The organism is Bradyrhizobium campsiandrae (assembly GCF_014529705.1).
Classification (GTDB): domain Bacteria; phylum Pseudomonadota; class Alphaproteobacteria; order Rhizobiales; family Xanthobacteraceae; genus Bradyrhizobium; species Bradyrhizobium campsiandrae.
The window spans coordinates 1-57,157 of the sequence record NZ_JAANIH010000046.1 but is presented as its reverse complement, the minus strand read 5'-3'; the positions used below and the strand labels follow the sequence as shown (position 1 = coordinate 57,157).

Annotated in this window: 49 protein-coding genes and 1 tRNA gene (1 of these 50 cut by a window edge); 15 read left to right on the top strand and 35 right to left on the bottom strand. The window is 63.9% G+C overall.

What is annotated here, in order from left to right:
* Positions 1-278: the end of a methionine ABC transporter permease gene (locus G8O24_RS28815; RefSeq protein WP_188105280.1), read on the top strand. Its footprint begins 388 nt before the window's first position; only the last 278 of its 666 coding nucleotides appear in the window; its start codon lies beyond the left edge, outside the window; it ends in the stop codon at positions 276-278.
* A 29-nt stretch (positions 279-307) separates the two neighbouring features.
* Entirely contained in the window at positions 308-1,081 is a 774-nt protein-coding gene (locus G8O24_RS28810) for a MetQ/NlpA family ABC transporter substrate-binding protein (RefSeq protein WP_188105278.1), read from the top strand.
* Positions 1,082-1,110: 29 nt separating this feature from the next.
* On the opposite strand, the gene G8O24_RS28805 is transcribed toward G8O24_RS28810, so the two are convergent.
* Complete coding sequence (locus G8O24_RS28805) at positions 1,111-2,094, bottom strand: helix-turn-helix domain-containing protein (protein WP_188105276.1); 984 nt, start codon at positions 2,092-2,094, stop codon at positions 1,111-1,113.
* 161 nt (positions 2,095-2,255) lie between these two features.
* On the opposite strand from G8O24_RS28805, the gene G8O24_RS28800 reads away from it, so the two are divergent.
* The gene (locus tag G8O24_RS28800; RefSeq protein WP_188105274.1) at positions 2,256-3,452 is read left to right on the top strand and encodes a serine hydrolase domain-containing protein; all 1,197 of its coding nucleotides are present in this window, start codon (positions 2,256-2,258) and stop codon (positions 3,450-3,452) included.
* Between the two features lie 15 nt (positions 3,453-3,467).
* Positions 3,468-5,453: a primary-amine oxidase gene (locus tag G8O24_RS28795; RefSeq protein WP_188105273.1), complete on the top strand. Its 1,986-nt coding sequence runs from the start codon at positions 3,468-3,470 to the stop codon at positions 5,451-5,453.
* On the opposite strand, the gene G8O24_RS28790 is transcribed toward G8O24_RS28795, so the two are convergent.
* Positions 5,450-6,022, bottom strand: coding sequence for a helix-turn-helix domain-containing protein (locus tag G8O24_RS28790; protein ID WP_188105270.1), 573 nt, complete (start codon positions 6,020-6,022; stop codon positions 5,450-5,452). The genes G8O24_RS28795 and G8O24_RS28790 overlap by 4 nt on opposite strands.
* 204 nt (positions 6,023-6,226) lie before the next feature.
* On the opposite strand from G8O24_RS28790, the gene G8O24_RS28785 reads away from it, so the two are divergent.
* Positions 6,227-7,057: a hypothetical protein gene (locus G8O24_RS28785; protein ID WP_188105269.1), complete on the top strand. Its 831-nt coding sequence runs from the start codon at positions 6,227-6,229 to the stop codon at positions 7,055-7,057.
* Here the strand turns inward: G8O24_RS28785 and G8O24_RS28780 are convergent.
* Both G8O24_RS28780 and G8O24_RS28775 read right to left on the bottom strand, forming a co-directional pair.
* Positions 7,054-7,221, bottom strand: a complete 168-nt coding sequence (locus G8O24_RS28780; protein ID WP_188105267.1) for a hypothetical protein — start codon at positions 7,219-7,221, stop codon at positions 7,054-7,056. The genes G8O24_RS28785 and G8O24_RS28780 overlap by 4 nt on opposite strands.
* Before the next feature lie 23 nt (positions 7,222-7,244).
* Positions 7,245-7,460, bottom strand: a complete 216-nt coding sequence (locus tag G8O24_RS28775; protein ID WP_188105265.1) for a hypothetical protein — start codon at positions 7,458-7,460, stop codon at positions 7,245-7,247.
* 256 nt (positions 7,461-7,716) lie between these two features.
* Here G8O24_RS28775 and ftsH point away from each other — a divergent pair, with 256 nt between their 5' ends.
* From ftsH to G8O24_RS28750, 5 genes are all read left to right on the top strand, one after another.
* A complete protein-coding gene (gene ftsH, locus G8O24_RS28770) occupies positions 7,717-9,543 on the top strand; it encodes an ATP-dependent zinc metalloprotease FtsH (RefSeq protein WP_191093354.1) in 1,827 nt (608 codons plus the stop codon).
* A gap of 317 nt (positions 9,544-9,860) precedes the next feature.
* A complete protein-coding gene (locus G8O24_RS28765) occupies positions 9,861-11,687 on the top strand; it encodes a tannase/feruloyl esterase family alpha/beta hydrolase (protein WP_188105261.1) in 1,827 nt (608 codons plus the stop codon).
* Positions 11,688-12,177: 490 nt separating this feature from the next.
* A complete protein-coding gene (locus G8O24_RS28760) occupies positions 12,178-13,197 on the top strand; it encodes a TRAP transporter substrate-binding protein (protein ID WP_188105259.1) in 1,020 nt (339 codons plus the stop codon).
* A gap of 15 nt (positions 13,198-13,212) precedes the next feature.
* Positions 13,213-15,102, top strand: a complete 1,890-nt coding sequence (locus G8O24_RS28755) for a TRAP transporter large permease (RefSeq protein ID WP_188105257.1) — start codon at positions 13,213-13,215, stop codon at positions 15,100-15,102.
* 24 nt (positions 15,103-15,126) lie between these two features.
* Positions 15,127-16,779, top strand: coding sequence for an acyl-CoA synthetase (locus tag G8O24_RS28750; protein ID WP_188105255.1), 1,653 nt, complete (start codon positions 15,127-15,129; stop codon positions 16,777-16,779).
* A gap of 136 nt (positions 16,780-16,915) precedes the next feature.
* Here the strand turns inward: G8O24_RS28750 and G8O24_RS28745 are convergent, their stop codons facing one another.
* The 7 genes from G8O24_RS28745 to G8O24_RS28715 all read right to left on the bottom strand — a co-directional run bounded on the left by G8O24_RS28745 (position 16,916) and on the right by G8O24_RS28715 (position 26,200).
* Positions 16,916-17,713 (bottom strand): MBL fold metallo-hydrolase, encoded by a 798-nt coding sequence (locus G8O24_RS28745; protein ID WP_188105253.1) that lies wholly within the window; start codon positions 17,711-17,713, stop codon positions 16,916-16,918.
* Between the two features lie 13 nt (positions 17,714-17,726).
* The gene (locus tag G8O24_RS28740) at positions 17,727-18,503 is read right to left on the bottom strand and encodes a TatD family hydrolase (protein ID WP_188105252.1); all 777 of its coding nucleotides are present in this window, start codon (positions 18,501-18,503) and stop codon (positions 17,727-17,729) included.
* A 156-nt stretch (positions 18,504-18,659) separates the two neighbouring features.
* Positions 18,660-20,876, bottom strand: coding sequence for a hybrid sensor histidine kinase/response regulator (locus G8O24_RS28735; RefSeq protein ID WP_188105250.1), 2,217 nt, complete (start codon positions 20,874-20,876; stop codon positions 18,660-18,662).
* A gap of 258 nt (positions 20,877-21,134) precedes the next feature.
* On the bottom strand, positions 21,135-23,096 hold the full coding sequence (gene metG, locus G8O24_RS28730; RefSeq protein ID WP_188105248.1) for a methionine--tRNA ligase: 1,962 nt from the start codon (positions 23,094-23,096) through the stop codon (positions 21,135-21,137).
* A gap of 109 nt (positions 23,097-23,205) precedes the next feature.
* On the bottom strand, positions 23,206-24,252 hold the full coding sequence (locus G8O24_RS28725) for a DNA polymerase III subunit delta' (protein ID WP_188105246.1): 1,047 nt from the start codon (positions 24,250-24,252) through the stop codon (positions 23,206-23,208).
* A complete protein-coding gene (gene tmk / locus G8O24_RS28720) occupies positions 24,249-24,935 on the bottom strand; it encodes a dTMP kinase (protein ID WP_188105244.1) in 687 nt (228 codons plus the stop codon). Before tmk ends, G8O24_RS28725 begins: the two co-directional genes overlap by 4 nt.
* Before the next feature lie 2 nt (positions 24,936-24,937).
* A complete protein-coding gene (locus G8O24_RS28715; protein ID WP_188105243.1) occupies positions 24,938-26,200 on the bottom strand; it encodes a D-alanyl-D-alanine carboxypeptidase family protein in 1,263 nt (420 codons plus the stop codon).
* A gap of 153 nt (positions 26,201-26,353) precedes the next feature.
* Between G8O24_RS28715 and G8O24_RS28710 the strand changes: the two genes are divergently transcribed.
* The gene (locus G8O24_RS28710) at positions 26,354-27,310 is read left to right on the top strand and encodes an alpha/beta fold hydrolase (RefSeq protein ID WP_188105241.1); all 957 of its coding nucleotides are present in this window, start codon (positions 26,354-26,356) and stop codon (positions 27,308-27,310) included.
* On the opposite strand, the gene G8O24_RS28705 is transcribed toward G8O24_RS28710, so the two are convergent.
* From G8O24_RS28705 to G8O24_RS28690, 4 genes are all read right to left on the bottom strand, one after another.
* Positions 27,288-27,827: a GNAT family N-acetyltransferase gene (locus tag G8O24_RS28705; protein ID WP_244646037.1), complete on the bottom strand. Its 540-nt coding sequence runs from the start codon at positions 27,825-27,827 to the stop codon at positions 27,288-27,290. The two genes, G8O24_RS28710 and G8O24_RS28705, sit on opposite strands and share 23 nt — an antisense overlap.
* A gap of 20 nt (positions 27,828-27,847) precedes the next feature.
* Entirely contained in the window at positions 27,848-28,390 is a 543-nt protein-coding gene (locus G8O24_RS28700; RefSeq protein WP_188105239.1) for a phage tail protein, read from the bottom strand.
* Positions 28,391-28,436: 46 nt separating this feature from the next.
* Positions 28,437-28,964, bottom strand: coding sequence for a phage tail protein (locus G8O24_RS28695; protein ID WP_188105237.1), 528 nt, complete (start codon positions 28,962-28,964; stop codon positions 28,437-28,439).
* Positions 28,965-29,070: 106 nt separating this feature from the next.
* Positions 29,071-29,610, bottom strand: coding sequence for a phage tail protein (locus tag G8O24_RS28690; RefSeq protein ID WP_188105235.1), 540 nt, complete (start codon positions 29,608-29,610; stop codon positions 29,071-29,073).
* Between the two features lie 578 nt (positions 29,611-30,188).
* Between G8O24_RS28690 and G8O24_RS28685 the strand changes: the two genes are divergently transcribed.
* Positions 30,189-34,646 (top strand): beta strand repeat-containing protein, encoded by a 4,458-nt coding sequence (locus G8O24_RS28685; RefSeq protein WP_244646036.1) that lies wholly within the window; start codon positions 30,189-30,191, stop codon positions 34,644-34,646.
* A 56-nt stretch (positions 34,647-34,702) separates the two neighbouring features.
* On the opposite strand, the gene G8O24_RS28680 is transcribed toward G8O24_RS28685, so the two are convergent.
* Positions 34,703-35,623: a septal ring lytic transglycosylase RlpA family protein gene (locus tag G8O24_RS28680; RefSeq protein ID WP_188105232.1), complete on the bottom strand. Its 921-nt coding sequence runs from the start codon at positions 35,621-35,623 to the stop codon at positions 34,703-34,705.
* Between the two features lie 797 nt (positions 35,624-36,420).
* On the opposite strand from G8O24_RS28680, the gene G8O24_RS45230 reads away from it, so the two are divergent.
* Positions 36,421-36,549, top strand: coding sequence for a hypothetical protein (locus G8O24_RS45230; RefSeq protein WP_283815593.1), 129 nt, complete (start codon positions 36,421-36,423; stop codon positions 36,547-36,549).
* A gap of 28 nt (positions 36,550-36,577) precedes the next feature.
* Here G8O24_RS45230 and G8O24_RS28675 read toward each other — a convergent pair whose 3' ends face one another.
* On the bottom strand, positions 36,578-36,874 hold the full coding sequence (locus G8O24_RS28675) for a hypothetical protein (protein ID WP_188105230.1): 297 nt from the start codon (positions 36,872-36,874) through the stop codon (positions 36,578-36,580).
* 149 nt (positions 36,875-37,023) lie between these two features.
* Here G8O24_RS28675 and G8O24_RS28670 point away from each other — a divergent pair, with 149 nt between their 5' ends.
* Complete coding sequence (locus G8O24_RS28670; RefSeq protein WP_188105228.1) at positions 37,024-37,602, top strand: TIGR00645 family protein; 579 nt, start codon at positions 37,024-37,026, stop codon at positions 37,600-37,602.
* A 15-nt stretch (positions 37,603-37,617) separates the two neighbouring features.
* Here the strand turns inward: G8O24_RS28670 and G8O24_RS28665 are convergent, their stop codons facing one another.
* From G8O24_RS28665 to G8O24_RS28635, 7 genes are all read right to left on the bottom strand, one after another.
* A complete protein-coding gene (locus G8O24_RS28665; protein WP_188105226.1) occupies positions 37,618-37,950 on the bottom strand; it encodes a DUF1476 domain-containing protein in 333 nt (110 codons plus the stop codon).
* 206 nt (positions 37,951-38,156) lie between these two features.
* Positions 38,157-38,348 (bottom strand): hypothetical protein, encoded by a 192-nt coding sequence (locus G8O24_RS28660; RefSeq protein WP_188105224.1) that lies wholly within the window; start codon positions 38,346-38,348, stop codon positions 38,157-38,159.
* Between the two features lie 322 nt (positions 38,349-38,670).
* Entirely contained in the window at positions 38,671-39,177 is a 507-nt protein-coding gene (locus G8O24_RS28655) for an SCO family protein (RefSeq protein ID WP_244646035.1), read from the bottom strand.
* Positions 39,178-39,285: 108 nt separating this feature from the next.
* Positions 39,286-40,395, bottom strand: coding sequence for an MBL fold metallo-hydrolase (locus G8O24_RS28650; RefSeq protein ID WP_188105220.1), 1,110 nt, complete (start codon positions 40,393-40,395; stop codon positions 39,286-39,288).
* Positions 40,396-40,827: 432 nt separating this feature from the next.
* A complete protein-coding gene (locus G8O24_RS28645; RefSeq protein ID WP_188149104.1) occupies positions 40,828-41,919 on the bottom strand; it encodes a glycosyltransferase in 1,092 nt (363 codons plus the stop codon).
* Positions 41,920-42,173: 254 nt separating this feature from the next.
* Positions 42,174-42,809, bottom strand: coding sequence for a TetR/AcrR family transcriptional regulator (locus G8O24_RS28640; protein WP_188105217.1), 636 nt, complete (start codon positions 42,807-42,809; stop codon positions 42,174-42,176).
* 93 nt (positions 42,810-42,902) lie between these two features.
* On the bottom strand, positions 42,903-43,826 hold the full coding sequence (locus G8O24_RS28635) for a hypothetical protein (RefSeq protein WP_188105216.1): 924 nt from the start codon (positions 43,824-43,826) through the stop codon (positions 42,903-42,905).
* A gap of 720 nt (positions 43,827-44,546) precedes the next feature.
* Here G8O24_RS28635 and G8O24_RS28630 point away from each other — a divergent pair.
* Entirely contained in the window at positions 44,547-45,365 is an 819-nt protein-coding gene (locus G8O24_RS28630) for a c-type cytochrome (RefSeq protein WP_244646034.1), read from the top strand.
* Positions 45,366-45,497: 132 nt separating this feature from the next.
* Here the strand turns inward: G8O24_RS28630 and darG are convergent, their stop codons facing one another.
* From darG to G8O24_RS28575, 11 genes are all read right to left on the bottom strand, one after another.
* Positions 45,498-46,589, bottom strand: a complete 1,092-nt coding sequence (gene darG / locus G8O24_RS28625) for a type II toxin-antitoxin system antitoxin DNA ADP-ribosyl glycohydrolase DarG (protein WP_188105212.1) — start codon at positions 46,587-46,589, stop codon at positions 45,498-45,500.
* 1 nt (position 46,590) lies between these two features.
* Positions 46,591-47,229 carry a type II toxin-antitoxin system toxin DNA ADP-ribosyl transferase DarT gene (gene darT, locus G8O24_RS28620; RefSeq protein ID WP_188105210.1) on the bottom strand — a complete coding sequence of 213 codons (639 nt, stop codon included), beginning with the start codon at positions 47,227-47,229 and terminating at the stop codon, positions 46,591-46,593.
* A 399-nt stretch (positions 47,230-47,628) separates the two neighbouring features.
* A tRNA-Ser gene (locus tag G8O24_RS28615) sits at positions 47,629-47,718 on the bottom strand.
* A gap of 347 nt (positions 47,719-48,065) precedes the next feature.
* Positions 48,066-48,389: a hypothetical protein gene (locus G8O24_RS28610; protein ID WP_188105304.1), complete on the bottom strand. Its 324-nt coding sequence runs from the start codon at positions 48,387-48,389 to the stop codon at positions 48,066-48,068.
* Positions 48,390-48,613: 224 nt separating this feature from the next.
* On the bottom strand, positions 48,614-50,464 hold the full coding sequence (gene ilvD / locus G8O24_RS28605) for a dihydroxy-acid dehydratase (RefSeq protein ID WP_188105208.1): 1,851 nt from the start codon (positions 50,462-50,464) through the stop codon (positions 48,614-48,616).
* A 157-nt stretch (positions 50,465-50,621) separates the two neighbouring features.
* On the bottom strand, positions 50,622-51,497 hold the full coding sequence (locus tag G8O24_RS28600) for an ABC transporter permease (RefSeq protein WP_188105206.1): 876 nt from the start codon (positions 51,495-51,497) through the stop codon (positions 50,622-50,624).
* Positions 51,494-52,423: an ABC transporter permease gene (locus G8O24_RS28595; protein ID WP_188105205.1), complete on the bottom strand. Its 930-nt coding sequence runs from the start codon at positions 52,421-52,423 to the stop codon at positions 51,494-51,496. Before G8O24_RS28595 ends, G8O24_RS28600 begins: the two co-directional genes overlap by 4 nt.
* Positions 52,423-53,415 (bottom strand): ABC transporter ATP-binding protein, encoded by a 993-nt coding sequence (locus G8O24_RS28590; RefSeq protein WP_188105204.1) that lies wholly within the window; start codon positions 53,413-53,415, stop codon positions 52,423-52,425. Before G8O24_RS28590 ends, G8O24_RS28595 begins: the two co-directional genes overlap by 1 nt.
* Entirely contained in the window at positions 53,412-54,395 is a 984-nt protein-coding gene (locus G8O24_RS28585; protein ID WP_188105202.1) for an ABC transporter ATP-binding protein, read from the bottom strand. Before G8O24_RS28585 ends, G8O24_RS28590 begins: the two co-directional genes overlap by 4 nt.
* A 1-nt stretch (position 54,396) precedes the next feature.
* Positions 54,397-56,034, bottom strand: coding sequence for an ABC transporter substrate-binding protein (locus G8O24_RS28580; protein ID WP_188105201.1), 1,638 nt, complete (start codon positions 56,032-56,034; stop codon positions 54,397-54,399).
* A 28-nt stretch (positions 56,035-56,062) separates the two neighbouring features.
* The gene (locus G8O24_RS28575; RefSeq protein ID WP_188105199.1) at positions 56,063-56,878 is read right to left on the bottom strand and encodes a sugar phosphate isomerase/epimerase family protein; all 816 of its coding nucleotides are present in this window, start codon (positions 56,876-56,878) and stop codon (positions 56,063-56,065) included.
* Positions 56,879-57,157 lie beyond the last annotated feature (279 nt).

Here is a 57,157-nt window from a genome sequence, read left to right as displayed (position 1 = left end):
CGCTCCAGATCGTGTTCAAGGTGCTGATCCCCGAAGCGCTGCCCGGCCTGTTGCTGGCGCTGACGCTCGCAGTCGTCAGCCTGCTCGGCTACTCCGCCATGGTCGGCGCGGTCGGCGGCGGGGGCCTGGGCGATCTCGGCATCCGCTACGGCTACCAGCGCTTCATGCCGGAGATGATGCTGGCCGTCGTGGTCGTGTTGATCGCGCTGGTGCAGCTCGTGCAGAGCGCGGGCGACTATCTGGCGCGCCGGGTCAATCGCCGGCTGCGGCATCGCTGATCCCAATCGTTTCGAAACGGAGACTATTCATGCGTTTTCTCGCAACCCTTGCGGCTGCAGCCTTGTTTGCGACAACGGCGACCGCCGAGACCATTCGCGTCGGCGTCACCGCCGGTCCGCATGCCGAAGTCCTCGACGTCGTGAAGAAGGTCGGCGCCGAGCGCGGCCTCGACATCAAGGTGGTCGAGTTCACTGATTATGTGATTCCGAACCAGGCGCTGGCACTGAAGGACCTGGAGGCCAATTCGTTCCAGCACGAGCCTTACTTGAAGAACCAGATCGCCAAGACCGGCTGGAAGATCGTCAAGGTCGCCAACACCATCGGCTCGCCGCAGGGCGTCTATTCACAGAAATACAAGAAACTGGCTGATTTGCCGGAAGGCGCCCGCGTCGCCATCGCCAACGATCCATCCAACGGCGCCCGGGGCCTGATGATCCTGGCGCTGCATGGTCTGATCAAGCTGAAGGATCCGAACAGCGTCTCCTCGACGATTGCTGATATCACCGACAACCCGAAGAAGCTCCGCTTCGTCGAGCTCGACGCCGCCCAGCTGCCACGCGCGCTCCAGGATGTCGATCTCGTCTCCATCAACAACAATTACGCCGTGCAGGCCGGGCTCAATCCGGCCGTCGACGCGATTGCGCGGGAGAACCCTGACGGCCCCTGGGTCAACATCCTCGCCGTCCGCGAGGAGGACAAGGACAAGCCCTGGGTGAAGCAGCTGATCGAAGCCTACCACTCTGATCAGGTGAAGGCGTTCTTGGAGACGCGCTTCAAAGGAACCTATCTGCCGACCTGGTAGGGAAGCAGGCGCGTCGGGAAATAGTCGCGTCAGGAAGCAGTCTTGGCGCGCCGCCGCGTCTCCGAGGGCAATTCGGAGAAATGGCGCTTGTAGTCGAGCGAGAACTGGCTGAAGTGCCAGAAGCCGTGCTGCACGGCGATGTCGTAGACAGACCCATCAACGCCGCGCTTGAGATCGCGCCGCACGCCGTTCAGCCGCATCGCCCGCCAATAATGCATCGGGCTCGTGCCCAACACCTCCTGGAAGCAATAGCCGAGCTTGCGCGGGCTGGCGCCGACCGCCTTGCAGACGTCGAGCAGCGAGAGTGAGCGGTCGCCGCTGCCATGCATCAGCGCGCGGGCGCGATCGACGGTTCGCTTGCGCGCTGCGGCACTCCGGCCGGGATTGGTCGGGCGCGCCGTCGGCAGCATGTCCATGATCTCGACGAGGAGAGCATCTTCCAATGCTCGGCCGGCGGCCGCATCATCGAAATGGCCGGGCGCAGCCGTGATGGTGTCCTGGATGGCGGCGAGATGCGCGCGCAGCCGCGCAACCGGCGCCTCCGCCATGTCGATCGCCCGCAACTGGTGCCAGACCGCGCGAGGCAGCTCGATGTCGAAGATGGCGGCGAGTTCCTCGATCAGCGCCGCGCTGGTCACGACACCGCGAAATTCGAACGCCTTCGGCGTGCACATGTCGACCTCGGCGTCGATGCAGGCAATCACCTGGCCGCCCGCGACACTGGCACCGTTGCAATTGACCTCGCCGTCGCCGTGCCAGGGCAGGCCGATGCCGAAGCTGCCGGCCCCTAGCTGGCCGTATTGGCGGACCTGCTGGCTGGTGATTTCGCGGAACACCTCAAGGCGGGGCAATGAGAGCTGGGCGAAGCTGCCTGCGAACGCGCCGGCGCTGATCTGGTCGTAGCTCAGCCGCCAGCGGCCGAGCGCGGCGCAATGCTCATCCACGTCGGTGCTGTTCGCCTGAAACAGGCTGGCAGCCGAGTCCTGAATCGGAAGAGTTGCGCTCAAGACCATGACAGCACGTTGGAATCTGCAGGCAAACCATCGCCAGAGTGGCACGGCCACGCCTCCTGTCCAGCAAAATATTGCCGGATCTCGATAACGCCTGATGGCGCCGGTGTGCAGTGTTGTCCTGGTCCCGGCATCGGAGCCGGGAGCCCGTGCGGAGGACCGAGATGCGACCGACCGATGTGATGCGCGGCAGCCCGCCCGCGCCCGAGGCCCAGGTGACCCGCGCCAACTGGCGTAGTTTTCCGGCCATCCGCTGGGGCTTCACACACGTTCGCGAAGTGTTGCCGACCGCCGAAATCCGCCGCTCGGCCCAGCCAACCCCGATCCCGAGCGCCCCGCGTGAGCTCGCAAAACTCAGCTTCACCGCACCTGACGGCAAGGCAACCACCATCGAGGCGACGCTGCGCGAGACCTTTGCAGATGCGCTGCTGGTGATGCACCGGGGCACCTTGATCCACGAATGGTATGGTGAGGGCATGAGCGCGACCACGCCGCACCTGATCTGTTCGATCAGCAAGGCGATCGCGGGCACGCTTGGCGGCGTACTCGCCGCGCGCGGCCTGATCGACCCCGAGGCGAGGGTGGTGCGCTACGTGCCGGAGCTCGAGACCTCGGTCTACAGCACCTGCACGGTCCGCAATCTGCTCGACATGGCCGTCGCCATCCAATTCGAGGAGGACTACGAGGACCCCGCCGGCGACGTCGCCCGCTATCGCTTCGCCTCCGGCTGGGACGTGCCGCCGCCAGGCATCGAGCCCAGCCATCAGCGCGCCTATCTCACCACGCTTCGCGGCACCGGCAAGCCACATGGCAAGGTGTTCCACTACGTCTCGACCAACACCGAAGTGCTCGGCTGGGTCTATGAGCGTGCCTGCGGCGTGCCTTACCCTCGCGTCCTCTCCGAATATCTCTGGCAGCCCCTGGGCGCGGAGGAGGACGGCTCGCTCACGCTCGACAGCCACGGCATGGGCCGCATCGCCGGCGGCATCTCGGTCACTGCGCGCGACCTGCTGCGCTTCGGCGAGATGATGCGCAATCGCGGCGTGGTGGAGGGGCGGCAGGTGGTGCCGGGCTGGTGGATCGACGACATCAGGGAGAACGGCGATCCCAAGGCCTGGGCCGATGGCGACCTCGCCGAGTTCTTTCCGGGCGCGCGCTATCGCAGCAAATGGTTCACGATCGACCCGGCGCGGAACGCGCTCACCGCCATCGGCATCCACGGCCAGCATCTCCTTGTCGATCTCGACTCGGACACGGTCATCGTCAAGCTCGCGACGCAGCCCAAGGCGATGGACGTGCCGGTCGACCAGCGCTGGTTCGCGGCCTTCGGCGCCATCACCACGCATCTCGTCCCACGCTGATCCCTGGAGATCACAATGCTCGATACCGTCAAAGCCAGATCGCAGGCGCAGGCCGCGACGCCGCATCCGCTCGATCCGTTGACCGCAGATGAGATCGCCTCGGCCTGCGCGCTTGTGCGTGCGGCCGCCGCTTCGCCGGAAAACTGCCGTTTCCCGACGGTGCGGCTGGAAGAGCCGACCAAGCAGGAGCTGGCGGCGGGCGGCACCTCGCGGCGTGCCTTCGCCCTGACGCTCGACGTGGTGACGGGCGAGGCGATCGAGCACATCGTCGATCTCGCTTGTAGCAAGATCGTCGCGCGCAAGGTCATTCCCATCAGCGAGGCGCCCTATGGGCAACCTTCGGTGATGCTGGAGGAATTCTTCAAGTGCGAGGCCGTGGTGAAGGCCGATCCCGGATGGCGCGCGGCGATGGTTCGGCGCGGGCTCACCGACAAGGACATCGAGCTGGTCCAGGTCGATCCCTTCTCCTCAGGGTTCTTCGATCTCGGGTATGAGCGCGGCGCGCGCATCGTTCGCGCCGTCAGCTTCTTTCGCGAGCACCTCCAGGACAACGGCTATGCCCATCCCATCGAGGGGGTGGTCGCCGTCGTCGATCTCATCGGGGGCAGGGTGATCGACCTCACCGACGAGGATCCGATCGTGCCGATCCCGCGCAAGAAGCGGAATTATGGCGCGCATGAAGTCGCGAATCCGCGCACCGACATCAAGCCGCTGAATATCGAGCAGCCGGAAGGGCCGAGCTTCGAGGTGAACGGCTGGAAGGTCGACTGGCAGAAATGGAGTTTTCGCGTCGGCTTCACGCCGCGCGAGGGGCTGGTGCTGCATCAGCTCGCCTACCAGGACGGCGCGCGCAAGCGTTCGCTGATCCATCGCGCCAGCGTCACCGAGATGGTGGTGCCCTATGCAGACCCGACCGCGAACCATTTCTGGAAGTCGGCGTTCGACGCCGGCGAATACGGGCTCGGCATGCTTGCCAACGCGCTCGAACTCGGCTGCGACTGCCTCGGCCACATCCATTATTTCGACGTCCCGGCCGCCGACAACAATGGCAAGCCCTTCGTCATGCAGAACGCCATCTGTATGCATGAAGAGGACTACGGAATTGCCTGGAAACACTACGAATTCCGGAACGGCCTGTTCGAGGTCCGCAGGTCCCGGCGGCTCGTCATCTCGTTCTTTGCGACCGTCGGCAATTACGATTACGGCTTCTACTGGTACCTCTACCAGGACGGCACGATCCAGCTCGAGACCAAACTCACCGGTATCATCCAGACCGCCGCCGTGCCCTCGGGCGAAAAATACAAATGGGGCGGCATGGTCGACGATAACATCGGCGGCCCCACGCACCAGCACTTCTTCAACGTGCGCCTGCACATGGATCTCGACGGCGGCGGCAACATGGTGAGCGAGCATGAGTTCGTGCCGCGGCCCTGGGGTGCGGACAATCCGCACGGCAACGTGTTCGACACCACGACGCGCGTGCTGTCGCGCGAGCGGGATGCCGCGGCCATTGCCAATGGCGAGACCGGCCGGTTCTGGAAGATCAGCAATCCCAACGAGACCAATTCGGTCGGCAATGCGCCGGCCTACAAGCTCATGGTCAATCCGAGCCCGCTGATGCTGGCGCAGGAAGGCAGCTACGTGCGGAGGCGTGGCGGGTTTGCGACCAAGCATGTCTGGGTGACGGCGTTCGATCCCGCCGAGAAATACGCCAGCGGCGACTATCCCAACAACCACGCCGGCGGCGATGGGCTGCCGCGCTACGCCGCGCAGAACCGCAACATCGAGAACACGGATATCGTGGTGTGGCACTCCTTCGGCCACACCCATATCTGCAAGCCCGAGGATTTTCCGATCATGCCGGTCGAATATGCCGGCTTCACGCTGAAGCCGACCGGCTTTTTCGCGGCCAACGCCGCTGGTGACATCCCGCCGGACCGCAACAGCCGCAGCGTGCTGGCAGGCGACCGGCAGGCCGCGTCGTGCTGTCACAAGGACTAACGCAGCAGGGCGTCCACAGACTCGTACGGGTGTAGCTCAGCGGGCGGCAAGGCAATCAATGTCGGGCCCGCAACGAGCGAATCGAGATCGACCAGAAACAGATCGGCCATGTGGGTGAGCTGATGCAGCGGGATGCTGATCTCGCCGCGTTCGGCAGATGCGACAAATTCGGGCGAGACGCCGACGAGGTTCGCAATCTGCGCCTCGGTATAGCCGCGCGCCTCGCGGGCAGCTTTGACCTGCGCACCAATGTGGCACCTGTGCAGAGCCTGTTCTTCCTCGGTCATCATGAGGGCCTGCTCGTCCGCGCTGGCGACGCCATCGGCGAACGCGACGCCGAGCAGCCGCCGCTTCTGCCAGGCCACGCGGCAGGCCTTGCGCAAGCCGTCGGCGAAAATCAGCGTGGCCTCTTTCGGAAACGCCAGCGACCAATCGAGCTTCAGCCGCGCGCCCGTGCCGGAGACGTCAGCGATGGTGCAGGGGATGCTGACGGTGCTCCTGGCTCCGTCGAATTCGATAATCCCGGTTCTCGCCGTGGATTGCCTGGTCGCAGCACGCAGCTCGCTCATGGACGTCGCCCCCGGGATGCCCAGCATCCACCGAAAACACTGAGGGTAATTTTACCGCCGGGGTTCCCGGGGCTCAATCGAACCCGCAGGGCATGGTGAAGGATTGGTTCTCCGGCGGCGCGGCTACGGCGTCCTGGATGAACCTTCGGGCCCGGCGCGGCCACAAAGCCAGGAGATCGCTCCCTGGCTTGCCTGGACTTTGCAATGAGATCGCTTGCCTTCCTCTGCCTGTTTGCCTTCGCCACTTCAGCGCGTGCGGCCTCTCCCGAGCAGCACTATCTCGACTTGCGCGACCGCTACATCGCAACATTCGCCAAAGCCAAGGAGAGCGACGAGACCATCAAGCAGCATGACGCGGCGCTCAACGAACTGACCGGTGTGTTGCACGGCCTGGTGGGCCCGGTCACGATCAAGGACATCACGATCAAGGGCTTGCCGGCGGAGGGCAAGTCGAACGTCGACACGCTATTCAAGGGCGATATCGGCTTCGGCCATCTCGACGGGCTCGCCTTTGCAACCGAAGGCGACAAGCAGCAGGCCGTGGTGACCACGACATCCCTGCTCAAGCACTGGCTTGCCGAACACCGCAAGGACGGCATGCCGCAGGAGATCGATGCGGCGTTCCGCTCGGACCGCTTCTACTACCAGGCGATCCAGGACGCGGCCTTCGCCAAATATGCCGAGCTGCCGATCACAAAGCCCGCATCTGCGAGCGTCGCTGTGGCCGTGCTCGGCGTCCGCGGCAATGGTGACCTCAAGGGGCCCCCGCATGAAATCGATGTGGTCGCGATCCAGGGCGACAAGGTCTACTTCCTCGCGGCAACCGAGGCCGTGAAGACGGCCGAGATCCCGGCTTGCGAGAAGGTCTGGAAGCGGATGATGGCGCGGAAGGTCCCGCAGGATTCCATGGCGCTGGAAGACCAGGCGATGGACGCCTACACCAAGTGCTTCGCCAGGGAAGCAGCCAGCCAGAGCTGGTTCGCGGCGGCCGTCAAGAAGGCGCAGAGCCAGATGGAGCTGCTGCCGCTGCGCTAGAGGCGGGACGATCCCTGCGACCTGACCTCACCGTTCGCCACGCGACGGTGGCCAGACGGCACGGTTCGCTTGGCGAATCTGGCGATGGACGAGGAAAACAGCGTCAGTTCGAGCACCCCGTAGAGCGCGAGCACCATCAGCGCCTTGATCGCCTCATTGGTCATGTCGTGTCCTCCCCCAGTTCGATCTAGATCGGATGCTTGTTCAGCCGCGCCAGTTCAGTCACCGCATGGCCTGGATGAGCCCTAAACACAGTCTGTGTGGCCGTGGCACGCGCATCGACTTCCGGATGAGCGAGGCGGGCGGTCAGCGTTATCGCCATGATCACAAGACTGGTGAGCAGAGCGAATACGACCACCTTCAGGTGGGTCGCCTTGTCTGCGGTGTAGACCGAGTGATTCATTGTAGGCTCCATCGTCCACGAGCCGAATGCGTGCTGGCAGGATTGTTTTAGCGGGCCAATCGGACGATCGAAATTCGGGCGCATAACCTAAGGAACTATCCGGAGGGCCGTGCAAGCGCGCGGGACACGCGGCTGGCGCCGCGTTGACCTGAGTCAAGCGGAGGTCACCGCTGCGCAGGTAGCGTTTGATCGAAACCGAATTCGATGGGAGAAGCGGGTGGAGCCTGAACAGATATCGCGCAAGCAGACCATAGCGATGGCTCTGATCTTCGTGGGCGGCATGCTGCTCGTCCTGTTTCAGTTCTTTTCGACGGCGTACAATTCCGTCGAGGCCATCCCGTACAGCCAGTTCGAGCAATTGCTGGCTCAAGACAAGCTCGCCGAAGTGTCCGTCGGAGCGGACACCATCCAGGGAAAACTGAAGGAACCGCTCCCGAGCGGAAAATCGGCGTTCGTCACGGCGCGGGTTGATCTCGCCTTGGCCGAAAAGCTCGCGGCAAAGGGTGTCAGCGTAACGGGCGTTCCGGCCAGCGGCGGACTGCAAGGCCTGCTGTCCTGGATCTTCCCGGTCATCGTCTTCGTCGTGATCTGGTTTTGGCTCGGTCGCAGCATGACCGGCGGCCAGGGTTTCGGGGGATTGATGGCGATCGGGAAGTCCCGGGCCAAGGTCTATGTCGAAAAGGACATCAAGGTCACCTTCGCCGATGTTGCCGGCGTCGACGAGGCGAAGTTCGAGCTTCAGGAAGTCGTTTCGTTTCTGAAGGATCCGAAGAGCTATGGCCGTTTGGGCGCTCACGTCCCGAAGGGCATCCTCTTGGTGGGGCCGCCGGGCACCGGGAAGACCCTGCTGGCGCGCGCGGTCGCTGGCGAGGCCGCCGTCCCGTTCTTCTCGATTTCCGGTTCGGAATTCGTCGAGATGTTCGTCGGGGTCGGCGCGGCGCGCGTTCGGGACCTGTTTGAGCAAGCCCGGAAGGCTGCGCCCTGCATCATCTTCGTGGACGAGCTCGATGCGCTGGGACGCAGCCGCGGGCCGCTGTCGGTCGGCGGCTATGACGAGAAGGAGCAGACCCTCAACCAGCTCCTGTCGGAGCTGGATGGGTTCGATCCGAGCGCCGGGGTCATCCTGCTCGCAGCCACCAACCGGCCCGAGATCCTGGATCCCGCGCTGCTGCGCGCCGGGAGGTTCGATCGACAGGTCCTCGTCGACCGGCCCGACAAGAACGGACGCGTTGCCATTCTCAAGGTGCACGTCCACAAGATCCACACGGGCGAGGATGTCGATCTTGAGAAGGTCGCCGGCCTCACCACCGGCTTCACCGGAGCCGATCTCGCCAACCTCGTCAACGAGGCTGCAATCGCCGCGACCAGACGAAAAGCCGAGGAGGTCTCGTTCGCCGACTTCATGACGGCGATCGAGCGAATCGTGGCCGGCATCGAAAAGAAGAGCAGGGTGCTGGCCCCGAACGAGCGGCGCAGGGTTGCCTACCACGAGATGGGACATGCCCTCGTCGCTGCGAGCCTGCCCGGCGTCGATCCGGTGCAGAAGGTGTCGATCATCCCACGCGGTATCGGGGCCCTCGGCTATACCATCCAGCGTCCGACCGAGGACAGGTTCCTGCTCACGATCGAGGAGCTGAAGAACCGCATCGCCGTGTTGATGGGAGGACGCGCGTCCGAGCGCCTGATTTTCGATGGGGCCATTTCCACCGGCGCCGCCGATGATCTTCAACGGGCGACCGAGATCGCCATCGAGATGGTGACGAAATACGGCATGGACGACACGGTCGGGCAACGCACCTATGCGCCGAAACCGCAGGCGTTTATGGCTGCCACCCAGGATACCATCGTGGCGGCTGCGGAAGCGACGGGCCGCGAGATCGATGTTGCCGTGCGCAACCTTGTCGAGGAGGGCGATCGTCGCGCCCGCGACATCCTGCAACAGCGACGCGCCGACCTTGACGCCGGCGTCACATTGCTGATCGCCAACGAGACGGTGACCGCGGAGCAGTTTGCGCCGTTGCTTGCCAAGACCACCGAGACGGCGCCGCAACGAAGCCGACCGACGCCGGTGGGCGCCCTATGACTTCGAACGAGATGACGTCGAACTAGCGGACCCAGGCCCGGCCTCGCCGTATCTGGCACGGCCGCCGAGCGTCGCAACGCGCCGCTCAACGGCGATCTTTCGCGTGAGCGAGCCGGACCCGCCGCAACCCGAATCCACACCGCAACGGTTCACTGCGCGCTTGCTGGAGCGCCACCTGAGCCGGAAGTGGGGGCTCCCCGGGGGCCCGGGCAGAAATAACACCATGTTAAGTCCGTGTCACAATTGGATAATTGTGCCAGGTCGGCAACACGCTATCGTCGGCCCAACAGAAAACAATAAGCGAAGGGAGAGAACCGATGCCGATCGCACGAAGGAATTTTTGGGCAATATTGCTGGTGGCTGCGACCTGCCAAGTGACATCGGCGAGCGCCGAGCCGATGGCTTGTGACGACGGCATCAAGGCTGCCTTCCATCCCGACGAGATCACGACCGTGATCGCGGTCCGCCAAGTCAAGAAGGGTGAGGAGGTGTTGGCGCCCGATTCGCCGAAGCCGATCACGGCGGCAGCCGATCTTTGCCTCGTGAAGCTGCTGGTCGGTCCCGGCGTCACGGCTGAGAAAGACAGGACCGCGCCCTCTTATTCGGAAGGCATCGGCATCGAGGTCTGGCTGCCGACGCAGGCGAACTGGAACGAGCGCATCCGCAACTATGGCGGCGGCGGCTGGGTCGGTGGCGGCCATCGCTACGCCGACAAGATCGGCAGCAAGGTGCCGGCGATCGTCAATGCCAATATCGGTTATGCCTCGGGGACGACGGATGCCGGCCAGCCCTGGTATCAGGACGGCTCATTCGGCTTCCTCTCCGACGGCAAGGTCAATGTCGAGGGCTTCCGCGACTTCGCGGTGCGGGCGATGGTCGAGCAGGCGGTCAAGACCAAAGCGCTGGTCAATCTCTACTACGGCAAGGCGCCGAAATTCGTCTACTACGACGGACACTCGCAGGGTGGCCGCCAGGGCTTGAAGATCCTGCAGGAGTATCCGGAGCTCTATGACGGCTACCTGATCGCGCAGCCTGCGCCGAACATCGCGAAATTCGGCACCACCAGCCTCTATCCGCAGATTGTGATGAAGACCGAGCTCGGCTTCACTGCAATCAACAAGCCGGAGGCCGCCGCTTTCGCCGCCAAGGTCGAGGCCGCCAACAGGCGCGCCGTTGCGACCTGCGACAAGGCCGGCCTCGGCTTCCTGCTTGATCCCTTTGCCTGCGACTACAATCCCGCCCGTGACGCGGTGCTGCTCTGTGCGGGCGAAGCGGGCGAGGGCGTCACCGGCAGCAATGCCGACAAGGCGACCTGCATGAGCGCGAAGGAGGCGGGTGCCCTCAACAAGATCTGGTATGGCGCGACCCGCGACGGCAGCGTCGATCCGGCCCAGACGGCGGAAGCCCGCAGCGGCAAGGCGCTCGGCGTGAAGCAGCTGTGGTGGACGTTTACCAGGGGCACGTCGATCTCGATGCAGATCACGAGCGCGTCGACCGACAATTTTGCGCTCGGCATGCAGGACGTCAGCTACGCCGCCGATGCCAGCGCGACGTCAGCCATTCCGATCACCAACACCTCGACCGCCCAGCGCAACCGCTGGCTCGAGCTCGACTATGCCGGCTTCGCTGCCGGCGTCGACAAGAACGTCGCGCTCCAGCCCACGCTGTTCAGCAATCTGATCACCGACAGAGCCGATCTCTCCAAGCTGCGCGATCTCGGCCGCAAGGTGATCGTGTGGAGCGGACTTGCGGATGATGCGATCCCGCCGGCCGGCAACGTCAACTATCACGAGCGCGTGCTTGCTGCGATGGGCGGCGATACCGAGGTCGCAAAATTCATGCGGATGTATCTGGTGCCGGGCGCCGCGCATTCCTCGCAGGGCCGCTCGTACACCGTGACCGGCAAGAACGACGCCGTGCCGCTGCCGAAGCTGCCGGGCAACGCCAACCAAACGCCGACGCGCGACCAGGACCAGTTCTTCTCCGCATTGACCGATTGGGTCGAGAAGGGCGTGGCGCCGGGCGAGATCAATTTGACCTCGCGCGATGGCAGTGTGAGCTATCCGGTCTGCGTCTATCCCCAGCGGACGACGTGGGACGGCCATGGCCCGGCGACGCAGCCCTCGAGCTTCAGCTGCCGCTAATCCCCAAAGCATGGGGGCACCGATACGTGATTGTTGCGACATCTCGCCGAGGCCATCCGTTCTTCGGCGAGAGCGATCCGCGAACTCAGCTTGCCTTGGCCATGGAGGCTTGGCCATGGAGGCGCTGGAACAGGCCGGGGGTTCCGGCTCGTCGCTGTCCGCCCATATCCGTAATTCGCATAAGGTATATTATGGAATATATTTATATCAAATAAGATCAAATATTTAGGCGGGATTGCTGCCATGCCGCCTTCGTTCCAGCACCAATCTTGGTTGGCCAACGCTATGTCGCCTGCGAACTTGGCGGCTACTGTGCATGGGGTTGTTTTCGCGTTTTGGATCGTGGCCGACCACACCGAAAGCGGATGTTGCCGCGACGTCGCCCGGCTGCAATAAGCGAGCTTCGCGAGATCGCAGATGACTGCCGACCCGGCGTCCGTATAGGTTTGCATCTCACAACAAGAACAAACTTCCGAGGAAGCACAGACCCATGAGTTTTTCCCGCCGCACGCTTCTCAAGGCCTCCGCCGCGACCGCCGTTTTCGGCGGCGTCAGCGCGCCCTATGTGGCCCGTGCCCAGGCTGCCGAGTTCACCTACAAATACGCCAACAACCTGCCTGACACCCATCCCCTGAACGTGCGCGCCCGGGAGATGGCGGCGGCGATCAAGGCCGAAACCAACGGCAAGTTTGACCTCCAGATCTTCCCGAACAACCAGCTCGGCTCCGACACCGACATGCTGAGCCAGATCCGCTCCGGCGGCGTCGAGTTCTTCACGCTGTCGGGCCTGATCCTGTCGACCCTGGTGCCGGCCGCCTCGATCAACGGCATCGGCTTCGCGTTCCCGGACTACGACACGGTCTGGAAGGCCATGGACGGCGATCTCGGCGCCCATGTCCGCGGCGAGATCAAGAAGGCCGGCCTCGAGGTCATGGACAAGATCTGGGACAACGGCTTCCGCCAGACCACGTCCTCGACCAAGCCGATCAATGGTCCTGACGACTTCAAGGGCTTCAAGATCCGCGTGCCGGTGTCGCCGCTCTGGACCTCGATGTTCAAGGCGTTCGACGCCGCGCCCGCCTCGATCAATTTCAGCGAGGTCTATTCGGCGCTGCAGACCAAGATCGTCGAGGGCCAGGAGAACCCGCTGGCGATCATCTCGACCGCCAAGCTCTACGAGGTGCAGAAATACTGCTCGCTGACCAACCACATGTGGGACGGCTTCTGGTTCCTGGCCAACCGGAGAGCCTGGAGCGCGCTGCCGGAGGACGTCCGCACCATCGTCGCCAAGAACATCAATGCCGCCGCCGTCAAGGAGCGCGAGGACACCGCCAAGCTCAATGCCAATCTGCAGCAGGAGCTCGCGGGCAAGGGCCTGACCTTCAACCAGCCGACCGTCGCGCCGTTCCGCGACAAGCTGCGGACCGCCGGCTTCTATGCCGAGTGGAAGAGCAAATATGGTGACCAGGCCTGGGACCTCTTGGAAAAGGCCGTCGGCAAGCTGTCGTAACGCGTTGGGGCCGTCATGGCTCATATCGAGGTCGAGGTGATCGAAGTGGCGGGCGAGGTGGCTGTTCAGTCCCCTCGCCGACCTTCCTTGCTGGCCTCGGCGGAGCGCCTCCTCGGCCTCCTGGTCGAAATCCCGGCGGCCATTCTGGTGGTCGCCGAGATCGTGATCCTGTTCGCCGGCGTGGTCGCGCGCTACGGCCTGCACCGGCCGCTGATCTGGTCGGACGAACTCGCCTCGATCCTGTTCCTGTGGCTCGCCATGCTGGGCGCGGCGGTGGCGTTCCGCCGCTCCGAGCACATGCGCATGACCGCCGTGGTCGCGAGCGCCGGACGGGCGATGCGGGCCTATCTCGACCTGGTCGCGACCGCTGCGGCGCTGGCGTTCCTGGCGCTGATCGTGTGGCCGTCCTGGGACTACGCCTACGAGGAAAGCTTCATCACGACGCCGGCGCTGCAGATCTCGAACATGTGGCGCGCCGCGGCGCTGCCATCAGGCGTCTGCCTGATGGCGGTGTTCGCGTTGCTGCGGCTGCTGCGGGCAGCCGATCTGCGCATGGTGCTGGCGGCCGTCGTTTCGGTTGCCGTCGTCGTGGGCCTGTTCTGGCTGGCGCAGCCTTATTTGCGGCCACTCGGCAATCTCAACCTCGTCATCTTCTTCGTCGGCGTTGCCGGCTTCTGCGTCTTTGCCGGTGTTCCCATTGCGTTCGGCTTTGGACTCGCCATCTTCGGCTACCTGGCACTGACCACGCGCACGCCCGTGATGGTGCTGGTCGGGCGGATGGACGAGGGCATGAGCCACCTGATCCTGCTGTCGGTGCCGCTGTTCGTGTTCTTGGGGCTCTTGATCGAGATGACCGGCATGGCGCGGGCCATGGTGGCCTTCCTGGCGAGCCTGCTCGGCCATGTCAGAGGCGGCCTGCATTACGTGCTGGTCGGCGCCATGTACCTGGTCTCGGGCATATCAGGCGCCAAGGCCGCCGACATGGCCGCGGTCGCGCCCGTGCTGTTCCCGGAGATGAAGCAGCGCGGCGCTAGGCCCGGCGATCTGGTCGCACTGCTCGCGGCGACGGGCGCACAGACCGAGACCATTCCCCCCAGCCTCGTGCTGATCACCATCGGCTCGGTCACCGGCGTCTCGATTGCGGCGCTGTTCACCGGCGGCCTCCTGCCCGGCGTCGTGCTCGCGGTCACGCTCTGCATGCTGGTGTGGTGGCGCTACCGCCACGAGGACATGAGTCACGTCCGCCGCGCCACGGCATCCGAAATCGGCGAGACCTTCGTCGTCGCCCTGCCCGCACTCGCGCTGCCCTTCGTGATCCGCTACGCCGTGGTCGAGGGCATTGCGACGGCGACCGAGGTCTCCACCATCGGCATCGTCTATGGCGCCCTGGTCGGCCTGCTCGTCTACCGCCGCTTCGACTGGCGGCGGCTGTTTCCGATGCTGGTCGAGACGGCGGCGCTATCGGGGGCGATCCTGCTCATCATCGGCACGGCCACAGGCATGGCCTGGGGCCTGACCCAATCCGGCTTCTCGCGTTCGCTGGCATCCGCCATGACCGGATTGCCGGGCGGGGCTGCGGCTTTCATCGCCGTCTCCATCCTGGCCTTCACCATCCTCGGCAGCGTGCTGGAGGGGATCCCTGCGATCGTGCTGTTCGGGCCGCTGCTTTTTCCGATCGCCCGCGCCGTCGGCGTGCACGAGGTGCACTACGCCATGGTGATCATTCTGGCGATGGGTATCGGGTTATTCGCCCCGCCCTTCGGCGTCGGCTATTATGCGGCCTGTGCCATCGGACGCGTCGATCCGGCCGAGGGCATCAAGCCGATCTGGGGCTATCTGCTGGCACTGCTGGTGGGACTGATCGTCGTCGCGGTCTTTCCCTGGATCTCGATCGGATTCCTGTAAGGCGACCTGTCAAGGAGAGTGTCGATGAGCGAGCGGCAGAACCAGTACAATATCGGCCTCGACAAGACCCGCGCCAACTACGTGCCGCTGTCGCCGTTGAGCTTCCTGGCCCGCAGCGCCGCGGTCTATCCGGATCACGTCAGCACGGTCTATGAAGGCCGCAGCTTCACATGGCGCGAGACGCATGAGCGCTGCAGGCGCTTTGCATCGTATCTCGCCGGCAAGGGCATCGGCGTCGGCGACACCGTTGCGGCGATGCTGCCGAACATCCCGGCGATGAACGAGGCGCACTTTGCCGTCCCCATGACCGGCGCCGTGCTCAACGCACTCAACATCCGCCTCGATGCGCCCTCGATCGCGTTCCAGCTCGACCATGGCGGCGCCAGGATCATCCTGGTCGATCCCGAATTCTCCGGCGTGATCACCGACGCGCTGGCGCAGATGACCGGACCAAGGCCCTTCGTGATCGACGTCGACGACGCTGCCTTCAAGGACGGCAAGCGGATCGGCGAGATCGAGTATGAAGCGGCCCTCGCGCAAGGCGATCCGAATTTCATCGCCATTACACCGAACGACGAATGGGACGCCATCGCGCTGAGCTATACCTCGGGCACGACGGGCAATCCCAAGGGCGTCGTCACCCATCATCGCGGCGCCTACCTCAACGCAGTCAGCAACATCCTCGCCGGCAATCTCGGCCAGCATCCGGTCTATCTCTGGACCCTGCCGATGTTCCACTGCAACGGCTGGTGCTTCCCCTGGACCGTCGCGGCGGCCGCCGGCATCAATGTCTGCCTGCGCAAGGTCGAGCCAACCAAGATCTTCGAGCTGATCAGGCAGCACGGCGTCACGCATATGTGCGGCGCTCCGATTGTCTATAATGTCCTGATCAACGCGCCCGATGCTCCGAAGGGCAACGCCGCGCGCCGCGTCGTCGGATTGATTGCGGGCGCCGCGCCTCCGGTCGCGGTGCTGGAGGGTGCGGAAAACATCGGCATCAAACTCACACATGTCTACGGTCTGACGGAAGTCTACGGCCCCGCCTCCGTCTGCGCCGAGCAGCCCGGCTGGGACGAGCTTCCCGCCGCCGAGCGCGCGCGCATGAAGCGGCGGCAGGGCGTGCCCTACCCGCTTCAGGAAAGCGTCACCGTCATCAATCCGCAGACCATGCAGAAAGTGCCACGCGATGGCGAGACGATCGGCGAGGTCATGTTCCGCGGCAATATCGTGATGAAGGGCTACCTGAAGAACGAGAAGGCAACCAGGGAAGCATTCGAGGGCGGCTGGTTTCACACCGGCGATCTCGGCGTACTCGACGAGCACGGTTACGTCACCATCAAGGACCGTTCCAAGGACATCATCATCTCCGGCGGCGAGAACGTTTCGTCAGTGGAGGTCGAGGACATCCTCTACAAGCACCCGGCCGTGCTGTTCGCGGCCGTGGTCGCCAAGCCCGATCCGAAATGGGGCGAAGTGCCCTGCGCCTTCGTCGAGCTCAAGGAAGGCGCCAGCGCGAGCGAGGCCGACATCATCGCCTTCTGCCGCGCGCATATGAGCGGCTTCAAGACGCCGAAGGCGGTCGTGTTCGGGCCGATCCCGAAGACGTCGACCGGCAAGATCCAGAAATTCCTGCTGCGCAACGAGGTCGGCTCCGCCAAGGCGATCTCGGCGGGATAACTCCGGGACAAGATCGGACGTCGCTCGAAGACGCTCTAAAGCGCGATGAGATTAGGATGAATCGTCATCGCGCTTTAGGCTATTGTTTGAGCATGATCTTTTCGGAAAACCGCTTCGCACTTTTCCGGATCATGCTCTAATGCGTCTCCAGCCGCAAGCCATCATAGGCCGGCACCACGCCCGCGGGCAGCGTCTGCCTGATCACCTCGTAATCGACGTCGGCCGTCATGTTGGTGATGACGGCCCGCTTCGGCTTGAAGCGCTCGATCCAGGACAGCGCGTCGTTGATGCTGAAATGGCTGGGATGGCCGGTGTAGCGCAGGCCGTCGACGATCCAGAGGTCGAGGTTTTCCAGAGCGCCCCAGCTCTCGCGCGGGATATCATTGAGGTCGGGCGTGTAGGCGGCGTTGCCGATGCGATAGCCGAGCGCGGGGATGTTGCCGTGCTGGACCAGGAAGGCGGTCATCGTCACCGCGCCGCCCTTCCCCAGAATGGTCTGGCTTTCGCCCGCCTCAATTGAGTGCCGGTTGAGGATCGGCGGATAGTCACTTCCCTCGGGCGAGATGAAGCAATAGGAGAACCGCGCCATGATGTCCTTGGCGGTCGACTGGTTGAAGTAGACCGGAATGCGCTTGCGCATGTGGATCACGACCGAGCGCAGATCGTCCATGCCGTGCGTCTGGTCGGCATGCTCATGCGTCAAAAACACCGCATCGATATGGTCTACATCCGTCGAGATCAATTGCTCGCGCAAATCAGGCGAGGTGTCGATCACGATGCGCGTGGTGCCGTGGTGTGACGTCTGCTCGACCAGCAGCGAGCAGCGGCGACGGCGGTTCTTCGGATTCGCGGGGTCGCAGGCGCCCCAGCCGAGTGCCGGGCGCGGCACGCCGGCGGAGGAGCCGCACCCCAGGATCGTCAGCGTCAGCGTCATCAGGCTCAGAACCTCAAGCTTTCACCTTGGAGAACAGGCGGAAGAAGTTTTCGCTGGTCTGGCGTGAGATCTCCTCGAGCGACACGCCGCGCGTCTCGGCAAGCACCTTGGCGACCTCGACCACATAGGCCGGCTCGTTGCGCTTGCCCCTGAACTTGCCCGGCGCAAGGTAGGGCGAGTCTGTTTCAACCAGAATACGGTCAGACGGCAACTCCGCCGCCAGCGCGCGCAAGACATCCGACTTCTTGAAGGTCAGGATGCCCGTGAAGCCGATGTACAGCCCGAGCGACACCGCCTTCAGCGCCAGCTCGCGCCCGCCGGTGTAACAATGCAGCACGGCGCGAAACGATCCTTTGGCGGTTTCCTCCTCCAGGATGCGGGCGCAGTCCTCATCCGCTTCGCGGGTGTGGATCACCAGCGGCAGGCCGGTGGCGCGAGCCGCCGCGATATGGGCGCGAAAGCCCCGCGCCTGGGCCTCCGGCGAGCCATCGTCATAGAAATAGTCGAGCCCGGCTTCGCCGAGCGCGACAACCTTTGGATGCTGCGTCAGCGCGATCAGCTCATCCGGCGAAATGCCGTCCTCCTCATCCGCGTTGTGCGGATGAGTGCCGACCGAGCAATAGACGTCGTCGTAACGCCCGGCGATGGCGAGGAGCTGATCGAGCTTCCGCACCCGCGTCGAGATCGTGACCATGCGCCCGATGCCGGCCGCACGGGCACGCGACACGATCCCGTCGAGATCCTCCGTAAAGTCCGGAAAATCCAGATGGCAGTGACTATCGACCAGCATTTCCGAATATCGCTTTCCAAGAAGAGGCCCGAGGCCAGGACCAGCCCTTTCACAGGTAGGGGAAGCCTGCAGGGACGTCAACGGGACCGAAAACCCTCATTCGGCCGGTTCCGGAACACGTCCAACTCAGGACAGAGATCAGGCGTCGCTGCGCGGTCAGAGGTCCAAAACTTCGCGCACCTTGTGCGCGAGCTTGTCGCTCCTGTAGGGCTTTTGCAGCAGATGCACCCCGGGATCGAGCCGGCCATGATGGACGATCGTGTTCTCGGTATAGCCCGACGTGAACAAGATCTTGATGCCCGGCGCCATCTGCCCCACCCGCTCAGCGAGCTGCTTTCCGGTCATGCCGCCAGGCATGACCACGTCCGTGAACAAAAGATCGGGAGCACCGGAACGCGATATCTCCTGCAGCGCGGAAGGTCCATCGCTGGCCTCGGTCACTCTGTAACCCAGGCGGCGCAATTGCTGGACCGCGAACATCCGCACATGAGGATCGTCTTCGACGACAAGAATCGATTCGGTGCCCGTCGCAAGGCTGGTCGGAGCCCGCGCCGATTGAACGGCCGTGGTCGCATCGGTTTTGGCGCGCGGCAGAAAGATCTTCACGCAGGTGCCGTGTCCGATCTCGCTGTAAATCTGGATGTGCCCGCCCGTCTGCTTGACGAAGCCGTGCACCATGCTCAGCCCCAAGCCCGTTCCCTTGCCGACCGGCTTTGTCGTGAAAAACGGCTCGAAAATGCGGTCCAGTATGTCCGGCGCCATGCCGATCCCCGTATCGGACAGCGCGATCAAGACATACTGACCCGGACTGACCTCCACGCTGTGCGTGGCATAGTCGTCCGACAGTTCGACGTTGCTGGTCTCGATTGTCAGCTTGCCTCCCTGCGGCATCGCATCGCGCGCGTTGAATACGATGTTGAGGATCGCCGTCTCCATTTGACGAATGTCGGCAATCACCTTCCATAACCCCTTTGTCAGCCGAAGGTCGACTTCGACATTCTCGCCGATGGTGCGCCGTAACAGCGCGTTCATGCGCGTGACGACCTCGTTCAGATCAAAGGTGCTCGGCTCGAGCGCCTGACGACGGGCAAAGGCAAGCATCAGCTGTGTCAGACCTGCGCCGCGCTCGGCGGCCGCAACAATCGGTTCCACGAGTTTGCGATGCGCATCGTGGCTGTTCATCTCGTCGAGCAGGACCTCTGCATTGCCGAGAATGACCGTCAGCAGATTGTTGAAGTCGTGGGCGACGCCGCCTGTCAACTGGCCGACCGCTTGCATTTTCTGCGCCTGCAGCAACTGCGCTTCCATCCGCTTGCGATCCGTGATGTCGACCGTCAGGAAGGCGACACCACCAATATTGCCGTGAGTGTCAAACCAGGGGCGCACCTCCCAGCGCAGCCATTGCACGCGTCCGTCGGCTCTCGTGAAGGAATCCTCCTCGGCATGAAGCGTCTCGCCTGCAAGCGAGCGTCGATGAATAGCGCGCCAACGCTCCGGGATCTCGGGGAAGACCTCATAATGCGACAGCCCGGTCAGGTCCCTCCCGACGAGACCATAATCGGAGAGCCACCGGTCGCTGCAGATGAGATAGCGCAGCTCCTTGTCAAGGATTGCAATCGCAGCGGGAGCGTATTTGATGAAATATCTCAGCCGCTCCTCGCTCTCGCGCAAGGCTTCCGCTGCCTTTTGCTGGAGAGCCTCAAGAGCCCTGCGGGACGAAACGTCTCTCACCGCGGCGATCGCCGCGGATCGATCGGCCAAGACAATTGGGCTGAGGCTGATCTCGGCCGGGAATTCCGTCGAGTCTTTTCGCCGTCCGCACAGCAGCAGCCCGCCGCCCATCATTCGCGTCTTGGGGTGCGCGAAATAGGCGCCCAGATGGCTGAAATGGGCGCGGCGCAATCGCTCTGGCACCAGGATCTCGACAGGCTTCCCCACCAGCTCTTCAGGCGCGTAGCCAAAGATGTCCGAGACCCGATCGCTGGCGAACTCGATCACGCCGGCGTTGTTGACCATGAGGACGGCGTCCGGGCTCGCCGCGAGGACGCCCCTGAATCTCACTTCGCTCGCGTGCAAATCGGCTGCTGTCTTGGCTCTACCCGGACCGAGGCCGAGGTCGCGCAACCACTGTTGTAGTCTGCCCCAGAACGAGGCGCTGAGCTTTCCGGAAATCCCGCCAACGTCCCCGATATCCGGATGACTCAAGTCCCACCTACCTTGCGGCTCTGCAGGCCACTTCCGGCCGAACGACGTGACATCGAGTTGACCGCCTCCCTTGGTACAGTTCTTTGCGATGGTGACAGCGCAGGAGCGACGAAGCGAGCCCCGCACCTGCCTGCATCGCGTTACCGCCGCGATGTGTGCACTGCCCATCCAACGCGAAACCACATTGCCTGTCGCTCTGTCGCAACAGAAGCGGAGACCTGCGTTTCGTTTGCAATGATCTGGATCAATGACGCGAATCGCGCCTCGCGCCTGCGAGCCGCCGTAGGGCAACGGCGCCTATCTCGATACCGGTTTGCGGCCATCAAAGGGCTGCGCAGGTACTGGATACGCCGCGCAACCGGTTTGATGCTATCGTGATGGCACGATCCGGTCGTTAGATCGCGTCATCAGAAGACGGCCTAAAGGCTAGGCCGCCGGCTCGATATAGCGCGGGAACGCCGGCGTCGGCGCTGGTAGCGTCGATCCGGGCGCGATGCGCTTGGCGCCCCCCAGCATCGCGAAATTGCGCTCGCCCTCGGGAATTCCGAGGCTGTTCAGCAGCAAGCTGGACGCTGTCGGCATTGCCGGCTGGGCCAGGATCGCGATCTGGCGCACGACTTCGGCGGTGACGTAGAGCACCGTCTTCTGCCTGGCAGGATCGGTCTTGGCCAGCGCCCATGGCGCCTCCCCCGCGAAATAGCGGTTGGCCTCCGCGACCACGGCCCACACGGTATTGAGCCATTGGTGGATCTGCTGCGTCGCCATGGCTTCGCGGCTGGCAGCAACCATGCCGTCGGCCATCGCCAAGATTGCCTTGTCGTTGTCGCTGAACTCGCCGGGCTCCGGCAGCACGCCGCCGAGCTGCTTTGCGATCATCGACAGCGAACGCTGCGCGAGGTTGCCGAGATCGTTGGCGAGATCGGCATTGATGCGCGCGACGATGGCCTCGTGATTGTAGTTGCCGTCCTGGCCGTAGGAAACTTCGCGCAGGAAGAAATAGCGCATCTGGTCGACGCCATACTGGTCGGCGAGATTGAAGGGATCGACGACGTTGCCGACCGACTTCGACATCTTCTCGCCCCTGTTGAACAGGAAACCGTGGGCATAGACCCGCTTCGGCAGCGCAAGGCCGGCCGACATCAGGAACGCGGGCCAGTACACGGCGTGGAAGCGGATGATATCCTTGCCGATGATGTGCACATCGGCCGGCCAGTAGCGCCAGTTCTTGTCGCTTTCATCGGGGAAGCCGACGCCGGTAATGTAGTTGGTCAACGCGTCGACCCAGACATACATCACATGCTCGTCGTTGCCGGGCACTTTCACGCCCCAGTCGAAGGTGGTGCGCGAGATCGAGAGATCGCGCAGCCCGCCCTTGACGAAACTCACCACCTCGTTGCGGCGCGCATCGGGTCCGATAAATTCAGGATGGTCCGCGTAAAGCTTCAGCAACTTGTCCTGATAGGCCGAGAGGCGGAAGAAATAGCTCTTCTCTTCGACCCATTCGACCGGCGTGCCCTGCGGTCCAAGGCGTACGCCATCGTCGTTCAGGCGTGTCTCGTCCTCGGCGTAGTAGGCCTCATCACGCACGGAGTACCAGCCTGAATAGGTGTCGGCGTAGATGTCGCCATTTGCCTCCATGCGCCGCCAGATCTCCTGGCTCGAGCGATGATGCTGCTCTTCGGTGGTGCGGATGAAGCGATCGAACGAGACGTTCAGGCGCTGGTCCATCTCCTTGAAGCGATTGGCATTGCGGGTCGCGAGTGCTGACGGGGACAGGCCCTCATTCTGCGCGGTCTGAACCATCTTCTGGCCATGCTCGTCCGTGCCGGTCAGGAAGAACACGTCTTTGCCCTCGAGCCGGGCGAAACGCGCCAGCACGTCGGCCGATATCGCCTCATAGGCGTGACCGATATGCGGGCTGCCGTTGGGATAGGCGATGGCGGTCGAGATGTAAAAGACGTTGTCGCGCGCGGGGGCGACAACGGGCACATCCGCTTTCGGTGCGGCCCCCGGCTTCGGCGCCTTGGGTTTTGACACTTTAGGCTTCACGACTTTCGGCGGCGCGGCGACGGGAGCCGGCGCGGCGATCGCGGCCGGCTCAGCCACCTTCGCCTTCTTGACAACATACTTCGCGGAAGCCTTGGCCGGCTTTTTCGCCGCTTTCTTGGAAGTGCCCTGCTTCTTCGCAGCCTTCTTGCTGGCCTTCTTTGCCGCTTTTGCAGCGCTCTTCTTCACGCCCCTCCCGGCGACGGCCTTCTTGGCCTTCTTGGTCTTCTTGACCTTCCTGGCAGCCTTGCGCGCCAGTGCCTTTACGGCCTTTTTGGCGGCCTTCTTTGCAGCCTTCTTGCTGCTCTTGCCCTTGGCGGCTTTCTTAGCTCGTGTTGCCACGACGAATTCCTTTACCGGCTTCTCAAAATTTGGAAACGAACCTGCGTTAGGTTGTTATTCTGAGCATGATCCTCTCGGAAAACCGCTACACACTTTTCCGGATCATGCTCTAGCGCGTTGCGTCCGCCAGCCAGCCGAACACCGAGAAAACCAAGGGCTTTCGCTCCAGATTATAGGTTTCGGTGTCGCGCGCGGCGCGGACGACCTTTTCCCATACCTCGCTCAAGCGCGCAAGGCGCGGCAGGTTTTGGTTGGCGTTGGCCTCGTCGGCATGCAGACGGTCCGCGATCCAGCGATCGATGCCGTCGACGAAGGCCGCAAGCGCAACGCGATCGCTGGTGCCGAGCGAATCGCCGAGCGTGTGCAATTCGCGCGGATCGACCTCCGGCAATCGTGCCAGCAGCGCTGCCGTGCGCTGCTGGAGTTTCAGCGCGTCGCCGCCGAGCAGCGTCAGCGCGCGCGCAACGCTGCCCTCCGAAGCTTCCGCGGCCTCGCGCAGTGCCAGGTCGCTCGGCGCGAGGTCTGCGGCCGCGGCGGCCGCACCGATCACCTCATCGACCGTGAGCGGACGCAGGCGCAGCTTCCGGCAACGCGACTGTATCGTGGCGAGCACGCGCGCGGGCGCGTGGCTCACCAGCAGGAACAGCGATCGCTGCGGCGGCTCCTCCAGGATTTTCAGCAGCGCGTTGGCCGCATTGGGATTGAGTTCGTCGACGGTGTCGACGATGCAGACGCGCCAACCCTCGGCCGCCGCGGTCGAGCCGAAGAACGTGATCGTCTCGCGCGTCTCGTCCACGGTGATGACGGTGCGCATCACGCCGCGGTCATTGGCGGTGCGCTCCAGCGTCAGCAGACCGCCATGCGAACTCGCCGCCACCTGTCGCGCCACGGCGTCATCGGGATCGACAGCCAGATCTTCAGCGTTTTGCACCGACGGCGCCAGCGGCTGGCCGTGAGCGAGCACGAAGCGCGCCATGCGATATGCCAGCGTCGCCTTGCCGATGCCTTGCGGCCCGCCGATCAGCCAGGCATGCGGAATGCGACCGCTGCGATAGGCGGTCAACAGCGCTGCCTCGGCCTCGCGATGGCCGAACAGAAGGCTCGTCTCGCGCGGATGCGGAATGGCGCTCTCGCGCTCGGCCTGACGCGGGCTCATGCCGAGACCACCGAGGCCGGCGTCGGCAGGAAACGGTCGCGAAGCGTCGTCCAGACGCGGCCCGCAACCGTGTCGGGATCGGAATCGGCGTCGATCAGCACGCAGCGTGTGGGTTCGTCTGCGGCGATCTTGCGATAGGCTTCGCGCAGGCCCTGATGAAAAGCGAGCTTCTCGCCCTCGAACCGGTCGGGCGTGCCGCTGCCGCGCCGCGCCGCCGCGCGTGCCAGGCCGATCTCGACCGGCAGGTCGAGAATAATGGTGAGATCGGGCTTGAGATCGCCGATCGTCACGCGCTGCATGGCGTTGATCAGTCCGGCCGGCACTCTGCCAAGGCTGCCCTGATAGGCCCGGGTCGAATCGGCAAAACGGTCGCACAGCACCCAGACGCCCTGCTTCAGCGCCGGCTCGATCACGGTGCGAACATGGTCGTCGCGGGCGGCCGCGAACAGCAGCGTCTCGGCCTCGGGCCCGAGCAGCTTGCCCATTCCCGACAGCACCAGATGCCGCATGATCTCGGCGCCCGGCGAGCCGCCGGGCTCGCGGGTGACGAGCGTCCTGAGCCTCGCCGCATTGAGGCGATCGGCGAGCTTCCTGATTTGGGTCGACTTGCCGGCCCCCTCGCCGCCTTCAAAGGTGATGAAACGTCCGCGTCCAGACGGCCGCTGTCCCTTGCTCTCACTCATGATCAGAGCTTCTCGGCGCCTGCGCGGAACATGCCGATCACGAGCTCGCTGGCGCCGTCGATCGCACGCCGCATGGTCGAGCCGGTGCCGATCGACTCGGCCGCATAGACCGGGGTCTCGACCGCGATGTTGCCGCTGCGCCAGACCCTGACCACGCCGACCTGCTGGCCGGCCTGGACCGGCGCGCGCACCGGGCCGCGATAGACGATGCGCGCGATCAGCTTGTCGCCGCCGCTCTTGTGCACCATCACCTTCACGGGCTCTTTCGCAACGAGCTTCACCGAGCGGCTCTCACCGCCGAACACCTTGGCGTAGCCGACGGGCTGATCGGCCGCGATCAGCGCGCGGGTCTCGAAATTGCGAAAGCCCCATTCCAGCATCTTCTTGGCTTCTGTGGCGCGGTCCTCGGGATCTTCCAGCCCGTTGACGACGACGATCAGCCGCGTGCCGTTCTGCACCGCCGAGCCGACCATGCCGTAGCCGCCCTCCTTGGTGTAGCCCGTCTTCAGTCCGTCGGCGCCTTCGAGCGCGTTGAGGAGCGGATTGCGGTTGGGCTGGCGGATCTTGTTCCAGGTGAACTCCTTCTCGCCGAAAATTTTGTAGAATTCGGGGAAGTCCAGGATGATATGGCGCGCGAGAATGCCGAGCTCGCGCACCGTCATCTTGTTGCCGGGATCGGGCAAACCGTTGGAATTGCCAAAGGTCGACTTGGTCATGCCCAGCTCACGGGCGCGCTTGGTCATGAAGTCGGACGCAAAGATCCGCTCGTTGCCGGCGATGCCTTCAGCGAGCGCGATACAGGCGTCGTTGCCGCTCTGGATGATTGCGCCATGCAAGAGGTCATCGACCGAGACCTTGCTGTTGATCGCCGCGAACATGGTCGAGCCGCCGGAGGGAGCGCCGCCCTTGCGCCAAGCGTTCTCGCTGATCCGATACTCGTCGGTCAGCTTGATGTCGCCCTTCTTGATCGCGTTGAACACGACTTCCGCGGTCACAAGCTTCATCATGCTGGAGGGCGCGCGGAGCTCGTCGGCATTCTTCTCGAACAGCACGCTGCCGCTGGAGGCCTCGATCAGGATCGCGGTCGGAGCGTCGCCGTCAAAGCCTGCATCCTCGGTCTTTTTGGCGCCCTGGACGCTCTGGTTGGCGGCATAGAGCACCCCGCCCGAACTGAGGCTCACGGCGAGAAGCGTCGCGATCAGGCCGCGCACCAGCGCTCCGGCTGTGAACCCGGTCTGGCGGAGCGAGAAGAGACGAGATGCCATGGTGAAGCCCTGAGAGCGGCGTTCTAACAAATGGAACCGGTGCGAACAACACGAGGACCGGCGCTTGCCAAGGAGATTGCACGATTCTCGTCGCATCCCTATCGTGGCACCTCATGTTTTTCGAGCAAACCCCTGGAACAAGGCGGAAAAGCGATGTCCACCACCCGCGTGATCAAGGCCAATGGGATCGACCTCTCCATTCGCGAGGCCGGTCAGGGGCCGCTGGTGGTGCTGTGCCACGGTTGGCCGGAACTGTCGTATTCCTGGCGGCACCAGATCCCGGCGCTGGCGGCCGCCGGCTATCATGTCGTGGCGCCTGACATGCGCGGCTTCGGCCAGAGCGCGGCACCCGCTGACCTCACCGCCTATTCGATCTTTGATCTGGTCGGCGACGTGGTCGGCCTGGTCCAGGCGCTCGGCGAGACCAAGGCGATGGTGGTCGGCCACGATTGGGGCGCGCCGGTTGCCTGGCATGCGGCTCTCTTTCGTCCCGATATCTTCACGGCGGTGGCCGGCCTCAGCGTGCCGCCGCCGTTCCGCGGCCGCGGCAAGCCTCTCGACCTGCTGCGGCAGGGCGGCATCACCAACTTTTACTGGCAGTACTTCCAGACGCCTGGGGTCGCGGAGGCCGAGTTCGAACATGACGTCGCGCGCACCATGCGCATCGTGCTTGCAGGACGCGGGCTTGCCGACCCCGACGCCGCCATGTTCGTGCAGGAGGGCAAGGGCTTTCTCGGCCATGCGTCGGGCGAGGAGCCGCTTCCGGCGTGGCTCAGCGAAAACGATCTTGCTCACTTCACCGAAGCCTTCCGCAAGTCCGGCTTCCGCGGCGGGCTGAACTGGTATCGCAACATCGATCGCAATTGGGAGCTGACCGCGCCCTGGCAGGACGCGCAGATCCATCAGCCCTCCCTCTTCATCGCCGGCGCGCGGGACGCCGTCATCACCGGCCTGATCGGTTCAAAGCGTGTCAACGAGCTGGAGCGCGTGCTGCCCAATCTCACGCGAAGGCTGATCATCGACGGCGCCGGCCATTGGGTGCAGCAGGAGCGACCCGAGGAAGTCAACGCCGCGCTGGTGAAATTTCTCAAGGAGAGCATGCCGGGTTGACGGCGCCCGCCGTCAACCGCCGCTTCATCGCGACGTAAGCACCATCGTCGCCGATTTCCGTGAAGCCGAGTCGGGCATACAGGCGCCGTGCGGCAGCGTTAGCGGTGCGCACGGACAGGTTGAGCTCACCTGCCCCGGCTTGCTCAGCCGCGCCGGCCATCGCCTCGACGAGATCGGCACCAATGCCTCGCCCCTGCGCCTCCGGCAGGAGCGCGATGTCGACGACCCGCCAACTGTCCCGGCTGGCACGAACAATGAGGCGTCCAACCGGGATCTCGTCATGGACCACGATCAGTGATGCGGCGTCCGGAAATCGAGCCGCATATCCTGCGTTCTGGGCGCGAAGCTGCTGCTCCAGCAACCTGTCGAGAAGCTCGGCCGGCAGATTGGCCGAGGCGAACTGCTCGGCCCGGACGGCCTTGAAGAGCCTCCGGACGAAGATTTCATCCGCGGCTGCGGCCGGCCTGAGACGCGTCGCGGGATCGCGCGGGTGGATCAGCGTCGTCTCGGCGCTCAACGAGATAAGCCCCTTCGTTCTCAGGGGAACGACGGGAAGATGCCGGCATAGGCAATGCACCAGACGATCGCCTGGGTCGGCTGGGTGTTGTCGTGGGCCAGCGACTGGCCGGTCAGGGCCATTGCGTTGGGCGCTAGCGTCGTGTTGGCGGGCGGCGCCACGAAGCCGTTGAAGGCCGGGTCGATCGCCGCCATGTTGGAGGCCGTACCGGGACCGGGCGCGGCGTTCGCCGCTGCTTTGGATCCCAACTGGAGGCCATGTCGGTGCATCGGCATCGTCTGCGACGTCAGCGCGACGGTTGCGCTGCCGAGCGTCTCTCCGAGCACGCGAGGCTGGAGGCCGGGTCCACTCCCCTGGCTGTTGGTGATGCTGCCCGAGAGATTGGGGAGCGCGAAATTCGTCGTGCCGTTGCCACCGTAAAACGTGCCGATGAGCGCGAACAATGGAGTGTATTGCTGGATGGGCAAGAGTTGGCCAAAGCACGGCAGCCAGGCGCTGTTGAAGCCGCCGGTCGCGAACGGAAACGGAAACGCCTGAATTTCACCGACATAAGGATCTGACACTTAGGCCTCCCATGACAAACAATGCCGGATCCGGCACGAAGCGGTGCTAACTCCCCGAAGGGAAGATGCCTTCAAAGCAGATGCAGTAATTCGCAACGACGGTCGGCATGATGTTGTTGTGCGGCGCGCTTTGGCCGGCGGGTAGCACACATGCCGCCATGGCTTCGTATGGCGCCGCGTTTGCCACCGGCGCATACAAATTGCCGCTCGATGCGGTGGCCAGATGCACGGTAGGTCCGGGCGTTACGATCGTCGCTGTGGCAGTGGAGGACGTCAGGCCGTGACTGTGCGAGGGCATCTCGGATTCGAGAAGCGTGTGCATATCCTCTCCACCGGGCTGTCCGAGCGTGTAGTTTGGAAGGCTCGGCCCCTGCCCCTGTCCGATCGGAACGCGCCCGCGCAGGTCAGGCAGTTTGAACGTCTGCTGCCCATCGCCGCCGTAGGTGGTGCCGATCACGGCAAAGAGCACCTGATATTGAGCGATCGACACCGACGAGCCGTCACAAGCCAACCAGCCGGTGGGTACTCTGGGAAAACCGAACAGACGAATTTCGCCGATAAAGGGATCTGACATACACTGCGTCCTTTCATTCGGCTGTGCCGGCATGGCCCGTTAGAACCGGCTCACAAGCAGGATGGCATCAATGCTTCCAGCGCAGCGGCCGGAACGTCCGTGCGGATTAATTGCGCGAGGGATAGAGTCCCTGCATGGCGATCAGGTAGCTGATCGTAAGGTAGGGCTGCATATTGTTGTGGGGCGTCCCACCGCCGTCGTTCGTCACGTTGGTTGATTGCGCGAGCGCGGTTTCAGCGCTGCCCGCCGTCAGGAATATCTTCGCCGGGGTAGCCCCTGCCGTGTTCGTGGCGAAGAGGTTGTTGAGCGGGGATGCGCCCCTTCCGCTGCCGGAGGTGGTCGTCGCCTGAATGCCGTGGGTGTGCGCCGGCAGTTGCTGAACCGACAGCGTGACCGTGGTCGTGCCGCTGATCGTGCCGACCGGATATTGGCCACTATTGCCTGTCGACCCCAGGATTGCGCGGCCGCGCAGATCTGGCAGCCCAAACGTCCTGACGCCATCGCCGCCGTAGTAAGTGCCGAGCAGCGAGAACAACGCTTGATTGGTCGAAATGGCCAGCAGCGCGCCATTGCACAACGCCCATCCACGCGGCACGACCGCGCCGGCGAACGGCATGATCTGCCCCAATACCGGTTGAAATGGCATGTCCTACCCCCAGCAGTGCGCCATCCGTTCTTGTGCACGGCCTCTCGAAAGCTGAAGGCAGCGCGCGGCTTGGCGTTAAACCAAATGGATTTGTTGCTATCAATATTCGCCTTTAGATTGTTATTCCAACATGGACATCGGGTCAAGCCAGTTACGCTCGAGAACTTGCCATGCGGCTGCATTGCATCGCCGAAGTCTCTGCCTTTCATGCGTAGATCTCTTCCCTGCCCCACGATCGTCGAGGGGAAAATGTTGCAAATGTACCACTCTAACGCGAAATGTCGCGAGCGCACTCGGGTTCCCTGATTTGTGCACGGACGCCTCCGCCGGGAAATTGTATAGACATCCAATACAATCATAGCTTTTAGAGTCGTGGCCCCTTCCAGGCGCCAAAACGACCGGCAGGGATGGCGTGGGGGGCGACATTGCTGGTGATTTCTGGTTGGGCAGTCGGTCGGGCCAGTACTGGTCTCACAGCGGTTCGCAGGTTCGCGACTGCCGCGACCTTGGCCGCAAGCGCACTGTTTGCTTGGGGTACGACCGCCGCCGAGGCTGCTAACTGCACGGCCGTCTCAGCCTTGACCGTCAGCTCCAATATTCAGCTGAACGTCGCGACGTCGTTCAGCGTGGCCGGCGTAACAGGACCCGGCGCGACGCTCGTTCCCATTGGCGTCACTCAATACAATCAAGTCGAGAACAGCGGCCTCTATATTACGGCCTGCGGCAATGGAACGGTGAACTTCCCAGTCACGGGAACGAACGGATCCGTCCCCGATTCCGCGTCGGTGACCGGAAGCAACGGAGGAAAATACACGATCGGTGCCACCACCACGACCGACAACGGCGGAACAACCTACTTCGTGACCTACACCCTGACGATGACCCAGGCGCCGTCCACGACCTCGGACACCGTCGTCATGAACTACGCCTCGACCGACGACGCCTTCAACAACGTCTTTAACAACACCGATAGCGGGCTGACGATCACGTTCTCCAACATCACGCTGCCCGGCCCGACCGTCACGTCGATATCACCGACCTCGGGTCCGACGGCCGGCGGCAACAACGTGGTCATCACCGGCACGGGCTTCACCGGCACGACCGGAGCGGCCGGCGTGAAATTTGGCGCCACCAATGCGACGAGCTACACCGTCAACTCCAACACCCAGATCACAGCGGTCGCTCCCGCCGGCTCGGCTGGCACGGTCGATATCACCGTCACGAACGGCGCGACGTCGCCGACGTCGGCGTCCGACCACTACACCTACGTGGCCCCGCCGACGGTGACGTCGATCTCCCCGACCGCAGGACCGGCAGCCGGTGGAACCACGGTGATCATCACGGGCACCAACTTGACGGGTGCTACGGCCGTGGCCTTCGGCGGTACGGCAGCGACGGGCTTCACGGTCAATTCGGCCACCCAGATCACTGCGACCTCCCCGGCCGCGACCGGGACGGTCGATGTCAGTGTGACCACCGCTGGTGGCACCTCGGCCACTTCTGCGGCGGACCGGTTCACCTATGTCGCGGCGCCGACAGTCACCAGCATATCGCCGACGTCAGGCCCAGGGGCCGGCGGCACCACGGTGACGATCACCGGCACCAACCTGACCGGGGCGACTGCCGTCACCTTCGGTGCGACCGCTGCGACGGGCTTCACCGTAAACTCCGCGACCTCGATCACGGCGACCTCACCCGCCGGCACAGGCACGGTCGATGTCAGGGTGACGACGGCTGGCGGCACATCGGCAACCTCGGCGGCCGATCAGTTCACCTATGTTCCTTCGCCCACGATCACCTCGATTTCACCGACCGTGGGACCGATAGCGGGGGGCACCACGGTGACCATCACCGGCACCAATTTCACGGGGGCGACCGCCGTCACCTTCGGCGGCACAGCAGCGGCAGGCTTCACCGTCAATTCGGCGACATCGATCACCGCGACCTCTCCGCCGGGGACCGGCACGGTCGACATCAGGGTGACTACGACGGGCGGGACGTCAGCGACATCGGCAGCCGACCAGTTCACCTACCTTGCCGTCCCTGTTGTTGCCTCGATCTCACCGACCTCTGGGCCGCTTGCAGGCGGCACCACGGTGACCATCACCGGCACTAACTTCACGGGAGCAACCGCGGTCAACTTCGGCGGCACAGCAGCGGCAGGCTTCACCGTCAATTCGGCCACCCAGATCACCGCGACTTCCCCGCCGGGAATCGGCACGGTGGATGTTAGGGTGACGACCGCGGGCGGGACTTCGGCAACTTCGCCGAGCGATCAGTATACTTACGTGGCCGCCCCCTCCGTCACGTCGATCTCGCCCACATCGGGTCCTGCGACGGGTGGCACCACGGTGACGATCACAGGAACCGGTTTCACCGGGGCGACTGCGGTAACTTTCGGCGTGACCGCTGCGACGGGCTTCACCGTGAACTCCGCGACCTCGATCACGGCGACCTCACCCGTCGGCACAGGCACGGTCGACGTCAAGGTCACCACTTCCGGCGGCACGTCAGCGACCTCGGCGGCTGACCAGTACACCTACGTCGCACCGCCGGCGGTGACTTCGATCTCTCCGACGTCCGGCCCGGCGGGCGGGGGCACCACCGTGACAATCACGGGCACGAGCTTCACCGGGGCGACCGCGGTCAAGTTCGGCGCGACCAGCGCGACCGGTTTCACCGTTAATTCGGCGACGTCGATTACGGCAACGTCGCCAGCCGGGACAGGCACGGTGGACGTCACCGTCACGACAGTCGGCGGGACATCGCCGACGTCCGCGGCGGATCAATTCACCTATTTTGCCACGCCGACCGTCAGCTCGCTTTCGCCAACTGGCGGTCCGCTTGCCGGCGGCACATCGGTGACGGTCACCGGCACGAACTTCACCGGCGCGACTGTCGTCAAGTTCGGCGCCACCAACGCGACCGCTTTCACGGTGAATTCGGCGACGTCGATCACGGCGACCTCACCCGCCGGCACCGGCACAGTAGATGTCACCGTGACGACGCCGGGTGGCACATCGTCTACCTCCGCCGCTGATCAGTTCACCTATGCTGCTGCGCCTGCAGTGACTTCGATTGCGCCAACCGCGGGACCCGCAACGGGCGGCACGTCGGTGACCATCACCGGCACTGCATTGAGCGGGGCGACGTCCGTCAAGTTCGGCGCAACCAACGCCGCCAGCTTCACGGTGAATTCGGCGACCTCGATCACGGCGACCTCACCCGCCGGCGTCGGCACCGTTGACGTGACCGTGACAACGCCAGGTGGCACATCCGCCACATCGGCGGCGGACCAGTTCAATTTCACGCCCGCTCCGTCCGTCGCGTCGATCTCACCCAGTTCCGGCCCCGCTGGGGGTGGCACGCCCGTGACCATTACCGGCGCGGGCTTTACCGGTGCGACGGCCGTCAAGTTCGGCTCGACCAATGCCGCCAGCTTCACCGTCAATTCGGCGACCTCGATCACGGCGACTTCGCCCGCAGGCTCGGGCACCGTTGATGTCACGGTGACCACGGTCGGCGGGACATCGGCCACGTCGGCTGGCGACAGGTTTACCTATCTCTCCTCGACCACAACCACGGCACTGACATCGTCGCAGAACCCGAGCACTTCCGGCCAGTCCGTCACTTTCACGGCAACGGTGACAGGAACGGGCGGAACACCGACCGGTACCGTGACCTTTAACGACGGCGGAACGGCGATCGGGACTTCGACGCTGTCCGGCGGAGTGGCGACCTTCTCGACGTCGTCTCTCACGGTCGGCAATCACACGATCACCGCGACCTACAATGGCACCCCGGCGTTCAATCCATCGACCTCGCCGGCCCTGACCCAGTCGGTCAATATTCCCGCAGACAGCGCCAAGCTGCGCGCCCTTCAGCTCAACGTCACCAAGGTCGTGGCCCAGAGCTCGGGCCAGGCGATTTCCGGCTCGATCGACTCCGCGGTCTCCGAAGGGTTCAGCGACGGCGGACAGTTCATCATACCCGGTGCAGGCGGCATACGGATCAATTTCGCGGCTGATCAGGACGACGATGATGGTCGGCCGGGTCAATCCGCGCGATCGACCGCCAGCTCCTACGCGGGCGATCCCGTCTCCGGCCGGACGGGCCGCATGCGCGGTAGCGGCGGGCGGATCGACGATGCGTTCGCCGCGATCGACCAGCACTTGGTGACCAAGGCGGCGCCCCAACGCTTTCGCGAGCAAAAGGACTGGTTGTTCTGGATCGACCTGCGCGGCAGCGGCATCGATCGCTGGGGTTCGGCGCCCACTCTGGGCAACGGTCAAACCCAGGCCACGGCCTTTGGTGCACAAGTCAACGCTTTGACCGGTCTGACCTACCGCGTCACACCCAATCTTCTCGTCGGCGTCGTCGGCGGCTACGAGAACTTCAGCTACACCGAGACCGATCTCAACGGCCGGCTCAAGGGCGACGGCTGGACGATTGGCGCCTATCTCGGCTGGAAGATCATCCCGACGCTCCGCTACGACGCGGCGGTGACATATTCCGGCATCGACTATAGCGGCACGGCCGGCACGGCTCAGGGCAATTTCACCGGCCAACGCTGGATGTTCTCTACCGGTCTCACCGGGAGCTACAATTGGTACAGCCTCTACCTGGAGCCGTCGCTGAAGGTTTATACGCTGTGGGAGCGGGAGAACGCCTATGTCGACACCCTCGGCACGCAACAGGCCGCCCGCAGGTTTGCCACCGGTCGCGCGTCGGCGGGCAACAAGCTCTCCTACCCGATCGCGTGGCTCGATAACGCGCTGCTGTCGCCTTATGTCGGTGTCTATGCCGACTACTATTTCACGCAGGATGACGCAGCCGCGATCATCGCAGGTGGCGGCGTTCCGCTGGCATCGACCCCGCTGCTCCAGGGATGGTCGGCGCGGGTGACCGGCGGCGTTGGCGCAAGGCTCGCGAGCGGAGCATCGGTCGGCGTCGGCGCCGAGCTTGGCGGTATCGGCGGCAACACCCAGATCTGGACCTTCACGGGACGCGCGAACCTCCCGTTCTCTGCGCAATAGGCACGGCGAGGCCGGAGATCCAGCACGGGCCGGTCATTGTGCGCTTTTTGGATTGCTTAGTAGAGGCCGCGGCCGGTGAGGATGCTGCGGGCTTCCGCTGCGCCGTCATCGGGACCACCGTCGCTGGCATAGCGGCCGTCCGCGTCATAGGACACCTGCCGGGCGTTCTGGAGCGCCCGGCCCCGGCCTCGGCTCGAAGCCGACATCTCCGAGGTCGCATTGATCGAGGCGACGTCGGCCGAGCTGTTGCCGAGACTGTAGGGCCGCCCCTCCGGCATCGGGACTTCGCCACGGATGGCGCCGCGCCCCGCCGACGGCAGCTCCGGCACGAAAGGCCTCGCCGAGGCAACCCGGACCATCGAGGGCGACGGCGCTGGAACGCCGGTGCGCAAGGTCGCGATCAGCTGGCGGTCGTCGGAGCCCTCCAGCGGCGCCCTGCCGACATATTCGACCCGGACCCTGGCGACGCCATTGCCTTTGAATTCAAGCAGTTCGGCAGCCTTGTTCGAGACATCGATGAGGCGGTTGCCATGATAGGGACCGCGATCATTGACGCGCACGACCAGCGACTTGCCGTTCGAGAGGTTGGTCACCCGCGCATAGGACGGCATCGGCAGGGTCGGGTGCGCCGCCGTGAGCGAGCCCATATCGAACACCTCGCCATTGGCGGTCAGGCGACCATGGAAATCGTCGCCGTACCAGGACGCCATGCCCTCGGCGCGGTAATTGACGTCCTCCTCCGGCACGTAAGTGCGGCCGGCCACCACATAAGGCTTGCCGACGCGATAGGTGCCGCCGCCCTTGGGAACGGGATCGCCCCAGGCCACGACGCGCGGGCTCGAGGACACGCCGTATTTGGGGTCGACCCGGCTGGCGAACTTGTTGGACGAGGCGCAATTGGCGAGCGCTAGGCAGGCGGTCACCACCGTAACGCATCGCGCGGCCCGCACCATCGAATCTGACCGTCGGATCCCCATTCGCCCCAAATACCAGTTTGCCGGAGCTCTATCCCGCCCGCTTGCCCACGGGGAGCGCCTTCCGGTCCTCACGCTCTGCGGCGGCCCACCACCGCCCCAGAGACGGTAACGATAACGCAACCCGAACACGGCGGAAATGGGGAGCCCGCAGCGTTCGCGCTGGGATGGTAAACAGGACGTATGGCATTCTCCGTTGATCTACGGAGCGCGAGGGTCTCGGCACCCGCTTTCTGTGCCAGTCCTGCACAAGCTGTTGCGCCAAAAGCTCACTCCACCCCTGATATCGCTGACGCCGCCGGAATTCTTTTGACTGTGCAAGGCCGCCCGCGTCTTCTCGCGTGCAGGGGCGGGATTGGAATTTAACGATGATCGAGACGGTTTCGGCACTGATGGGTCTGGTAAGCGCGGGGATCTTCCTGGCCCATGCGTTTGAAGGCTACCGCACGAGGGCCTGACGGCACTCGCGCGGGCGACATTGCATCACCTCTTCAGAACGGCACGTTCGGACAATTTTAATCAATCCGATCGAGCCTCGAAGGCGAGAGCAGCGGGTGTCCCATGCGCAAACATGATTTCGTATCCGACGGCTTTCTGGCTTTGACCGCTGGCGGTCTGGTGCTGTTGTGCTCGAGCCTTGTGGCGCTGGCCTTTAGCTGATCCTCATCACGCGCCCTGCTTTTTCAAATCGCTACGCTCCTGCGACGCAACATGACGCTGCTCCCGTTTAGTTGATTGAATTCTCGCGTGCGGTGCCTCGACCTAGATTTCAAGAGGCCACACCCATCAAGGTGACGCACATGCTCGCCGAGAAATTCTTCCTGGTTCTGGAATCGCTGATCCGCAGCGGCCGGACCTATCCCGACGGAAGCCCCCGGGTCATCAGCACCTCGCCGCACGTCCCGGTGACCCTGCCGGCTCGGAAATAGCCGCGCCTGCCCCTCTGGCGCGCATCGCTCAGCGCAGCCCCAAAGGCGAGCCGCGATAGCGGCTGTCGCGCGCCTCGCTCAGGCAGACGAAACTGCCATCGAAGCCTTGGGCATAGAGCTTCTGCCCCTTGCGGTAGTAGACGCCCTTGCGGAAATCCACCCACACCACCTTGTCGCCTGGGCAATAGCGCTGGGCCTGCGCCTCATCGCGGAATGGTGTCAGCGCAGTCGCCGACACTTCGGTGACGCTGCCGGCGCCGAGGACGATCGCCGCGCTCGCAACAGCGAGCCTGCCGAGCCGTTTGCCCAATCCGCTGCGCAGCACCGGCCCCCCTCTTCCCTGCTTGCCCGCCAGCCCGCACGGCTGCTGCCCGCCACAATAGCACGAGAGAGCGGTGAGCGGGCGTTGCATCTTCCTCCCGCCACCCCGGCGAGGTACATGAAGACGAGACCCTCTCGATGCGTGGATGTTGAATGTCAGCCGAGCCTGAAACCACCACCGGCCCCCGCCCGGCCTTGCCGCGCCTCGGTCTGTTGCCGATGATCATCTTCGGTTCGCGCTGGCTGCAGCTGCCGCTCTATCTCGGGCTGATCGTGGCGCAATGCGTCTACATCGTGCTGTTCCTCAAGGAGCTCTGGCACCTTGCATCGCATGCGCTCGAGCTCACCGAGCAGGACATCATGATGAGCGTGCTGGCGCTGATCGACGTCGTGATGATCTCCAACCTGCTGGTGATGGTCATCGTCGGCGGTTACGAGACCTTCGTCTCCCGGCTCGACCTGCAGGGCCATCCCGACGAGCCGGAATGGCTCGGCCACGTCAACGCCAGCGTGCTCAAGATCAAGCTCGCCATGGCGATCATCGGCATCTCCTCGATCGCGCTGCTGCGCACCTTCATCGAGGCCGGCAATCTCGGCTCGAGCCGCGCCAGCTTCACCGAGAACGGCGTGATGTGGCAGGTGCTGATCCACATCACCTTCGTGGTCTCGGCAATCGGGATCGCCTTCGTCGACAGGTTCAGCGACGCGACCGCGCGCAAGCATGCCGAGTGAGGCGCAGATCGAGATTCAATTGCCGGCCTGGCGCGACGCCGCCTCGAGCTGCGCCAGAGCCTGGTGCAGGCACTCCTGGAGTTTTTGCCCGACCTGCTCGCGCGTGATGCCCTTGGCGGCGAGATCGCTCGACACCTTGGCCAGCGTCTCGTCCATCGTCTGGTTGGCCAGATTGTCCGTGACCAGCGCTGTCGCATAAGCGGCCGCGGCATCGCCGCTGAACCCGAGCTGACCGGCGGCCCACAGCCCGAGCAGCTTGTTCGACCGGGCCGCGGCCTTGAACATGAGCTCCTCATCGTGGGCGAATTTGGCTTCAAAGCCCTGCTCGCGCTTGTCGAACGTGGTCATGGTCAGCTCCATTGCGCTATCGCTGATGGGATCCGGATGGGGAGCGAAAATCTCCGTGGTTCTCGTCAATTGCTGAGCATGTGAAGTTTCCGACCGAAGCCGGACGCCGTCAAGCCGCCGGCCGGCCTCGCGGCGGCGACGACGCCGGGACCAGCCACGGCTCCGCGAAAGTTCAACGGATTGAATGGTGGCTTCGGCGCGCCGCGTCAGCCTTTGGTCGCAGCCGCCTCTCGGGCCAGCCGCTCGGCCTTCAGCCGCTCGCGGTTGGCGTGGAACGCCTTCTGGGCTTCCTCATGGTCGCGCATGGCCTTCTCGGCCTCGATCCGGCGTGCCGCATCGCGCGCCTGGCGCTGTTCGGGGGTCAGGGGTTTGCGTCGGAAGGAAAGGTCTTCAGTCATGGCGAGGTAACGCCGGGGTGAGGAAAAAGTTCCGCACGCCGTCATCCACAGGGCATGCCATGGCGCCCGCCCAAATGCTCGAAAACAACCCCATGCACAGTAGACCGGGCCTGTCGAAACAAGGCCTGACCGTCCCCACATGGCGACTTCCGGCAAAACGATTTGACGTGTCGGGCAAAACAGTGGCATAATGCGATTATTCCGAAATCTGCCACCTCGGCACGATGATGTCGTCACGGATCGACGATCCGAGTCCGGCGCCTTCAGATCGCGACGAATCTGCGCTCGACGCTTTCGCGTCAGGTCCGGCTCTCGTTCCCAATCACTTCGCAAGATGCGTGCGCAGAACCTCCGCGAGTCGATCGGGCGCCGTCTGCGGTGGCATGAAGCCGAGATATTTCCCGTCGCGCCCCATCAGGTAAATCACGCCGGCATGATCGATCGCATAGTCGCCCGTGCGCTCGTCTCTCACCTTGGTGTAGAAGGCCTTGTAGGAATTGGCGACTTCACGAATCTGATCGGGCGTGCCGGTGAGGCCGATCAGGCTGGGATGGAACGCAGAGACGTACTGCGCCAAGACTTTATCGTCGCGCTCGGGATCGATCGTGATGAAGATCGGCTGCACCTCGCTGGCCAATGAACCGAGCTGGTCCAACGCAAGGGTGATCGCCTGCAGATCGCCTGGACAGACGTCCGGACAAAACGTGTAACCAAAATACACAATCAAGAGCTTGCCGCGAAATTCGCGGTCATCGCGCGACTTGCCAGTGTGATCGACAAGAGAAAACGGACCGCCGATCTGGCCGCGGCCGTACATCAAATCGTCCATCATTTGCGCGGCGGAGGGCTGTTTGTCTGCCGCAAGGCCGACGGAAGCCGCCAGGCACCCAGCAACCAAAACCGCCAATCCCCGCCTGCCGACCATGGCCGGACCGTCTCAGATCCCGAATGTAATTCGACTGCCGGTCGTCGTGGTCAGCACCTTGCCCGGCATTTGCCGCATGGCTTCTTCGGTAAAATTGAGGCCGCTGCAGTGCATCGGGATCAGCACATCCGGATTCAGCTTGGCAATCTCGCCGACCACGAGCTTGAGGTAGTCGGCCGGCGCCGGTCCAAGATGAAATCCTCCCATGATCGCATGGACCTTGTCGATTCCGGAAACCTCCATCGCCTGCCGCACCGAATTGACGATGCCGACATGGCCGCACGACGAAATCACGACCAGGCCTTTGTCCTTCAGATTGAAGCACGTGGCATGCTCGTGAATGTGTTCGTCGGGAACGATCTTTCCTTCCATTTCCGCCGGCAGATAGTGGCTGGCATTGCAGCCGGCGCCATCCTTCAATTTGAACTCGACGAGCGAGTTCGGAAGCACCTTCTCAATGCTGCTGCGCGTGATCTTGCCGGTCGTGAATGCAAGGCCGCCGATCACCACCGGTTGCTCGCACAGGACAACCTTCACATTCTGCTTGGCGAGGTCCCGGCGGTCGAGCATGCCGTAGTCGCTCAACTCGCCCTGCCCGCCCATCTTCACATATCGCTGACAGAAATTGTCTTCGCCGCCGGCATACATCGTGAGGTCGGCAGGCAACACGCGACGATGCTTGTCCAGGAACCCGAGCAGCCCACCCCAATGGTCGAAATGACCATGGCTCATGATCAGGCAGTCAATTCGGGAGGGATCGACCTTGAGCAATTCCATGTTGCCGTTGATCGTCTCGGGCGTCCAACCGAAGTCGAGAAGAAACGTACGCTTTTCGTCGCCGCGTTCCGGCTCCAGATAGAGCGAAAGGCCCCACTCGCTGTGCAGCGGCCGGCGCGAGTCGGACGAGCGTCCTGGCTCGGTTTTGACGCCGCCTACGGCCTGAGGTTTGAAGAAGATATCGCTAGCACTATCGACAAGCACACGAACGCTGAGCTTGTCGATGGTGGGAACCTCGATGGGTGCCGCACTCGCAACCTCGACACAGGAAAATCCGCCTGCAGCCGCGGCAAGCGTCAGACCAGCGGAAAATTTCAAGGCATCGCGTCGGCTGAATGTCGTCATCAGCGGGCTCCATGGGCAATTCAACAGGAGTCTAAATTTCAGAATGTCCGGATTACAGGCATAATCGATCGAGCTGTCAACGCCAGCCCGCGAACGTCCCAGCCGCCTAGAGCAGGATGATCAACTCAATGACCAAGAGGCCGGCCACGACCGCACAGCCGATCAGATAGCCTTTCATGAAGCCGGGAAGCTCCCCCGAGCCCGAGGGATCTATGAATTTGAAGCACAAAATGTCCTCCCACCGGTCCTGGGATTCCGGCGCGCGCGTTACGTATCAATCTGTTTCCGGACTGGCCCAAAATGGCCGCTGGACCGGTTGAACGAAGGGCGGCATGTGTGCGGGTGCCGGTGTTCGGCCGCACCGCAATTGGTTGAGCAACTAACCTCTTTCAAAAATCCTTGGAGACCGAGTGCCGCATGACGATCGCAAGCTTAACCGCACTCCGTCCGGGCCGTGCTGGAAAACTTTGCGCCTATCGGTCGCGAGCCCCTGCCCGGTCCTTCCGCCGCGGCATTCCTGCTCGCCAGGTCCTCAAGATCGGCGATCAAAGTAGTCCCCCGCAATTCGGCGTCGACGGCGTCGCCGAGGGCTCCGGCCGCTCTCCGAAACTCAGGCTCTGAGATCAGCCGATTAAGCGCAGCACAGATCTCGGTCGTTGCAGCCGTACGCGAGACTGCAAGGCCCGCGCCGCGTTCGGTCACCCGAACCGCGTTGTCCGCTTGATCCCGGCCATGCGGGACGATCAGCATGGGAATTCGATGCATGAGCGCTGCCATGACCGTTCCGTGCCCGCCATGCGTCACGACCAGCGAGGCGTCCCTCATGATTTCGAGATGAGGAGCGCTGCGGACCACGGCGGTGTTCTCGGCCGGCGTCAATTCATGCGGCTCGATCGCGCCGCCCAGCGTGACGAGCAGGCGGATCGGCAATGACGATGAGGCGTCGATCACCCGCTGCAAGACGGCAGCGTGGTTCTGAAAGCTGGTCGAGAATGCCGCGAGCACGAGCGGCCTGATGTCGTCGTTGTCCCAAGGCGACCGGAACGGCTCTGCCCAAATTGGGTCGCCGATGAGCGGGCCGGTATAGCGCATGTTGGGCCGAAGCACGGCGTTCTCGAAGTCAAAGGCCTTTGCCGTGCCGAGCCAATGTGCGGTCGCGGCACCGCATTGATCGGCAAGATGCGCGATCGGTTTCAGACCAAGCTTTGCGCGAGCTGCGTTCAGTTCAGGCAGGGCGGAATCGAGAATACCGGTCATTTCCGCGCGAGCCGCGTCCTGGACCGCGTGGTCCTCGGCGCTGCGCGCAATGCCGAGCCCTGAGCCGAGCGGCGCAATCCCGCGCAGTGGAAAGAAGCTGATCATTGTGCCCAGCAGCGCGAGCTTCTGGCCGATCGCCTCCGCACCGAGCATGGGCCCGAGCAGCATGTCGAAACAGACGACCAAATCAGCCGGCTCTTGCTGCAACTCTTCGATGGTGTCCTCGGCGTAGGCCAACGCGGACCCCGCAAGGAACTGCGCCACCATGCCGATGCCCTCCTTGTCGCTGACGCTCCAATCGGGCGGATCGTGCTCGCGAGCCCGGTCGGCGCGGTTGGGAGCGCGTTTCCACGACCTGAACTGGGCCCCGACGGCTGCCGCATCGGGACGATTGACGCCATCGCTCATCACGCGCACGCGATGTCCTGATGCAACAAGCTGCCGGACCACCGGCATGACAGGTGAAACATTGCCGCCGAGATGGGCGGTCGCGAACAGAAAATTCAGTGGACGACGCGTGATCATGCCGATGAGCTCCCCTTCCCTTGGATTGCGGACGCCTGCTTGAGCACGGCATCGACAAGCAGACGCATCATCCGCGCGGTCTCCGCGCGGGAGCGCGCCATGTCCCGCCGAGCGAGCTTCCAGACATAGACATCGGTGGCGGCGACGAGGGCGTCGAGTGTCCTTTCCCGCTCCGGCGGCGCAAGACGCCCCAGCCATGGAGCATAGGTCTCTGCCGTTATGTTGCGGTGTCGTTCGCGGCCGAGATCGAGCAGACGCTTCAACGGCGCATGACGTGGCTCCTGGGCGAGGTTGCGGATGACGCTATCGCCCCAGGTCTCGTAGACATCCATCAGCCGGTCGATCGCGGCCACGACGTCGCCGGGTGGCGTTGTTCGGTCGATGGCGATGGATGGAATGAAGTCGTCGACGAATGCCTCGAGCAGCCCATCCTTGCCGCCGAAGCGACGAATGACCGTCCGCACGTTGACGCCGGCACGCTCAGCCACCTCCTCCAGCGTCACCTCGTCGAACCATTGCCGACGCATGCTGTCGCCGAATGCATCGAGGATCTGGCGGGCCGTTTCCTCCGCAGCGTCGGCGCGGCTTGTTTGGCGGTAAGGCCGTGGGCTTTTGGCGCGACTCGATTTCATGCCACTATCATTGACATGAAAATGCGCGGCCCGCAAGTTTCATGTCGCTTTAGTTGACATTAAATTGCCGGCTCCCGCCGGATTGGCCGCCAATCAAACGGCAAGCTGGCGCCTTGCGTCCTCGTTCGGCTGCTTCGTCCACTCCTGCATGGCGACGAGATTGACGACGTCGTGCAAGTACATGCCGACGGCCAGGCCGCGATCGTAGCTCACCCAGTGCCGCGGGAGGATTTCGATGTTTCGGCCGCCCCGACCGACGATTCTGACGAGACCTGCCGCCTCCGCCGATTTCATCAGATTGCGGACGTGGGTTCGGGATACCCCGAAGCGGTCCGCAACATCCATGTAAGGAACTTGCGCCGCCAGATCGCCCGCATCGAGTGCCGCCTTCAGCAGCGCGTACTGGATCAGCGGTCCCGCAGCGTGAGCAAAGAACAGCAACGTGTCGGGAAGGGTCATCATGAGGCGGGCGCCGACAGCGGTGAACGGCAGGCAGGCGCGGCAATGCAGGGCATGAAAGGCGCGGTCTCGCGACAGCACAGGGCTGTAGTCGTGATCGGGATAGAGCCTGGCAAGCGGCACGTAATGGGCGGCCAGCCACTCGGTGTGATGCGAACGAAGCTTGTTCGTGGTCGCCAGGAGGCGCACGCGGCCATCGCCCGGGGCCCGGCTCTGCTCGATGAAGCCGACCTCGCAGAGCCGCGCCAGCAGGTGATCGATCTGGCGCGGGCTGGCATAGCCGAACATGGCCAGTTGCTGCTTCAGGGCGGCAACCGTGAACCAGGTTTCACGCCGCGACAGGTCCTGCGCGGCTTCGAGCACGGCTGCACAATGAAACACGAAAAATCGGCCGGCCTGGAGCAACAGACGAACCAGAAACGGATCGCCGCCGTACACCTCAGTGAAGCTATCGAGATAGGCGCGCCGAGCCTCCGGCAACCCGGGATGGTTCACGATGTCCTCGAAGCTCAGCCGCAAGCGGCGGCCGGCAAGGCGCTCGAGCTCGGCTCTTTCCAAGGCTGCCCCCAGTCTCGAATTCCGGAATGCTATAGGGCTGCGACAATCTGCGCAATGTTTTCCATACGGACCATGCCCGGGCCGGCTAGGTTGCCGGCGGCTGGAGGATTTTCACGAGAGCGGTTGTGTTCGGCGTTTTGCTCGCCGGCCTCGTGCGTTTTTGAAGCAGTCATTTGTTGGAGGAAATTGCATGGCGGAGACGCTAGACGCACTCTTGTGGTGCGCCGCGCTTGCGACGTGGCTCATGATGTTCTTCGCGATCGTCCGCGAGAGCGCGAAGAAGCTCACGCTTTTCATCCGCGCAAGAGCGGGCAGGCTTCGGCGGGCACCGCCCGACCGGCATCAGAACGCCGGCCGATGAGAGCGGTCGATCCCGCACATCGTGGCCAGCGCGGAGAACGCCGCCGTCGCGCCGGGAGCGGCTGGCTCATTTGACCAAACCGATCGATCTCGGCCTCCCCTGCCATGGGATCGATCGGCGTTTGGATCGTGCGGCTTGCGGAAGAGCGGCAGCGCCGCGAGGAGGCAATCTTGATATTCCCAGGAAGAATTTCGCTACGCGCATTGACCCTGATCGCAATCGCGTTTGCTGCGAGCAGCGATGGTTTCGCCCAGGATGGCGTTGGCTCATCCCATCCCCCGGCGTCTGACGGACTTCCCGCGTGGGCCTTCCTGTGGGACCCGACCGTCCAGGTGCCCCCACCCACCGACACGCCCAATATGCTTCCGGGAAGCACCGCTGCGTTCAGCTGGAAACAGGCGCGCGATCTTTTCGCCGCGCTCGACTGGCATCCGGACGCCCATCCGGCGATGCCTGATATTGTCGCGAACGGGCGCAAGCCCGACATTCGTGCGTGCGGATCCTGCCATCGTGTCGAGGGCACTGGCGGCCCCGAAAATGCCAGCCTTGCCGGCCTGCCCGTCGACTATTTCGTCCAGCAGATTGCCGACTTCAAAAGCGGCGCCAGAACGATGTCCGGGCCGCAACGAATCTCCACGCAAGTCATGATGGCGTCGGTCAGGAGCATGACGGACGCCGACATCAGCGCCGCGGCTGACTATTTCTCCGCGCTGAAGCGCAAGCGGGTCATCAAGGTCGTCGAAACGGACATGATTCCAAAAACCGGACCGTCGCGCCTGTTTTACGTCAGGAGCCCGGAGGGAGGACTTGAACCGCTCGGCCGGCGCATCGTCGAAATGCCCGACGATGTCGTTCAGTTCGAGCTCCGTGACTCGCGCGCGACATTCACCGCTTACGTTCCGCTGGGAAGCCTGGCGAAGGGAGAGGCGCTCGCCAAGACCGGCGGATCGGGCGTGACCGCCGCCTGCGGTCTCTGTCACGGACCGGACTTGAAGGGCGTCGACACCGTGCCCGGGATCGCAGGGAGATCGCCGACCTACATCATGCGCCAGCTCTACGAATTCCAGCACGGCAGCCGCGCGGGCGCCGCCAGCGCCCTGATGAAACCGACCGTCGAAAAGCTGTCGCAGGACGACATGATCGCTCTTGCGGCTTATGTGAGTTCGCTGGATCCGTGAACGAGGCGAACGCGAGCAGGTCTATCGGCTGGCCCATTCGGGCACTCTCGCCGAGCATCAGATTCGCAATGCAGCGCGGGTCGTAGACATCAGTCATTGTATGGCACGTCAAACGAGAAGAGAGAGAGACGTCTAATCCTTCAGCGAGGGAATTAGCTCTGCTTCTGCAAGCGACGACAGTGCAATCTGGATTGTTCGATCTTCGAACAACCTCAACTTTCGCTCGCCTGCTTCCTTCCCTCCCGGCCAGTTGGCAAGCCGCTTACGCACTGCGCTTACGTCCGGCTTAACGCCCGCCTCATTGACCAGCCAATCGACTGTCGCGAGAAGCTCCATTCCAAGCGGGGATTCGAAACCATCGATCAACTCGGAAGTCTTCTCAAGAGCCGTACGAAACTCCTTAGCCTCCGCCGTCGTCAGATAAGCTGCAACCTTATCCTTCTTCGAGTCGTCGAAACGAATAACATCGAAGGGTGCGGCATCCCCCAAGCGCTTGTCACAGTGCAAGTAGCTGCCATCGAGTCCGTTCAGGAGATGCTTTAAGTTTTCCGAATACGGGCCGAACTTTCGAGCCGCAAACTGAAACTTCATCGGATTGTCGAGGTTCAGCTTCACGGCGAAGCGCTCGAGAAAATATCCAAGTTTCTGTATTTCAAGAAGCGTGCAGTCAAACCCCAAAATCGCATATCGGCGAACCAATTCGGCTATGAGTGCTCTCGTGGGCGTTAGCTTTTCCACGCCGGTCCGCTTTGCCACGTTCTGATATTTTGCGGTTGGCTCGTAGACGATCACATCTACGTCGTTCAGTTCGCCAAGGACGGCCTCAATCTTCGAACGAACGTCCTTCCAGGCCAGTCCACCGTTGCCCGCCCCCAGCGGCGGCAGTGCAATGGACTTGACGCCCTTGTCCTTGATGAATTGCTTGAGATCTTCCAGTCCATGAACAATCCACTCAATCTTGGACGGGAAGCGCCAATGGGCTTTGGTGGGAAAGTTTACGATCCACCTGGGACCGAACATCTCCCCGACACGCTCAGTCACAAACATTTTGCCGACCTTGACTTCCTTCAGTAGACAAGCCGTTTCATATGCCTCGAAATTCTTCGGATATGCCTCCTTGAACATGAGCGCGACGCCCTTGCCCATCACGCCGACCGTGTTGACGGTATTGACGAGCGCTTCGGCGTCAGAGTCCAAAAGATTGCCTTGCGTAAAGCGGATCATGTCAAAGAAACCAGTCTCTACGAGTGACGATCTTCACCTTCTGGCCTTTCGAATCGCACAGGGCCTCAATCTCGGTCTTCACTGCATCGTTGTAGCAAGCAATCCCCGACAGCGCGCCGAGCGGCAATTTCTTGTGCACTAGCGCTTCCGCCTGATACTTCTCGAACTTGTCCATGTCGTCCTTCTTGAAATCCCTCACCTGCAAGACCGGCCAGATGATCCAATTCAAATTGGCCAAATCGTCCGAGAACTGCGCCAGCTTCAGGTAAGCGTGTCGGTCCGTGAACACGAAAGGGATGCCAATTTCCTTCAGGTAGTGAAGCGACGCGATTAAAATCACGATCTCTTCGATTGGCTTCTTTGGAATACCGTTGTACCCGGTCTTGATGTTGTAGAGCATCGGACTGTACGGCGTGAAGTAGAACGGCACGTAATCGCCAAGCGTTCCACCCGGCCCGCACGGCACCGGGTGCGCCTTGCGTTTAGAGATCAGCTCTTGGTTACCGATCTCAGCATATTTTGAGTTACCGGCGTCGTTTGCGCATATGCATCCGCCATCGTTCAACACCTTCTCGACGTTGCTTTTGTGGCAAATCCGAAAAATGAACGCGCTCTGGGGATTTAAGAGATCCTTGGACATCGCAGCGACCATACGCCGATGCCGCTTCTAGACGAAACACGACGTTCTCCCGTATTCACAGCGTCATCACCCCACTGCAAAGCTTTCCCCTTTGAGAACAAACTACGAACACGTTAAGATTCGGTCAATAGGGAACCGGTTGGGTCGTTTCCCCTCCCATCGCATTTACCATGATCAATACCGCGCAAAAACTCACCCCCTCAAGTTGCCGCGCTGCGTCGTCAACCCCGAAGCGCGAAGGGGCGCGCCTTGGGCGGGCGGGGTTGACGGCGAACGCGCGTGCCGAGCCCGCGCCATGAAGGCGTGGAGTGACCCTGAAAATCCGTTCGGCATGAGGTTGTCACCCATGTCTTAGGTACAACCTGTTACCTATGTCTTCAGGCCGGACAATTGAGATGCTGGCGGAAGGGGTGGGATTCGAACCCACGGTACCCTTGCGGGCACGCCGGTTTTCAAGACCGGTGCCTTAAACCACTCGGCCACCCTTCCAAAGCCCGGACTGAAAGTCCGGAATGGCTGTCGCTTAACGCAGTCGGCCGGGCAAGGCAACGCGAAGTTGGGGCTGTTCGCATCGGCTTGCCGGCAAAGGCGCCCTGTCAGGTGGGCGTCAGGGCGATCCTCTAATTTTGAGCGAAGCTTGGTTGCATTGGCAACCGCGCGCTCAGCCAGCCCCGACATTGGCGGCACCGCCCAGGGCGTCGCTGGTCGCGAGGCCCGGGTGGATTCGCCTCCATATCCGGGCCTCGTTTGGCTTCGTCCGCAAAAGAAAACGCGGCGCCTCCGAGGGGAAGCGCCGCGCGAGATCTTCTTTGTTGTGCTGGTCTCGGTGCGTCGGCCTAGTAGCCGCAGGACGCGCAGCCCGTCTGCACCGGCGCGTAATAGGAATAGCCCGGCGACACCATCTCGACGCGCTGGCGCGTCGCATATTGCGGCGGGATGCGCTCGTACTGGACACCCGGCGGCGCCACCATCACGGTCTGCGGCACCATCACGGTGCGGTACTGCGCCGGCGTGCGGTGCGCGACGACCGAGCCCGGCGACACCATCACGGTCTCGTCGACGGTGCGGTATTGCGGCGCGACGTATTGCTGCTGGTAGCAGGTCGTGCACGGCGGCGGCGCGTAGCAATTGTAGCAGCCGGCGGAGGCCGCGCCCGTCATGGACATCGCGGCGACGGCGGTTGAGAAGACGACGGCAAGAGTACGAGACATGTCGGTGGTGCCCCAGTTGACCGAAATGGATTCAGCGAAGGTCGTGCGCAGTATACGCCGCAAAACCCTGCTCTGCCGAAGTTCGTCGGGGCATCCTTAATGCGAACGGCCGGCTTGCGCCGGCCGCTAACCAGTCGTTGACCATCCGCGCGAGGAGCGGATGCATCGCGCGCTTACTTCGAGCGCCGCTTCACCTCGCGCACCGCGCCGCGCGCGGCGCTGGTGGTGAGCGCGGCATAGGCCTGCAGCGCCGTCGAGACGTTGCGCTTGCGCCCCGTCGCCTGCCAGGCGGCATCGCCCTTCGCCTCCTCCGCGGCGCGGCGCTTGGCGAGCTCCTCGTCGGAGACCTCCAGCGTGATGCTGCGGTTGGGGATGTCGATGGCGATGATATCGCCGGTGCGCACGAGGCCGATATTGCCGCCTTCGGCCGCTTCCGGCGACAGATGACCGATCGACAGGCCGGACGAGCCGCCGGAGAAGCGACCGTCGGTGACGAGCGCGCAGGCCTTGCCGAGGCCCATCGATTTCAGATAGCTGGTCGGGTACAGCATCTCCTGCATGCCGGGGCCGCCGCGCGGGCCTTCATAGATGATGACCACGACCTCGCCGGCAACGACCTTGCCGCCGAGAATGCCTTCGACGGCGGCGTCCTGACTCTCGAACACGCGCGCGGGGCCGGAGAACTTCAGGATCGAAGAATCGACGCCGGCGGTCTTCACGATGCAGCCGTCCTGCGCGAGGTTGCCGTACAGCACGGCGAGGCCGCCGTCCTTGCTGAAGGCATGCGCGAGATCGCGCACCACGCCCTTCTCGCGGTCGGCATCGAGCTCGTCGTAGCGGCGTTCCTGGCTGAAGGCGACTTGCGTGGGGATGCCGCCCGGCGAGGCGCGGTAGAAGGTCCTGACCGCTTCGCTCTTCGAGCGCTTGATGTCCCAGCGCTCCAGCGCCTCGTTCATGGTCGGGGCGTGCACGGTGGAGACCGAGGTGTCGATCAGGCCGGCACGGTCGAGCTCGCCCAGAATGCCCATGATGCCGCCGGCACGATGCACGTCCTCGACATGGACGTCGGCAACCGAGGGCGCGACCTTGCACAGCACGGGCACGCGGCGCGACAGGCGGTCGATGTCCTGCATGGTGAAGGCGACCTGCCCTTCATGGGCGGCGGCGAGCAGATGCAGCACGGTGTTGGTCGAGCCGCCCATGGCGATGTCGAGCGTCATCGCGTTCTCGAACGCCTTGAAGTTGGCGATGTTGCGCGGCAGCACGGAGGCGTCGTCCTGCTCGTAATAGCGGCGGACGAGATCGACGATGGTGTGGCCGGCCTCGACGAACAGGCGCTTGCGGTCGGCATGGGTTGCGACCACCGAGCCGTTGCCGGGCAGCGCGAGGCCCAGCGCCTCGGTCAGGCAGTTCATCGAGTTGGCGGTGAACATGCCCGAGCATGAGCCGCAGGTCGGGCAGGCCGAGCGCTCGATCACCTTGACGTCGTCGTCACTGACCTTGGAGTCGGCCGCCGCAACCATGGCGTCGATCAGGTCGACCGCCTTGGTCTTGCCCTGCAGCTTGACCTTGCCGGCTTCCATCGGCCCGCCCGAAACGAACACGGCGGGGATGTTGAGCCGCAGCGCTGCCATCAGCATGCCGGGCGTGATCTTGTCGCAATTGGAGATGCAGACGAGGCCGTCGGCGCAATGCGCATTGGCCATGTACTCGACGCTGTCGGCGATCAATTCGCGCGACGGCAGGCTGTAGAGCATGCCGTCATGGCCCATGGCGATGCCGTCGTCGACCGCGATGGTGTTGAACTCCTTGGCGACGCCGCCGGCCTGCTCGATCTCGCGGGCAACCAGCTGGCCGAGGTCCTTGAGGTGGACGTGGCCGGGCACGAACTGGGTGAAGGAGTTGACGACCGCGATGATCGGCTTGCCGAAATCGCCATCCTTCATGCCCGTCGCGCGCCAGAGGCCGCGTGCGCCCGCCATGTTGCGGCCGTGGGTGGTGGTGCGGGAGCGATAGGCTGGCATGGCGTTTCCGTCCTCGGGTTGGGGCCGGAGCGGGAAAAGGACAGCCGCCTCAGGCCTTTCCGGCCGGATAGCGCACGGGGGCATCAGGTGCAACGGGAACTTGCCCCGAAACCACCCGGATTGGCCTGGCGCAGGCCTCCCCTGCTCCCCGTGCGGCCTATTGCAGGGTCGGATCGAGCTTGTCGCGCAGCCAGTCGCCGATCACGGAGACCGCGAGCGTCGTGACGACGATGGTCGTGGCCGGCGCCAGCATGATCCAGGGCGCCCGGGTCAGGTACTCCCGGCCATAGCCGACCATGTTGCCGAGGCTGGTCATCGGCGGCTGCACGCCGAGGCCCAGGAAGGACAGGCCTGATTCCATCAGGATCACCTCGGGGAAGACCAAGGTGGTCGAGACGATCAGGGTCGAGGCGATGTTGGGCAGGATGTGGCGCAGGTAAATCCGCGAAGGCCGTGCGCCGAGCTGGCGGACCGCGGCGGCGTAACCTTGCGCATTGGCGGAAATGGCAAGGCCGCGGGCGATGCGGGCGTAGCGCTCCCAGCCGAACAGGCCCATCAGGCCAATCAGAAGCGGCAGCGAATTGCCGAAGAAGGCAAGCACGGCGAGGGCCATGATCAGGAACGGCATGCTGGCCTGGAAGTCGGTCAACATCAGCACGAGCTGCTCGACCAGCCCGCGGAAATGCGCGGCGAGGAAGCCGAGCGTGGTGCCAACCACAGCCGAGATCGCGGTCGCGCCGAAGGCGATCAGCAGCGAGATGCGGATCGAGACCAGGAGCCGCGACAGCACGTCGCGGCCGAGCTCGTCGGTGCCGAGCCAGTGCGCGACATTGCCGGGCGCCGACAGCCGGTTGCGCAGGTCGAGCTGGGTGTAGCCATAGGGTGCGATCTTCTCGGCGAGCGCGGCCACCACCAGCATCGCGATGATCCAGGCGATCGCGAGCGCCACGGAGAGCGGGATCGCCGGCAGGCTGATGCGGCGGCGAACGCCAGATCCTAGTTTTGACCCGTCCTTCAACGTCGTGTCGGTCACGCGTGTGCCCCTTTGGCGCGCAGGCGCGGATCGAGGAAGCCGTAAAGGAAGTCGACGATCAGGTTCGATGTCACCATCGTCAGCGCGACGAGGAGCAAAATGCATTGCACGACGGCGAGGTCGCGATTGGCGACGGCGACGACGAGGAGGCGCCCTACTCCCGGCCAGGCGAACACGCTCTCGACCACGACCGCGCCGGCGATCAGCGTGCCCACCATGAAGCCGAGGATGGTTACGGTCGGGATCGCCGCATTCGGCAGTGCATGCGATGTCACCACCATGCGCCAGGGCACGCCCTTGGCGGAGGCGGTGCGGATATAGGGCTGGCCCAGCACTTCCAGCATGGCGCTGCGGGTGAAGCGCGCCAATACGGCCGCGCCGCCGAGGCTGAGCGTCGCGATGGGCAGGATCGCGTGGCGCCAGCTGTCCTGCCCGCCCGACGGCAGCCAGCCGAGCTGCACGGCGAACACCAGCACCAGGAGCAGTGCGAGGACAAAACTCGGCACGGTGAAGCCGGCGACCGCGGTCATCATCACGGCACGGTCGATCGCGGAGCCCCGATGCAGCGCGGCGTAGATACCGGCGGGAATGCCGAGTGCGACCTTGAGCAAGAAGGCCGGCACGGTCAGCGCGAGCGTGGCCGGGATGCGCTCCAGCACCAGCTCGATCGCGGGCCTTCCGTCGCGCATGGAGCGTCCGAGCTCGCCCTTGGCGATAGCGCCGAAATAATCGAGATACTGGAACCAGATCGGATCATCGAGACCCCAGGCCTTGCGGAAGGCCGCAAGCACCTCCGGCGGCGCTTCGGGTCCCAGGATCATCAGCGCCGGATCGCCTGAAAGCCGCAGCACGACGAAGGCGAAGGTGACGACGAGCACGATCGTCAGCGCCGCGCGTCCGATGCGAATGGCGAAATAGCGTCCCATCACGCCGCGTCCCGCGTCTGGACGTGCGGCCCCGTCACGAGATGGCAGGCGACCTGCCTGCCATCTCCGATGGCGGAGAGAACAGGCACCTCGCTGGCGCAGCGCGCGAGCGCGCGCGGGCAGCGCGGATGAAAGGCGCAGCCGTTGGGGCGCGCGGCCGGGTTCGGCGGATCGCCTGACAGCACGATGCGGCCGGCGCTGCGCCGGCCGGGTGCGGGCGACGCTGACACCAGCGCCTGCGTATAAGGGTGCTCCGGCCGCGCGAACAGATCGTCTGCGCTGCCGATCTCGACGATACGGCCGAGATACATGACCGCAACGATAGTGCTGATCTGCCTGATAACGCGCAGATCATGACTGATGAACAGCAGCGTCAGCGAGAGCCGGGCCTGGAGATCGCAGAGCAGGTTCACCACCTGAGCCTGGATCGAGACGTCGAGCGCGCTGACCGGCTCGTCGCAGACGAGGAAGTCCGGCTTGGTCGCCAGCGCGCGCGCCAGCACGATGCGCTGGCGTTGGCCTCCGGACAGCGCCCCGGGATAACGCGCCCCATGGGCCGGCGTCAGCTCGACCGCCCGGAGCAATTCGCGGACGCGATCCTCGCGCTCGGCCACTGTGCCGATGCCGTGGATATCCAGCGGCTCGCGGATCTGGCTTGCGACCGGCAGGCGTCGGTCCAGCGCGCCGAGCGGATCCTGGAAGATCATCTGCATGCGGGCACGCTGGGTGCGCCACGCCTGTGTCCCCAGCGCGGCCATCGGCTTGCCGTCGAACCTGACATCACCCCGGTCGGGCGGCTCGAGCCCGAGCACGATGCGCCCCGTCGTGGACTTGCCCGAGCCGGACTCGCCGACGAGACCCAGCGTCTCGCCCTTGGGGATGCTCAGCGACACGCCGTCGACGGCATGCACGGCCGTGGCGCGGCCGAACATTCCGGAGCGCATTGAATAGCTGCGCGAGATCGCGGATACCTCGACGAGCGGGGCGCTCATTCCGCGGCAATTCCGAGCAGCGCGCGGCGTGAGGCCTCGGCCCGGATGCAGGCGACGGCGCGATCGTCGGCAATCGGTGCGAGCGTCGGAGCCGTGGCGCCGCAAGCTTCGGCGGCCAGCGCACACCGCGGCGCGAAGGCGCATCCGTCTGGCATCTGCGCGGGATCGGGCACGGTGCCCGGAATGGCGATCAGGCGGCGACGCGGTCCGTCAAGCGGCGGCAGCGCGCCGATCAGGCCCTGCGCATAGGGATGCAGCGGGTCGGCAAAGAGCTGGTTCGCCGGCGCCTGCTCGACGATGCGACCGGCATACATCACCGCGACCCGATCGCAATTTTCGGCGACGACGCCAAGATCGTGGCTGATCAGGACCATCGCCATGTTCATCTCGCGGCGGATGGTGGAGAGCAGTTCCAGGATCTGCGCCTGAATGGTGGCGTCGAGTGCCGTGGTCGGCTCGTCCGCGATCAGCAGATCAGGATTTCCGGCCAGCGCCATCGCGATCATGATGCGCTGGACCTGGCCGCCGGAGAATTCGTGCGGATAGGCGGACAGCCGCCGCGCCGCATCGGGAATGCCGACGAGGCCAAGCAGCCGCAATGCTTCGGCCTTCACCGCCTCGCCGGAGAGATCGCGGTGCAGCGCCAGCGCCTCGCAAAGCTGCTTGCGGATGGTCAGCACCGGATTAAGCGCACTCGCCGGGTCCTGGAAGATCATGGCGATGCGCCCGCCCCTGATCCGGTCGAGCTCGGAAGCCGCTGCGCCCAGCAATTCGCGCCCGTCGAGACGAACCGAGCCCGAGACCTTTGCATGCCGCGGCAACAGACCGAGTGCGGCAAGCCAGGTCACCGACTTGCCCGATCCGGACTCGCCGACGAGGCCCAGGGCCTCGCCTTTCTGCAACGTCAGTTCGATGCCGCGCAGGACCGGCGCGCCGCCAAAGGCGACGCTGAGGCCCTGGATGCTGACCAGCGGCGTCACCTCAGGCCTCGAAATTGCCGGCGCGGAAGTCCATCGCGAACGCCGGCGCCGCCTTCCATTTGATCGACTTCGGCTTGGCCGTGAAGGTCGCGTTCTGGTGCAGCACCGTGTAGGCGGGATCCTCGCGCTCGGCGATCTCCAGCATGCGGTGAAACGCCTTCTTGCGCGCCGCGCGGTCGGTCGACGTCTCCAGGAACTCGGAGAGCTTGTTCAGCTCGGCGTTGGTCCATTCGCCGATCTGCTGCTGCTGGCCGTTGGGGCCGTGCTGGGCAACCAGCGACGAGACCGGATCGTTGAACGCCGCCGAATTCGACCAGTCACGCACGGCCCGGGACGGCGCGCGCTCCATGATCTGCGACCAGTTCTCCTTGGTCTCGATCTGCACGTTGAGGCCGACCGACTTCCACATCTCGACCAGCACCTGAGCGGTCGCGACCTGGTTGGTGTAATAGTTGTTGAGCAGCCGGTACGGGATCGGATCGCCCTTGTAATTGGCCTGCTTGAGCAGCTCCTGCGCGAGCTTGGGATCGTAGGCCGGCACATCCCAATCGGCGTTGAACATGTCGCCGTAGAACTCCCATTGCAGGCCCTTCGGCACGCGGGTGCGGCCGGCCCACAGGCTGTCGACGATGGCCTGGCGGTCGATCGCATGGGTGAAGGCGCGCCTGACAAGCGGATTGGCGAGCACGGCGTGGTTCTTGTCGAACACGGTCAGACGGTGATTGAGGATGGTGCCGCCCTGCACTTCGAAGGCGGAATTCTTCTCGATGCCGGCGATCTGGTCCGGCGGGATGTCGCAGGCGAACTGATATTCGCCCGACAGGAGCCCGTTGATGCGGCTGGCGACCTCAGGCACTTCAAGGAAGCGGATGCGCTTGAGCGGCGGACGGCCGCCCCAATATTCGTCGTGGGCTTCCAGCGTCAGCGACACATCGGGCTTGAGCTCGACGACCTTGTAGGGACCGGTCGTGACAGGCTTGCGCGCCCAGTCGAGATAGCTGGCGGATTCGTCCCAGGCGCGGCGGTTCATGATGTCGGAGCCGTAGCGCGACAGCCGGCCCTCGATGGTGATGTCGGGCGTCGCGTTGTAGAAGCGCACCGTGTATTTGTCGACGGCATCGACGCGAACGAGGTCCGGCCAGATGCGGCGTGCGACGGCGGGCACGTCGGGCGGCAATTCCTTGCCGGGCTTCGGCATCGGAATCTTTTCGAAGGCCTGGATGGTGGTGCGGCTCTTGGCCTCGGTCTCGCCGAACATGCGCTCGCGGCTGAAGGTGAAGACGACGTCTTCGGCCGTGAGCTCGTCGCCATTGTGGAATTTCACGCCCTGGCGCAGCTTCACCTCGACGGTCTGGTCGTCGATGCGGCGCCATTCGGTGGCAAGGCCCGGCACCGCTTCGAGACTGCCGCGCCAGTTCTTGGAGATCAGGCCCTCCCAGATCGAAGAGAAGAACACGCGCTCGCCGACATTGGACTGCTCGCGCAGCACATCAAGCACGTTGGCGTTCGTCACCTTCTGCACGGCAATCGTCACCGACGGGCGGTTGTCGGCCTGCCCGATCGCAAAGCGCGGCAGCAATAGCGTGCCGGCGGCAGCGCCGCCTGATTTCAGGATGGTGCGACGAGTGAGCTTGCTCATGGCGGTGACCCCTGCCCTGTGACGTCGATTATTCGGCAAGCCCGAGCGCGGCGAGATGCGCTGCGCCCTTGCGGACGTCGTCGTGATTGCGCAGCTCGAGAATGAGCCGCGGGTCGGACGTCAGCCGGCTCAGTGCGCGGAACACGGCGACCCAGGGAATGTTGCCTTCGCCCGGCGCCCAGTGCCGGTCGGCAAAGCCGTCGGTGTCCTGGAGGTGCACATGCGTCAGCATGTCGCCGGCGGTCTCGACGTAATAGTCGACCGGCGGCGCACCGGTAGAGATGTGGGCGTAATTGGCGTGGCCGGTATCGAGGGAGACGCGGACCTTGCTGCTTTCCAGCGCCTTGGCGAGACGGACGCGGTCGCGCGGATCCTTGTCCTCGATGTTCTCGATGACGATCTCGCAGCCGATGTTTTCTGCGCGCGCGATCACCTCGGCCAGCGTTGCCTTGACGCGTTCGACGATGTTGGCGCGGTTGTCAGGATAGAGATCGAGATTGTTGTGGTCCCAGGTCGTGAACGGCGAGTGCACCACCATCTGGGTCGCGCCGAGGAATTCAGCGGCATCGAGGCCCTGAAGCAGGCGCCTGGTCACCGCCTGGCGGATCGTCGGATCGTGGCTGTCGATCTTGAAGCCCCAGAACGGACCGTGGATGCCGAGGCGCCCGGTGTGGCCCGCGAGCATCTGCTTGATCTCGGTCGCAGCGCTGCGCCAGTCGCCGTCGAGCAGATCAGCGCGGAAAAAATCCTGGATTTCGAGATCGCGTTGCCGTTCGAGGAGCCAATCGCGGTGGGCGGGGATCGATTTGATGGACAGTGCGGCGCCCAACACCGGCTTCGACATGGCGTGCTCCCTCGACGTCGACGATGACAGGAGCAGCGCTAGACCAGTTCAATGACAGTCCGGTGAAATGCAGGTTCGCAAACCGCTGAAGATGTGGACATCCGGTCGCGTGCCGGCATCGATTTGGCGCGCGCAAACGCATGCATCTGCGCGCGGATCAAGCCTGATTGTGCCCGTAGTGATCCGGAATGGAATCCTAACCATAACCCGCGTACATCGCACGACATCGATCGGCGGCCACTTCCACGGGCATCACCCTCTGATCGCGCACTATGGGGT

Excerpts from the sequence above, each read along its gene's own strand:
- G8O24_RS28775 (WP_188105265.1), bottom strand. The coding sequence starts at position 7,460 with ATGAATCACTCGGTCTACACCGCAGACAAGGCGACCCACCTGAAGGTG.
- G8O24_RS28795 (WP_188105273.1), top strand. The coding sequence starts at position 3,468 with ATGCTCGATACCGTCAAAGCCAGATCGCAGGCGCAGGCCGCGACGCCG.
- G8O24_RS28630 (WP_244646034.1), top strand. The coding sequence starts at position 44,547 with ATGCTTCCGGGAAGCACCGCTGCGTTCAGCTGGAAACAGGCGCGCGAT.
- G8O24_RS28710 (WP_188105241.1), top strand. The coding sequence starts at position 26,354 with ATGTCCACCACCCGCGTGATCAAGGCCAATGGGATCGACCTCTCCATT.
- G8O24_RS28735 (WP_188105250.1), bottom strand. The coding sequence starts at position 20,876 with ATGGGCAGTGCACACATCGCGGCGGTAACGCGATGCAGGCAGGTGCGG.
- G8O24_RS28750 (WP_188105255.1), top strand. The coding sequence starts at position 15,127 with ATGAGCGAGCGGCAGAACCAGTACAATATCGGCCTCGACAAGACCCGC.
- G8O24_RS28765 (WP_188105261.1), top strand. The coding sequence starts at position 9,861 with ATGCCGATCGCACGAAGGAATTTTTGGGCAATATTGCTGGTGGCTGCG.
- G8O24_RS28575 (WP_188105199.1), bottom strand. The coding sequence starts at position 56,878 with ATGTCGAAGCCGGTGTTGGGCGCCGCACTGTCCATCAAATCGATCCCC.
- G8O24_RS28740 (WP_188105252.1), bottom strand. The coding sequence starts at position 18,503 with ATGCTGGTCGATAGTCACTGCCATCTGGATTTTCCGGACTTTACGGAG.
- G8O24_RS28660 (WP_188105224.1), bottom strand. The coding sequence starts at position 38,348 with ATGACTGAAGACCTTTCCTTCCGACGCAAACCCCTGACCCCCGAACAG.
- G8O24_RS28690 (WP_188105235.1), bottom strand. The coding sequence starts at position 29,610 with ATGCCATTTCAACCGGTATTGGGGCAGATCATGCCGTTCGCCGGCGCG.
- darT (WP_188105210.1), bottom strand. The coding sequence starts at position 47,229 with ATGTCCAAGGATCTCTTAAATCCCCAGAGCGCGTTCATTTTTCGGATT.
- G8O24_RS28650 (WP_188105220.1), bottom strand. The coding sequence starts at position 40,395 with ATGACGACATTCAGCCGACGCGATGCCTTGAAATTTTCCGCTGGTCTG.
- G8O24_RS28590 (WP_188105204.1), bottom strand. The coding sequence starts at position 53,415 with ATGAGCGCCCCGCTCGTCGAGGTATCCGCGATCTCGCGCAGCTATTCA.
- G8O24_RS28610 (WP_188105304.1), bottom strand. The coding sequence starts at position 48,389 with ATGACGGGCGCGGCCTCCGCCGGCTGCTACAATTGCTACGCGCCGCCG.
- G8O24_RS28595 (WP_188105205.1), bottom strand. The coding sequence starts at position 52,423 with ATGGGACGCTATTTCGCCATTCGCATCGGACGCGCGGCGCTGACGATC.
- G8O24_RS28805 (WP_188105276.1), bottom strand. The coding sequence starts at position 2,094 with ATGGTCTTGAGCGCAACTCTTCCGATTCAGGACTCGGCTGCCAGCCTG.
- G8O24_RS28665 (WP_188105226.1), bottom strand. The coding sequence starts at position 37,950 with ATGACCACGTTCGACAAGCGCGAGCAGGGCTTTGAAGCCAAATTCGCC.
- G8O24_RS28810 (WP_188105278.1), top strand. The coding sequence starts at position 308 with ATGCGTTTTCTCGCAACCCTTGCGGCTGCAGCCTTGTTTGCGACAACG.
- tmk (WP_188105244.1), bottom strand. The coding sequence starts at position 24,935 with ATGAGTGAGAGCAAGGGACAGCGGCCGTCTGGACGCGGACGTTTCATC.
- G8O24_RS28780 (WP_188105267.1), bottom strand. The coding sequence starts at position 7,221 with ATGACCAATGAGGCGATCAAGGCGCTGATGGTGCTCGCGCTCTACGGG.
- G8O24_RS28745 (WP_188105253.1), bottom strand. The coding sequence starts at position 17,713 with ATGACGCTGACGCTGACGATCCTGGGGTGCGGCTCCTCCGCCGGCGTG.
- G8O24_RS28580 (WP_188105201.1), bottom strand. The coding sequence starts at position 56,034 with ATGAGCAAGCTCACTCGTCGCACCATCCTGAAATCAGGCGGCGCTGCC.
- ftsH (WP_191093354.1), top strand. The coding sequence starts at position 7,717 with ATGGCTCTGATCTTCGTGGGCGGCATGCTGCTCGTCCTGTTTCAGTTC.
- G8O24_RS28640 (WP_188105217.1), bottom strand. The coding sequence starts at position 42,809 with ATGAAATCGAGTCGCGCCAAAAGCCCACGGCCTTACCGCCAAACAAGC.
- G8O24_RS28645 (WP_188149104.1), bottom strand. The coding sequence starts at position 41,919 with ATGGTGGCGCAGTTCCTTGCGGGGTCCGCGTTGGCCTACGCCGAGGAC.
- G8O24_RS28695 (WP_188105237.1), bottom strand. The coding sequence starts at position 28,964 with ATGTCAGATCCCTTTATCGGCGAAATTCGTCTGTTCGGTTTTCCCAGA.
- darG (WP_188105212.1), bottom strand. The coding sequence starts at position 46,589 with ATGATCCGCTTTACGCAAGGCAATCTTTTGGACTCTGACGCCGAAGCG.
- G8O24_RS28680 (WP_188105232.1), bottom strand. The coding sequence starts at position 35,623 with ATGGGGATCCGACGGTCAGATTCGATGGTGCGGGCCGCGCGATGCGTT.
- G8O24_RS28755 (WP_188105257.1), top strand. The coding sequence starts at position 13,213 with ATGGCTCATATCGAGGTCGAGGTGATCGAAGTGGCGGGCGAGGTGGCT.
- G8O24_RS28670 (WP_188105228.1), top strand. The coding sequence starts at position 37,024 with ATGTCAGCCGAGCCTGAAACCACCACCGGCCCCCGCCCGGCCTTGCCG.
- G8O24_RS45230 (WP_283815593.1), top strand. The coding sequence starts at position 36,421 with ATGCTCGCCGAGAAATTCTTCCTGGTTCTGGAATCGCTGATCCGCAGC.
- G8O24_RS28715 (WP_188105243.1), bottom strand. The coding sequence starts at position 26,200 with ATGGCATCTCGTCTCTTCTCGCTCCGCCAGACCGGGTTCACAGCCGGA.
- G8O24_RS28790 (WP_188105270.1), bottom strand. The coding sequence starts at position 6,022 with ATGAGCGAGCTGCGTGCTGCGACCAGGCAATCCACGGCGAGAACCGGG.
- G8O24_RS28725 (WP_188105246.1), bottom strand. The coding sequence starts at position 24,252 with ATGAGCCCGCGTCAGGCCGAGCGCGAGAGCGCCATTCCGCATCCGCGC.
- G8O24_RS28785 (WP_188105269.1), top strand. The coding sequence starts at position 6,227 with ATGAGATCGCTTGCCTTCCTCTGCCTGTTTGCCTTCGCCACTTCAGCG.
- G8O24_RS28800 (WP_188105274.1), top strand. The coding sequence starts at position 2,256 with ATGCGACCGACCGATGTGATGCGCGGCAGCCCGCCCGCGCCCGAGGCC.
- G8O24_RS28655 (WP_244646035.1), bottom strand. The coding sequence starts at position 39,177 with ATGGACGATTTGATGTACGGCCGCGGCCAGATCGGCGGTCCGTTTTCT.
- G8O24_RS28760 (WP_188105259.1), top strand. The coding sequence starts at position 12,178 with ATGAGTTTTTCCCGCCGCACGCTTCTCAAGGCCTCCGCCGCGACCGCC.
- ilvD (WP_188105208.1), bottom strand. The coding sequence starts at position 50,464 with ATGCCAGCCTATCGCTCCCGCACCACCACCCACGGCCGCAACATGGCG.